This window comes from Methanocaldococcus infernus ME (assembly GCF_000092305.1).
Taxonomy (GTDB): domain Archaea; phylum AGJL01; class Methanococci; order Methanococcales; family Methanocaldococcaceae; genus Methanocaldococcus; species Methanocaldococcus infernus.
In genome coordinates, this window is sequence record NC_014122.1 from 57,672 (window position 1) to 114,104 (window position 56,433).

General features: G+C 34.2%; 63 protein-coding genes (2 of these 63 running past the window's edge). 29 read left to right on the plus strand and 34 right to left on the minus strand.

Features of this window, described 5'->3' with window-relative positions; all coding sequences use genetic code 11:
• A protein-coding gene (locus tag METIN_RS00305) for an aldehyde ferredoxin oxidoreductase N-terminal domain-containing protein (RefSeq protein ID WP_048203249.1) crosses the window boundary here: on the plus strand, positions 1–1,526 show its 3' portion. 325 nt of this gene lie to the left of the window's left edge; only the last 1,526 of its 1,851 coding nucleotides appear in the window; its start codon lies off the left edge, out of view; its stop codon occupies positions 1,524–1,526.
• On the opposite strand, the gene argC is transcribed toward METIN_RS00305, so the two are convergent.
• Complete coding sequence (gene argC / locus METIN_RS00310) at positions 1,515–2,525, minus strand: N-acetyl-gamma-glutamyl-phosphate reductase (RefSeq protein ID WP_013099482.1); 1,011 nt, start codon at positions 2,523–2,525, stop codon at positions 1,515–1,517. The two genes, METIN_RS00305 and argC, sit on opposite strands and share 12 nt — an antisense overlap.
• 117 nt (positions 2,526–2,642) lie before the next feature.
• On the opposite strand from argC, the gene METIN_RS00315 reads away from it, so the two are divergent.
• From METIN_RS00315 to METIN_RS00330, 4 genes are all read left to right on the plus strand, one after another.
• A complete protein-coding gene (locus METIN_RS00315; RefSeq protein ID WP_013099483.1) occupies positions 2,643–3,824 on the plus strand; it encodes a hypothetical protein in 1,182 nt (393 codons plus the stop codon).
• Between the two features lie 162 nt (positions 3,825–3,986).
• Positions 3,987–4,256 (plus strand): ArsR/SmtB family transcription factor, encoded by a 270-nt coding sequence (locus METIN_RS00320; RefSeq protein WP_048203486.1) that lies wholly within the window; start codon positions 3,987–3,989, stop codon positions 4,254–4,256.
• A complete protein-coding gene (locus METIN_RS00325; RefSeq protein WP_013099485.1) occupies positions 4,256–5,551 on the plus strand; it encodes a B12-binding domain-containing radical SAM protein in 1,296 nt (431 codons plus the stop codon). Before METIN_RS00320 ends, METIN_RS00325 begins: the two co-directional genes overlap by 1 nt.
• On the plus strand, positions 5,548–6,291 hold the full coding sequence (locus METIN_RS00330) for a 4-phosphopantoate--beta-alanine ligase (protein ID WP_013099486.1): 744 nt from the start codon (positions 5,548–5,550) through the stop codon (positions 6,289–6,291). The genes METIN_RS00325 and METIN_RS00330 overlap by 4 nt, the downstream gene beginning before the upstream one ends.
• Here METIN_RS00330 and METIN_RS00335 read toward each other — a convergent pair.
• The 4 genes from METIN_RS00335 to METIN_RS00350 are packed head-to-tail and all read right to left on the minus strand — an operon-like array spanning position 6,275 to position 8,613.
• Positions 6,275–6,658, minus strand: coding sequence for a hypothetical protein (locus METIN_RS00335; protein WP_013099487.1), 384 nt, complete (start codon positions 6,656–6,658; stop codon positions 6,275–6,277). The two genes, METIN_RS00330 and METIN_RS00335, sit on opposite strands and share 17 nt — an antisense overlap.
• Positions 6,655–7,569 carry a methanogenesis marker 7 protein gene (locus METIN_RS00340; RefSeq protein WP_013099488.1) on the minus strand — a complete coding sequence of 305 codons (915 nt, stop codon included), beginning with the start codon at positions 7,567–7,569 and terminating at the stop codon, positions 6,655–6,657. The genes METIN_RS00335 and METIN_RS00340 overlap by 4 nt, the downstream gene beginning before the upstream one ends.
• Entirely contained in the window at positions 7,562–7,957 is a 396-nt protein-coding gene (locus METIN_RS00345) for a CBS domain-containing protein (protein ID WP_013099489.1), read from the minus strand. Before METIN_RS00345 ends, METIN_RS00340 begins: the two co-directional genes overlap by 8 nt.
• Entirely contained in the window at positions 7,954–8,613 is a 660-nt protein-coding gene (locus METIN_RS00350; protein WP_013099490.1) for a HisA/HisF family protein, read from the minus strand. The genes METIN_RS00345 and METIN_RS00350 overlap by 4 nt, the downstream gene beginning before the upstream one ends.
• A gap of 34 nt (positions 8,614–8,647) precedes the next feature.
• Here METIN_RS00350 and taw2 point away from each other — a divergent pair, with 34 nt between their 5' ends.
• Genes taw2 through METIN_RS00370 form a run of 4 tightly spaced genes read left to right on the plus strand, consistent with a single transcriptional unit; the run spans position 8,648 to position 11,415 of the window.
• Complete coding sequence (taw2, locus tag METIN_RS00355) at positions 8,648–9,382, plus strand: tRNA(Phe) (4-demethylwyosine(37)-C(7)) aminocarboxypropyltransferase Taw2 (RefSeq protein ID WP_013099491.1); 735 nt, start codon at positions 8,648–8,650, stop codon at positions 9,380–9,382.
• Between the two features lie 4 nt (positions 9,383–9,386).
• On the plus strand, positions 9,387–10,007 hold the full coding sequence (locus tag METIN_RS00360) for an NAAT family transporter (protein ID WP_013099492.1): 621 nt from the start codon (positions 9,387–9,389) through the stop codon (positions 10,005–10,007).
• A 4-nt stretch (positions 10,008–10,011) separates the two neighbouring features.
• Entirely contained in the window at positions 10,012–10,797 is a 786-nt protein-coding gene (locus METIN_RS00365; protein ID WP_013099493.1) for a DUF7839 domain-containing protein, read from the plus strand.
• A 3-nt stretch (positions 10,798–10,800) separates the two neighbouring features.
• Positions 10,801–11,415 carry a 16S rRNA (pseudouridine(914)-N(1))-methyltransferase Nep1 gene (locus METIN_RS00370; protein WP_013099494.1) on the plus strand — a complete coding sequence of 205 codons (615 nt, stop codon included), beginning with the start codon at positions 10,801–10,803 and terminating at the stop codon, positions 11,413–11,415.
• On the opposite strand, the gene METIN_RS00375 is transcribed toward METIN_RS00370, so the two are convergent.
• On the minus strand, positions 11,398–12,309 hold the full coding sequence (locus METIN_RS00375) for a hypothetical protein (RefSeq protein ID WP_013099495.1): 912 nt from the start codon (positions 12,307–12,309) through the stop codon (positions 11,398–11,400). The genes METIN_RS00370 and METIN_RS00375 overlap by 18 nt on opposite strands.
• A 180-nt stretch (positions 12,310–12,489) precedes the next feature.
• Here METIN_RS00375 and METIN_RS00380 point away from each other — a divergent pair, with 180 nt between their 5' ends.
• The 4 genes from METIN_RS00380 to cdhC all read left to right on the plus strand — a co-directional run bounded on the left by METIN_RS00380 (position 12,490) and on the right by cdhC (position 15,846).
• Positions 12,490–13,563, plus strand: a complete 1,074-nt coding sequence (locus METIN_RS00380) for a DEAD/DEAH box helicase (RefSeq protein WP_013099496.1) — start codon at positions 12,490–12,492, stop codon at positions 13,561–13,563.
• 98 nt (positions 13,564–13,661) lie between these two features.
• Positions 13,662–13,877 (plus strand): TRAM domain-containing protein, encoded by a 216-nt coding sequence (locus METIN_RS00385; protein WP_013099497.1) that lies wholly within the window; start codon positions 13,662–13,664, stop codon positions 13,875–13,877.
• Between the two features lie 149 nt (positions 13,878–14,026).
• Positions 14,027–14,479 carry a 4Fe-4S dicluster domain-containing protein gene (locus tag METIN_RS00390; protein ID WP_013099498.1) on the plus strand — a complete coding sequence of 151 codons (453 nt, stop codon included), beginning with the start codon at positions 14,027–14,029 and terminating at the stop codon, positions 14,477–14,479.
• A complete protein-coding gene (cdhC, locus tag METIN_RS00395) occupies positions 14,479–15,846 on the plus strand; it encodes a CO dehydrogenase/CO-methylating acetyl-CoA synthase complex subunit beta (protein ID WP_013099499.1) in 1,368 nt (455 codons plus the stop codon). The genes METIN_RS00390 and cdhC overlap by 1 nt, the downstream gene beginning before the upstream one ends.
• Here the strand turns inward: cdhC and bioB are convergent.
• Entirely contained in the window at positions 15,836–16,735 is a 900-nt protein-coding gene (gene bioB, locus METIN_RS00400; protein ID WP_013099500.1) for a biotin synthase BioB, read from the minus strand. The two genes, cdhC and bioB, sit on opposite strands and share 11 nt — an antisense overlap.
• A 72-nt stretch (positions 16,736–16,807) precedes the next feature.
• On the opposite strand from bioB, the gene METIN_RS00405 reads away from it, so the two are divergent.
• Positions 16,808–17,446 (plus strand): metal-dependent hydrolase, encoded by a 639-nt coding sequence (locus METIN_RS00405; protein ID WP_013099501.1) that lies wholly within the window; start codon positions 16,808–16,810, stop codon positions 17,444–17,446.
• Here METIN_RS00405 and METIN_RS00410 read toward each other — a convergent pair.
• Positions 17,433–18,128 (minus strand): 6-carboxyhexanoate--CoA ligase, encoded by a 696-nt coding sequence (locus tag METIN_RS00410; RefSeq protein WP_048203251.1) that lies wholly within the window; start codon positions 18,126–18,128, stop codon positions 17,433–17,435. The genes METIN_RS00405 and METIN_RS00410 overlap by 14 nt on opposite strands.
• Before the next feature lie 127 nt (positions 18,129–18,255).
• On the opposite strand from METIN_RS00410, the gene METIN_RS00415 reads away from it, so the two are divergent.
• Positions 18,256–19,383: an ABC transporter substrate-binding protein gene (locus METIN_RS00415; protein WP_013099503.1), complete on the plus strand. Its 1,128-nt coding sequence runs from the start codon at positions 18,256–18,258 to the stop codon at positions 19,381–19,383.
• On the opposite strand, the gene pscS is transcribed toward METIN_RS00415, so the two are convergent.
• Genes pscS through METIN_RS00450 form a run of 7 tightly spaced genes read right to left on the minus strand, consistent with a single transcriptional unit; the run spans position 19,355 to position 24,983 of the window.
• Positions 19,355–20,500, minus strand: coding sequence for an O-phospho-L-seryl-tRNA:Cys-tRNA synthase (pscS, locus tag METIN_RS00420; protein WP_013099504.1), 1,146 nt, complete (start codon positions 20,498–20,500; stop codon positions 19,355–19,357). The two genes, METIN_RS00415 and pscS, sit on opposite strands and share 29 nt — an antisense overlap.
• Complete coding sequence (locus METIN_RS00425) at positions 20,497–21,114, minus strand: NAAT family transporter (RefSeq protein WP_013099505.1); 618 nt, start codon at positions 21,112–21,114, stop codon at positions 20,497–20,499. The genes pscS and METIN_RS00425 overlap by 4 nt, the downstream gene beginning before the upstream one ends.
• A gap of 3 nt (positions 21,115–21,117) precedes the next feature.
• Positions 21,118–21,651 (minus strand): 2-oxoacid:acceptor oxidoreductase family protein, encoded by a 534-nt coding sequence (locus tag METIN_RS00430; RefSeq protein ID WP_013099506.1) that lies wholly within the window; start codon positions 21,649–21,651, stop codon positions 21,118–21,120.
• On the minus strand, positions 21,648–22,457 hold the full coding sequence (locus tag METIN_RS00435) for a 2-oxoacid:ferredoxin oxidoreductase subunit beta (RefSeq protein WP_013099507.1): 810 nt from the start codon (positions 22,455–22,457) through the stop codon (positions 21,648–21,650). Before METIN_RS00435 ends, METIN_RS00430 begins: the two co-directional genes overlap by 4 nt.
• The gene (locus tag METIN_RS00440; RefSeq protein ID WP_013099508.1) at positions 22,458–23,573 is read right to left on the minus strand and encodes a 2-oxoacid:acceptor oxidoreductase subunit alpha; all 1,116 of its coding nucleotides are present in this window, start codon (positions 23,571–23,573) and stop codon (positions 22,458–22,460) included. It abuts the gene before it with no gap.
• Positions 23,570–23,773 carry a 4Fe-4S dicluster domain-containing protein gene (locus tag METIN_RS00445; protein ID WP_013099509.1) on the minus strand — a complete coding sequence of 68 codons (204 nt, stop codon included), beginning with the start codon at positions 23,771–23,773 and terminating at the stop codon, positions 23,570–23,572. Before METIN_RS00445 ends, METIN_RS00440 begins: the two co-directional genes overlap by 4 nt.
• A gap of 7 nt (positions 23,774–23,780) precedes the next feature.
• Positions 23,781–24,983 carry a M20 family metallo-hydrolase gene (locus tag METIN_RS00450; RefSeq protein WP_013099510.1) on the minus strand — a complete coding sequence of 401 codons (1,203 nt, stop codon included), beginning with the start codon at positions 24,981–24,983 and terminating at the stop codon, positions 23,781–23,783.
• 94 nt (positions 24,984–25,077) lie between these two features.
• On the opposite strand from METIN_RS00450, the gene METIN_RS07510 reads away from it, so the two are divergent.
• Positions 25,078–25,233, plus strand: coding sequence for an Sjogren's syndrome/scleroderma autoantigen 1 family protein (locus METIN_RS07510; RefSeq protein WP_013099511.1), 156 nt, complete (start codon positions 25,078–25,080; stop codon positions 25,231–25,233).
• On the opposite strand, the gene METIN_RS00455 is transcribed toward METIN_RS07510, so the two are convergent.
• Positions 25,214–26,044: a class I SAM-dependent methyltransferase gene (locus tag METIN_RS00455; protein ID WP_013099512.1), complete on the minus strand. Its 831-nt coding sequence runs from the start codon at positions 26,042–26,044 to the stop codon at positions 25,214–25,216. The two genes, METIN_RS07510 and METIN_RS00455, sit on opposite strands and share 20 nt — an antisense overlap.
• A gap of 12 nt (positions 26,045–26,056) precedes the next feature.
• On the opposite strand from METIN_RS00455, the gene METIN_RS00460 reads away from it, so the two are divergent.
• Positions 26,057–26,461, plus strand: a complete 405-nt coding sequence (locus METIN_RS00460) for a phosphatidylglycerophosphatase A (RefSeq protein WP_013099513.1) — start codon at positions 26,057–26,059, stop codon at positions 26,459–26,461.
• Here the strand turns inward: METIN_RS00460 and METIN_RS00465 are convergent.
• The 8 genes from METIN_RS00465 to METIN_RS00500 are packed head-to-tail and all read right to left on the minus strand — an operon-like array spanning position 26,421 to position 35,453.
• Positions 26,421–28,274 carry a molybdopterin biosynthesis protein gene (locus METIN_RS00465; RefSeq protein WP_013099514.1) on the minus strand — a complete coding sequence of 618 codons (1,854 nt, stop codon included), beginning with the start codon at positions 28,272–28,274 and terminating at the stop codon, positions 26,421–26,423. The two genes, METIN_RS00460 and METIN_RS00465, sit on opposite strands and share 41 nt — an antisense overlap.
• Positions 28,275–28,300: 26 nt before the next feature.
• Positions 28,301–29,290, minus strand: coding sequence for a ketol-acid reductoisomerase (gene ilvC / locus METIN_RS00470; protein WP_013099515.1), 990 nt, complete (start codon positions 29,288–29,290; stop codon positions 28,301–28,303).
• A gap of 12 nt (positions 29,291–29,302) precedes the next feature.
• On the minus strand, positions 29,303–29,800 hold the full coding sequence (locus METIN_RS00475; RefSeq protein WP_013099516.1) for an MJ0936 family phosphodiesterase: 498 nt from the start codon (positions 29,798–29,800) through the stop codon (positions 29,303–29,305).
• Complete coding sequence (hisD, locus tag METIN_RS00480; RefSeq protein ID WP_013099517.1) at positions 29,797–31,077, minus strand: histidinol dehydrogenase; 1,281 nt, start codon at positions 31,075–31,077, stop codon at positions 29,797–29,799. The genes METIN_RS00475 and hisD overlap by 4 nt, the downstream gene beginning before the upstream one ends.
• Before the next feature lie 12 nt (positions 31,078–31,089).
• Complete coding sequence (locus METIN_RS00485; RefSeq protein ID WP_013099518.1) at positions 31,090–32,217, minus strand: MFS transporter; 1,128 nt, start codon at positions 32,215–32,217, stop codon at positions 31,090–31,092.
• Positions 32,207–33,862: a COG1361 S-layer family protein gene (locus METIN_RS00490; RefSeq protein ID WP_013099519.1), complete on the minus strand. Its 1,656-nt coding sequence runs from the start codon at positions 33,860–33,862 to the stop codon at positions 32,207–32,209. Before METIN_RS00490 ends, METIN_RS00485 begins: the two co-directional genes overlap by 11 nt.
• Before the next feature lie 9 nt (positions 33,863–33,871).
• Entirely contained in the window at positions 33,872–35,026 is a 1,155-nt protein-coding gene (locus tag METIN_RS00495; RefSeq protein ID WP_013099520.1) for an efflux RND transporter permease subunit, read from the minus strand.
• A gap of 10 nt (positions 35,027–35,036) precedes the next feature.
• Positions 35,037–35,453, minus strand: coding sequence for a GbsR/MarR family transcriptional regulator (locus METIN_RS00500; protein WP_013099521.1), 417 nt, complete (start codon positions 35,451–35,453; stop codon positions 35,037–35,039).
• 92 nt (positions 35,454–35,545) lie between these two features.
• Here METIN_RS00500 and METIN_RS00505 point away from each other — a divergent pair, with 92 nt between their 5' ends.
• Both METIN_RS00505 and asd read left to right on the plus strand, forming a co-directional pair.
• Positions 35,546–36,859 (plus strand): methyl-coenzyme M reductase glutamine C-methyltransferase, encoded by a 1,314-nt coding sequence (locus METIN_RS00505; protein ID WP_013099522.1) that lies wholly within the window; start codon positions 35,546–35,548, stop codon positions 36,857–36,859.
• 12 nt (positions 36,860–36,871) lie between these two features.
• Entirely contained in the window at positions 36,872–37,918 is a 1,047-nt protein-coding gene (gene asd / locus METIN_RS00510) for an aspartate-semialdehyde dehydrogenase (RefSeq protein WP_013099523.1), read from the plus strand.
• 8 nt (positions 37,919–37,926) lie between these two features.
• Here the strand turns inward: asd and METIN_RS00515 are convergent, their stop codons facing one another.
• From METIN_RS00515 to METIN_RS00530, 4 genes are all read right to left on the minus strand, one after another.
• Complete coding sequence (locus METIN_RS00515; RefSeq protein WP_013099524.1) at positions 37,927–39,255, minus strand: methyl-accepting chemotaxis protein; 1,329 nt, start codon at positions 39,253–39,255, stop codon at positions 37,927–37,929.
• 24 nt (positions 39,256–39,279) lie between these two features.
• The gene (locus tag METIN_RS00520; protein ID WP_013099525.1) at positions 39,280–40,560 is read right to left on the minus strand and encodes an ammonium transporter; all 1,281 of its coding nucleotides are present in this window, start codon (positions 40,558–40,560) and stop codon (positions 39,280–39,282) included.
• A gap of 152 nt (positions 40,561–40,712) precedes the next feature.
• Positions 40,713–41,498: a TIM barrel protein gene (locus METIN_RS00525; RefSeq protein WP_013099526.1), complete on the minus strand. Its 786-nt coding sequence runs from the start codon at positions 41,496–41,498 to the stop codon at positions 40,713–40,715.
• A 4-nt stretch (positions 41,499–41,502) separates the two neighbouring features.
• Positions 41,503–42,294: an MBL fold metallo-hydrolase gene (locus tag METIN_RS00530; protein WP_013099527.1), complete on the minus strand. Its 792-nt coding sequence runs from the start codon at positions 42,292–42,294 to the stop codon at positions 41,503–41,505.
• A 280-nt stretch (positions 42,295–42,574) separates the two neighbouring features.
• Between METIN_RS00530 and METIN_RS00535 the strand changes: the two genes are divergently transcribed.
• From METIN_RS00535 to METIN_RS00565, 7 genes are all read left to right on the plus strand, one after another.
• Positions 42,575–42,844, plus strand: a complete 270-nt coding sequence (locus tag METIN_RS00535; RefSeq protein ID WP_013099528.1) for a 50S ribosomal protein L34e — start codon at positions 42,575–42,577, stop codon at positions 42,842–42,844.
• Between the two features lie 12 nt (positions 42,845–42,856).
• Positions 42,857–43,399 carry a (d)CMP kinase gene (cmk, locus tag METIN_RS00540; RefSeq protein ID WP_013099529.1) on the plus strand — a complete coding sequence of 181 codons (543 nt, stop codon included), beginning with the start codon at positions 42,857–42,859 and terminating at the stop codon, positions 43,397–43,399.
• A gap of 69 nt (positions 43,400–43,468) precedes the next feature.
• Positions 43,469–43,708 (plus strand): 50S ribosomal protein L14e, encoded by a 240-nt coding sequence (locus METIN_RS00545; protein WP_013099530.1) that lies wholly within the window; start codon positions 43,469–43,471, stop codon positions 43,706–43,708.
• 6 nt (positions 43,709–43,714) lie between these two features.
• Positions 43,715–45,148 carry a thiamine pyrophosphate-binding protein gene (locus tag METIN_RS00550; protein WP_013099531.1) on the plus strand — a complete coding sequence of 478 codons (1,434 nt, stop codon included), beginning with the start codon at positions 43,715–43,717 and terminating at the stop codon, positions 45,146–45,148.
• Positions 45,149–45,162: 14 nt separating this feature from the next.
• Complete coding sequence (locus METIN_RS00555; RefSeq protein ID WP_013099532.1) at positions 45,163–46,020, plus strand: topoisomerase DNA-binding C4 zinc finger domain-containing protein; 858 nt, start codon at positions 45,163–45,165, stop codon at positions 46,018–46,020.
• Positions 46,013–46,690: a precorrin-2 C(20)-methyltransferase gene (gene cobI, locus METIN_RS00560; RefSeq protein ID WP_013099533.1), complete on the plus strand. Its 678-nt coding sequence runs from the start codon at positions 46,013–46,015 to the stop codon at positions 46,688–46,690. The genes METIN_RS00555 and cobI overlap by 8 nt, the downstream gene beginning before the upstream one ends.
• Positions 46,687–47,727, plus strand: coding sequence for a hypothetical protein (locus METIN_RS00565; protein WP_013099534.1), 1,041 nt, complete (start codon positions 46,687–46,689; stop codon positions 47,725–47,727). The genes cobI and METIN_RS00565 overlap by 4 nt, the downstream gene beginning before the upstream one ends.
• A gap of 521 nt (positions 47,728–48,248) precedes the next feature.
• Here METIN_RS00565 and METIN_RS00570 read toward each other — a convergent pair.
• Positions 48,249–48,779: a hypothetical protein gene (locus tag METIN_RS00570; RefSeq protein ID WP_013099535.1), complete on the minus strand. Its 531-nt coding sequence runs from the start codon at positions 48,777–48,779 to the stop codon at positions 48,249–48,251.
• A gap of 562 nt (positions 48,780–49,341) precedes the next feature.
• Here METIN_RS00570 and METIN_RS00575 point away from each other — a divergent pair.
• Both METIN_RS00575 and METIN_RS00580 read left to right on the plus strand, forming a co-directional pair.
• Positions 49,342–50,214 (plus strand): coenzyme F420-0:L-glutamate ligase, encoded by an 873-nt coding sequence (locus METIN_RS00575; protein WP_013099536.1) that lies wholly within the window; start codon positions 49,342–49,344, stop codon positions 50,212–50,214.
• Complete coding sequence (locus METIN_RS00580; RefSeq protein WP_013099537.1) at positions 50,204–51,049, plus strand: Mrp/NBP35 family ATP-binding protein; 846 nt, start codon at positions 50,204–50,206, stop codon at positions 51,047–51,049. Before METIN_RS00575 ends, METIN_RS00580 begins: the two co-directional genes overlap by 11 nt.
• A 57-nt stretch (positions 51,050–51,106) precedes the next feature.
• Here METIN_RS00580 and METIN_RS00585 read toward each other — a convergent pair whose 3' ends face one another.
• Complete coding sequence (locus METIN_RS00585; protein ID WP_013099538.1) at positions 51,107–51,745, minus strand: thymidylate synthase; 639 nt, start codon at positions 51,743–51,745, stop codon at positions 51,107–51,109.
• A gap of 723 nt (positions 51,746–52,468) precedes the next feature.
• Between METIN_RS00585 and METIN_RS00590 the strand changes: the two genes are divergently transcribed.
• Positions 52,469–52,930 carry an NIP7 pre-PUA domain-containing protein gene (locus METIN_RS00590; protein WP_013099539.1) on the plus strand — a complete coding sequence of 154 codons (462 nt, stop codon included), beginning with the start codon at positions 52,469–52,471 and terminating at the stop codon, positions 52,928–52,930.
• Here METIN_RS00590 and METIN_RS00595 read toward each other — a convergent pair.
• The 4 genes in view from METIN_RS00595 to purC are tightly spaced (at most 30 nt apart) and all read right to left on the minus strand, a layout consistent with a single transcriptional unit that may run on beyond the window.
• Entirely contained in the window at positions 52,913–53,839 is a 927-nt protein-coding gene (locus METIN_RS00595) for a tyrosine--tRNA ligase (protein WP_013099540.1), read from the minus strand. The genes METIN_RS00590 and METIN_RS00595 overlap by 18 nt on opposite strands.
• A gap of 5 nt (positions 53,840–53,844) precedes the next feature.
• Positions 53,845–55,329 carry a methyl-coenzyme M reductase-associated protein Mmp3 gene (gene mmp3, locus METIN_RS00600; protein WP_013099541.1) on the minus strand — a complete coding sequence of 495 codons (1,485 nt, stop codon included), beginning with the start codon at positions 55,327–55,329 and terminating at the stop codon, positions 53,845–53,847.
• Positions 55,330–55,359: 30 nt separating this feature from the next.
• Entirely contained in the window at positions 55,360–55,749 is a 390-nt protein-coding gene (locus METIN_RS00605) for an HIT family protein (protein WP_013099542.1), read from the minus strand.
• Between the two features lie 10 nt (positions 55,750–55,759).
• Positions 55,760–56,433 carry the 3' portion of a phosphoribosylaminoimidazolesuccinocarboxamide synthase gene (gene purC / locus METIN_RS00610; protein ID WP_013099543.1) on the minus strand. It continues 46 nt past the right edge of the window, so only the last 674 of its 720 coding nucleotides appear in the window; the start codon falls outside the window, past its right edge; the stop codon is at positions 55,760–55,762.

Consider the following 56,433-nt stretch of genomic DNA (forward strand, 5'->3'; position numbering starts at 1 on the left):
ATAATGGGAACATAGAGCTCTTTGAGGTTAAGGAAGAGTTTAGTAGTGTTTATGAGCTAACTGACTATATAGTGGAAAACTTTAAGGATAAAAATTTAAGGAGTGTGGTGGTTGGAGAAGCTTCTAAGAAGACAAGTATAGGAGCTCTATTTTCACAAACTATAAGAAATGGGGAGAGAGTTGAAGGCTCTGAAGACTGGGCTGCAAGAGGTGGAGGAGGTTCAGTTCTCTATAGGGCTCACAATATTTTAGGGATAGTATTCTATGGAGATAAGGAGGAAGAGCTTGAAGAAGAGGCTAAGAAGATTGTTGAGAACCACTATAAAGAGAAGTTTATAAAAGTGGTTATTGAGCATACAAAGAAGTATAGGTTTGATGAGAAAACAGGAACTGGAGGGACATTTGGGAATAATTGGATTTTATATAAGGAGAAGGTTCCTATTTTCAATTGGAGGATGCCATATATAAGTAAAGAGGAGAGAGAAAAGATATTAAAGGTTATCTTTAAGAATTATTTAGAGGTTTTCAATAAAGAGGCAATTGAAACAAAAAATTGGGCAAACTGTGGAGAGCCTTGTCCAGTGGTTTGTAAGAAGTATAGAAATAAAAATAAGGTTGACTATGAGCCCTATGCTGCAAATGGAACTTTGTTAGGAATCTTTGACTTATATGAAGTTGATAAAGTTATGAAAAAAGTTGATAGCTTAGGGTTTGATGCTATTGAGATTGGTAATTTAATGGCTTGGGTCTTTGAGCTTTTAGATGTTGGTCTATTAAAGGAAGAAGACTTAGGAATAAAGAAACCAATCTTTAACCATAAAATTGTTGCTGAAGGAGACTTAGAAAAAATAAAGGAGATGAGTGAGCATAATAGTGAGCAGGCATTAACATTTATCGATAATTTAATAAAGCAAGAACTTGAGATTTACAAAATCTTAGCCTTAGGAAAGAGGAAGGCTGGGAAGGTATTAAATGAGAAGTTTAAATATAGAGTTAAGGAGAAGAAATTTAATGACTATGCTGTTTATGTGGCAAAAGGTGGTTGGGGGGAGATAGGATCAAACCTTTACTGGACTCCTGGCTTTTTTATTCCTTTGCCTATACATGGGAAGTATTTAACTTACTATAAGCCAGAATTCTTAGAGCCAGAGAAGTTGGCTGAGCTAATTGTTGACAGCATAAAGTTGGAGATGACAATTGAAAACTTGGGAATGTGTAGATTCCATAGAAGATGGGTTAAGCCTGTGTTAAAAGAGCTTGGTAAGAAAATTTTAGGTAGAGAAGATATAGAGAGGGACTCAATAGAGCTTTATAGAAAGATAGCTGAGTTCAATAAAAAAACTGGAGGGCCAGAGAAAATAGAGAGTGAGAGAGTTAAAGATTTAATTGTTGGACTTGCTAAGGAGTATGATAATAAAGAATGGATAGAGAAGTTTAAAGATAAGGAGATGGTTAATGAGTATATAAAGAGAGTTTTAGACAAATACTCAGAACTATTAAATATTGATTGGAGATTAAGGGTTTAAAGGAATAATATTTAAGCCTTCCTTCTCATCAAAGCCCATCATAATATTCATATTTTGAATAGCTTGTCCACTTGCTCCTTTAACCAAGTTATCTATAACTGAGAATAAAACCAATCTTAAGTTATCATCAATAGCAAAGCCACCAATGTCACAGTAGTTAGAGCCTCTAACATAGCTTAACTTAGGAATCTCTTCATAAACTCTAATAAAAGACTCATCTTTATAGAACTCTCTATAGAGTTTTAAAATTTCTTCTAACTCTAAGTTCTCTTTTAAAAATGTGTGAGCAGTTGTTAAAATTCCTCTTGTTATTGGAGCTAAGTGAGGGGTAAAGGAAACTCTAACTTTCCCAAGTTTATTTAACTTCTCCTCTATCTCTGGTTTATGTCTATGATCAACGACCTTATAGGGCTTTATATCTTCATTAACATTTGGGAAGTGAGTAACCTCACTTGGGTTAGCTCCAGCTCCACTTACTCCTGTTTTAGCATCTATAATAACTCTTTCTTCTATCAAGTTATGTTTAACCAATGGAGCTAACAGTAAGATAGAGCCAGTTGGAAAGCATCCAGGATTTGCCACTAAGTCAGCTTTTTTTATCTCCTTCCTAAATAGCTCTGGTAAACCATAGGCAATATTAGCCTCTGGAAGTCCTGGATGCTTAACTTTATAGTATTTTTCATAAACCTCTAAGTTCTCAAATCTATAGTCTCCACTTAGGTCTATAACTTTCATTCCCCTCTCTAAGAGAGAGGGAACTATTTTTAGAGAAGCTCCATGAGGTGTAGCTGTAAAGACTAAATCAGAATCTACTTCATCAGGAGAGATAAAGGTTAGATCTTTATAGATCTCTCTTAAGTGGGGATGAACCTTAAATAAAGGCTCTCCTTTATAGGTTCTTGAAGCTATTTCTATATCTTCTATTTTCTCATGCTTGGCCAACAACCTTAAAAGCTCTCCTCCTGTGTACCCAGTTGCTCCTATTATAGCTACTCTCATCCTATCACAGTGCGAATTTCGTTCTCTTTTGATAAAGCTAAGTGTGTATTCCACATGAGAAGCTATAATTAATTTTTGTTTATAATAATTATTTAAAATTTAGAAGAGGGAATGAAAATGAATATTCCTGAGGTTCCTCAGATATATTCAAGAATCTGTCATTTGAATGAGGTGTCTTATCCTCTCTCTATTGTCTTAGCTATAGAAAGAGCTTATAGTATTAAGGTTCCTAAGGAAGCTGAAATTATAAGGGAGATAGGCTTATTGGGAGAGAGAATCTACAGTAATGCTGTAAAGCTTGAACCTTTCACTAACACTAAAGACTTTATCTTACTTGGAAAATTTATTAGAGAAATAACCTTAGGTTATAAAGCTGGAAACTTAACTGTTGGAGGCTTATATATAAATTTAACTAAAAAAGATAAAGAATTTTTAAAGAAGGCTGTAGATGAAGGGATAAAGAAGATAAATTATGATTTTATAGAGCTTGTTGAAGAGAGGAAGAAGAAGCTTAATTACAATGACTTGGAGTTAGTCACAGCCTATAAATTTGACCCTAAAAAGGTTAATGGTTATCTATATAATAACTCAATAGTTTATAGTGGAGCCTTAGCAAGGATGTATTATTATTGGAGAATAGATAGTAAAAACTTATTGGACATTTTATCAGCAAGGATGATAGAGATTGAGTTCTGCCTTGAGAGAATTAAAGAATTGTTAAGGTTAGTTAGAGGAAAAGAGATTTATAATTACTTCAAAGACTTCAAGGGAAAAAGGGTAGGAAGAGCTGTTATAGAAGGTGGAGAGAGCTTAATTTACACAAGAGTTTTACTAAAGGATGGTAAGCTCTTTAATATAGATATATTAAGTGGAGAAGACTTTAACAAGATGGTTAACCTTAAGTTAGATGAATATGGAAGAAAAATTTTAGGCTTTTGTGAGAGATGCCACTATAAGGTTAAGGCTATAAACTGTGGCTACTGTGAATATCTCTGTAACAAGGTTGAAGCTAAGTACTATAGAAAGATGAAAGAGATTAAGCTAATTGGAAGAGCTTTACATATTAGTGAAAAGGTTGATGGAAAAAATATTATTGCTGTTGGCTCTTGTGCCTGTGATGGTAGAGTTGTTGGTTATAAAGATGCTTTAACAGAGTGTTATAAAAAAGTTAATGCTAACTATTACTTAAGAGCTTGTCCTCCTTGCTTGGAAGAGTTAGAGAAAGTGGTAGAAGCTGTCATAAAAAAGGACAAATTTATTATTGATAGTTACTTAGTTCTTAGGAATTATATGAACTAAATCTTTTTTATTTACTCTTTTATTTAAAGATTTAAATTAATTGCTTCAAATGATAACCCATAAAACCGAAATATTTAAATAATAAATGGTGTATTATAGTAAAGTTAAAAACTTATTAAGGAATTGATATTAAACAAAAAATAAATAGGTGAGAAGATGGATATGGAGAAATTTGAAAGAGCTGCTGAAATCTTTAAAGCCTTTGGAGACCCAACAAGGTTAATGATATTAAAGTTATTAGCTGAGAATGGAAGTATGTGTGTTTGTAAGATTATAGATGAGCTAAAGAAGCCACAGCCAACTATATCTCATCACTTAAACATCTTAAAGAAGGCAGGAATTGTTAAAGCAAGGAAGGAAGGAACTTGGAACTATTACTATATAGTTAATGATAAGGTTAAAGAGATCATAAAGTTGGTTGATGAGTTATAATGATCTCCATAATATACCCAAACTCTTTTAAGGCTGGAATAGCTTGTCTTGCTACTCATATCTTACTAACCCACCTTTCTAAGTTTGGCTATAATGTTGGAGCTTACTTCTTAGAGAATTATCATTTAGTTAGGGGAGCATCTACTATTTTCATAACCTTACAGTATGAAAATGACTATTTTAATGCTATAAAAATTATTAGAGAGTTAAGAGAGAAAAATCCCAATGCCCTCTTTGTAGCTGGGGGACCTTGTGTAATGGAAAATTTACACCCTCTTGAAGACTTTTTTGATGTTTTTATAGTTGGGGAAATTGAGGATAGTGATGTAATGGACAAAGTTGTGAGAAGAGATTTTTCAGATAGTTGTTTATATATCCCAAATAAAACTAAGAAGGTTAAAAAGATTTATCCTAAGAGGTTAGGAATTGAAGATTATCCTATAAAGCAGATGACTCATGAGAAAGGAGCTTATGGAAAAGCCTTTCTCTTAGAGATTGGAAGAGGTTGTCCAAGAAGATGTAGATTTTGCTTAGCAAGAGCTATTTATTATCCTCCAAGGTTTAGAAAGTTAGATGATCTCATATACTTAGCTGAGAGAGGGGTTAAAGAAAGTAAGGTTAATAAAGTGGCTCTAATAGCTCCATCTGTTGGAGACTATAAGTATATTGTTGAGCTCTGTAACTATTTAAATGAGCTAAATGTTCAGATATCTCCAAGCTCTTTAAGGGCTGACACAATAACAGATGACTTATTAAGAGCTTTGAAGTTAAAAACCCTAACCATAGCTCCAGAGGCTGGGAGTGAGAGGTTAAGAGAGTATATAAGGAAAGATATTAGCTTAGAAGATATAAGGAATGCTATAGAGTTGGCTAAGAAACATGGGATTGAGAAGGTTAAGCTCTACTTTATGGTTGGAATTCCAACAGAAACTGAGGATGATATTAAAGAGCTTATCTCTCTATGTGAAAGTATAAAAAAAGAGTTTAGAAAGGTTGAAATTACTATAAATCCTCTAATCCCCAAGCCACATACAGATTTTGAAAATGTACCCTTTGATATAGAAAGTAAGAGGAAGATAAGGTTTATTGAAAAAAATTTAAAAAATGTTAAGGTTGAGTATGAAAACTTTAACTCCATGCTTTCCCAGGCTGTACTTGCAAGAGGTGATAAAAAGTTAGGAAACTACTTAAAAATATCAAAAAATTACTCTGAATTTGTAAGATATTTAAAGAGAGACAAGGTTCTTGATGAATACTTAAAAGGACTTAAAGCAAAGACAGAGATGGAACTATGATTCCAAAATCTCATCCAAGATATGAATCTTTAATGAAGAGAGAGAAAATTATAGAGTTCTTTGAAAGGGGAATCTTAGCCAAGGCTGGGCTTATAGCCCATGGTAGAGGAGAGGCTTTTGACTACATAATAGGAGAGAGAACAACTGAATATGCTCTAAAATCTATAAAGGCTGCAGCCTCTCTTTTAATATTATCTAAAAAGCCAGTTATAAGTGTCAATGGAAACACCATAGCCTTAGCCTTTAACCATGTAATTGAGCTTTCTAAGTTGTTAAACTGTCCAATTGAAGTTAATCTATTTTATAAAACTGAAGAGAGGTTAAGAGCAATAAAAAAATTCTTTGATGAGAATAAAGAAGAATTAGAAGGTATTAAAATTAATTTTGGAGGCTCCTATATAATCCCAAACTTGGAAAGTAATAGAAGGTTTGTTTCAGAAGACTTTTATTATTCTGACACTGTCTTAGTCCCATTAGAAGATGGAGACAGGGCTGAAGCTCTAATTAAGATGGGAAAAAAAGTAATTACTATTGATCTAAATCCATTGTCAAGGACTTCAAGAGTATCCACTATTACAATAGTTGATGAGATAACAAGGGCTATGCCTTTGTTGGTTAGGTATGTAAAAACCTTAAGTAGAAAAGAGGCTGAAGACATTTTAAAGAGCTATGACAATAAGAAAAATTTGGAAGATATTTTAAAATATATGAGTGAAAGGTTGGCTAAACTGAAATTATAACCTCTTTATCCAAAAATTTAATTTTCTCTCCTTCAATTTTCTCATCTAAAATTTCTAAATATTCTCTAAAAACTATATCCTGAACAGCTATTTTTAACAGATTTCTTAGCTCATCATCTTCACAATATATCTTAGCCTTAACCTTATGTCTCTTAGCCAACTTACCAATATCTTTTAAGAACATCTTAGCCTCTAAGAGCTTTTTAATAAACTCCTTAGCCTTCTCTATCTCTTCTCTCTTCCCAATAAGTGATGGAGGCTCACTTTCATATCTTACATTAAACAGCTGAGTAACCCTTGCTATAACAGAGGAAGGGATTCCAGGAGGAAGGATAAATTTCTCATCATCTAAGTCATAGAGCTTCATTTTCTTTCCCTCTCAAATTCAACCTCAGACTTTGGCTTAATCTTAATTAAGATATAGTTTTTCATCTCACTTCTTCTAATTGTGGCTATCTCCTTTAAGATATAGTTTTTAACCTTAACCTCCTCTATCTTCTTATGATACTTATCATAGTCTAACTTAACCCTTAACCCATCTAACTGAGTAACTATAGGCATGGGGGAAAGAATTTCTAAAACCTCTTCAACTTGTTTCTCCAACTCATCCTTAACCACTACAGGAGGAACAACAGGAGGATCATAAGAAAGCTCTTTCCTTTTTTTATTAATTAGCTCTGTTATCTTATCCACCATTCTCCTTAAAGCTCTTATCTCCTCCCCATGTCTTAACCTATGACTTCTTCTTCCAAGGTCTCCAACATATGGGTAGGGGATGTCAAGCTCTTTAGGTCCTCCAGTGACAACAACAGGGATATCAACATCAAACAGATGAATCTTATCCTTTATACAGCTTGAGAAATTCCCCATAACATAGACAGCTAAGTCATGCTCTTCTATTAACCTCTTCTCCTTCTCCCTGAGTTGAGCTATATCCTTCCCAACACCTCTGGCTAAGCCTATCATGTTTGACTTAGCTCCAAATCTTCTTAAGTATTCAGCTATATCACAGGCTGTATGTGGGAGATGATGCCTTGATAAACTTGGGGCTACTACAGCTATCTCAGTTCCAGCCAATGGTGTCTCTATTATCTTCCCCTTATACTTCTTAGCCTCCTCCTTTATTCTCTCAAGCTCACTCTGAGGAATTGCCAATGTCATATAAACATCAAGTTGCATGACATGCTCTTGGATAACAAAGCCTCCTATGTCCTCAATCCACTCCTTAAAGATGTTGTTTTTATAGACTCCTCCTTCATATCTAACAATTTCATACATACTCTCCACCTATTAGCTTGGAGAATAACTTTATAATGTCCCTTGAGGAGATAACTCCTATTATTCTATCTTCACATGAGGACTTAACATATAAATGGTGAATCTTATGCTCAACCATTAAATCTATAGCCTTTTCCAAGGGAGCCTCAGGAGTTACCAATATAACTTTAGAAGTCATAACTTCCTCAGCAGTTTTATCTAAGTTGTGGTAATTTTTTAAGATATCTGTATCTGTAACTATTCCCCAAAATTGCTCTCCATCAGAAACCACAACTGAAGAGATATTATATTTATCCATAATCTTAACTATTTCCTCTAACTTAGTGTCTAATGGCACTTCAACAACTCCCTTAGTCATAACATCCCTAACTAAATACTTAGAGATCATCTAAACACCTCTACTATCTCTTTTAAATTTAGAATTCCCTTATGTATAGCTGTTCCTATTAAGACCCCATCTATGTCTAAGGAGTAGCAAAATTCTAAATCTCTAATATCTTTTAAGCCACCTCCAACATATAAAGGATTATCTATTAACTCTCTAATATTTCTTATTAATTCCCTGTTTATCCCCCTTCCAGTTCCTACACTTGATATATCCAAAACAATAACTTCATTCTTTTCTCCCAGATAATTTAATATATCTTCTAAATTGTAGTTTAATAACTTCCCATCCTTAAAGTCTAAGCTAACTATAGCCTCTTTTAGTAAGCCTAACTCTCTAACTGTTTCAGTACCAACTATAGGCTCTCCAAGGCTCTTAGCCTTTTCATAATCCTCTCTATCTCTAACTCCAACATCAACCATTTTATTTATAAAATCTATACTCTTAATAATGTCAAAATTGTCCCCAACTCCCATAATTTTGTCAAGATCAGCTATATAAATCCTTGAAACTCCATAGTCTTTATAAATCTTAGCCAACTCTATAGGGTTAGGATTGGGAGAGAGGATAGAGGTTAAAGGTCTATACTTACTTCTCTCTCCACCCTTCCCACTGACAGCTAAGCCCTTCATTATATCTATCACTGGAACAATTTCCATAAAATTCACCAAATAATAAAAGTTGTGAGATTGAATGAGATATCAAAGGGTTGGAGATATAGTTATAGTTAGGAAGAATTTAACAGAGGAAGAGATTAAAAAGATTGTTGAAAAAACTAAGTGTAAGAGTATTGTTAAATATGTAACCATCTCAGGGGAGTTTAGAACTCAGTATGTAAAGTTACTATATGGTGAAGAAACTGAAACCATACATAAAGAGCATGGCTGTCTATTTAAGTTAGATGTATCTAAGATTATGTGGAGCCAGGGGAATATAAAAGAAAGGGAAAGGATGGCATTCATCTCAAATAAGAGGGAAACAGTTATAGACATGTTTGCAGGGATTGGCTATTTCACCATCCCAATGGCTAAACATTCCAAGCCCTTTATTTATGCCATAGAAAAAAATCCTGTTGCTTATAAATACCTATGTGAAAATATAAAATTAAATAAGTTAAAGAATGTTGCTCCAATACTCTCAGATAATAGGGAGGTTAAACTTGGGAAGGTTGCTGATAGGATAGTAATGGGCTATGTCCATAAAACCCATAAATTCTTAGATAAAGCCTTCTCTTTCCTTAAAGATAGAGGAATTATACATTACCATGAAACTGTCCCTGAAAAGATATTAGAGAAGAGGCCAATAGAAAGAGTAAAATTTTATGCTGAAAAGTATGGATATAAGATTATAGATTACAAAATTCATAAGATAAAGAAATATGCCCCAGGAGTTTGGCATGTGGTTCTTGATGTACACTTAGAGAGGTAGAACTATGGACATAAATTTCTATATCTATTGCTTTGTTTCTCTCTTTATTACTGTTGATCCCATAGGCTTACTTCCAATTTTACAGTCCCTTATCTTTCCCTATCCTAAGGAGTATAGGATAAAGATAATTAGGAAAGCTATTATTGCTTCTACAGTAATTTTATTAATCTTTGCTCTCTTTGGAAACTACATATTTGGCTATTTTGGGATAAGCTTAGAAGCCTTTAGAATAGCTGGAGGTCTCCTTTTATTTAAAATAGCTTGGGACATGCTACAGGCAGAGATTCCTAAGACTAAGCATAAGCCAGAGGAAACCTTAGATATAGAAGATATTGATAGTATTGTCTATGTTCCCCTTGCTGTTCCTCTCATCTCTGGGCCAGGGGCAATAACAACAACCATGATTTTGGTGGGGAAGAGTAAAGATCTCCTTGATAAAATTTTAGTGGTTTTGGCCATAATTTCAGTTATGCTTGTTTCAGCCATCATCTTTTACTTAGGGGATGAAATATTAAAGAGAGTCAATATTTATGGAATAAATGCCTTTGTTAGAATCATGGGGCTTTTACTTGCAGCTATAGCAGTTCAAATTATATTTATTGGCATTAGAGGATTTATAGGGTGAAATTTTGAAAAAGAGGGGAATAACTGAGTTTCAAGTATTGTCTGAGATTATAAGGAAACAGCCACATATAAAGCAGAAGGAGATAGCTAAAAACTTAGGAATTACTATTCAGGCTGTATCAGAGCATATAAGGAATTTAATTAAAGAGGGATATATAAAAACTGGAGGTAGAGGGGAATATAGAGTTACTGAAAAAGGGGTTAGAAGGTTAAAGGAGTGGCTATCTGAGATGAACAAGTATTTAGAGGAGGTTAAGATATCAATATATAGATATAAAGATGTGTGGCCAGCTATAGCTGATGAGGACTTAAAAGAGGGAGACACTGTCTATTTATACATGAAAAAAGGGCTATTACATGCTTCAAAGGAAGAGAAAGGAAAGGCTAAGGCTAAGGTTGTTGAAGATGCTAAGAAAGGAGAAGATGTAAGTGTCAGTGAGATAGAGGGAATCATTGAAATAAATAAGGGAGAGGTTATCATCTTTAAGATTCCTCCAAAGATTAAAGGAGGCTCTAAGAGTGTTAATTATAAAATAATAGAGGAGAAGTTAGAGGAATTCAAAGATAAAGACTATGTTGTGGCTACAATGGGAACTGTTGGTTATGTTGTTGCTAAAAAACTTGGCCTTAACCCAGATATTAGGTTTGGAACTCTCCAAGGAATAGTGAGGGCTACAGAAAAAGGATGTAATGTCCTTGCTTTCATCACTGGAGGAATGACAGAGAGAATTATAAAAAAGTTGGATGAGCATAAGATAACTTACACAGTGATAGATGTTTATAGGGAGTAATAAATGTACAATATAGTTTTATCAAACTCAGCCTTGGAATTGATTCCTAAGGAGATGAAGAAGAAAAAATCAAAGATTTATAAGTATGACATCTTAGACTCTAACTATCACTATAGGGAGATGAGAAACTTAAAAGATAGAGAGAGGAGAGGAAGGCCAGATATTATACATATAACTCTATTGACAATCCTTGATAGCCCTATTAACCATGAAGGTCTCTTAAACATCTATGTACATACTTATGATAATAAGGTTTTAAAAATAAATCCTGAGACAAGGTTACCAAGGAACTATTTTAGGTTTCTTGGAGTGATGGAGAAGGTTTTAAAGTATAATGATAACCCTCTAATAAAGATGGAGGAGAAGAGGTTAGAAGATTTATTGAATGAGATCAATGCCAAAAGAATAGCTCTTTTAACAAAGAATGGAGAGTTAGTTAAAAAAACTGAAATGTTAAAAAAATATGATACCTTTTTAATAGGAGGTTTTCCAAAGGGAGAAATTATTATAAATGAAGAAGAAGTTGATGGAAAAATAGAAAAAATTTCAATTTATAAAAAGGGTTTAATGGCTTGGACTGTTGCAGGGATAGTTTGTTATTCACTCTTCTTTTCCTAAGAGTTTGTAAAAGCTACCATATTCCACTTGACTGTCCTTACTCATTAACTTATCTACACATCTCTTCATAATGATAGCATATAAGTCTATTAAATCTTTATATTTAACCTCAGGTAAGCCAGTATAGACAAAGAAAACCTTTTTAAACCCTCCTTTTGTTGCATTATTAACCAAGTAGATGGAAAGAGCTTCAGCTAATGGCTCTATTGGTGGATAACCCTTACCTAATGGCATCCTCTTTTTATAAAACTTACTTCCATACTTCAAACCAACCACTTGGGCAAATCTGAAGTGCATTAAGTAGTCTGAGACTTTATCAACTTTCTTAAATATGCTTAACCACCAATCAACTGTTGCCTTCTCAGCAGCTTCATCAAGGTCATCAGTTTCATAAACATTTAATTCATTTAAAAAGATGTTCTCCAACTGTAAAGAAGGAACAACCATTATGTCCTCTTCCTTAGCAGCCTTGGTTAGTTCAATAATCTCATCTAAGGTTCCAAACTCTCCTATATTTGTAGCTGGCTCTGGAGAGTAAATTATGTCTTTATTAACTTCACTAAACTTCCTCAAAATTTCTAAGTGATAGTTTATATCATCCCCAACTCTTTTCCCTAAGTGATAATTGTAAAGTTCAGCTCCACAGAGGGTAGCTTTTTCAATTGCTGAGAGATGAGCCTTAACCCCTCTCTCAGAGCTTAGGCTGTAGTAAGGACCATGGGCTAAGATGGAGGTAAAGTTCTCTCTCCCAATATTTTTATAGCTTTCATAGTAGCCTAAGGATAACCTTCTTGACAATACTGCTGGAGGAATCTCTGTTATCCTTGTCCCCAACATAGCAGCCTGCTTTAAGGTGGATAGAGCATTATAGGTTCCCCACTCAAATAGAATCATCCTGATCACCTAAAGGATTTTTCTTTATTAATATATTATTTCTTCAGCTCATCATATTTAAGTTTTTTAAATTCCCTATAAGAAACTTTATATACTATCAAGTTCCTAACTTTACTACTTAAACTTGGGATGCTCATCTCTTTTTTGTGCATTCCTCTAAAAAATTTGAGATGTGAAATTATGGATTTTAAATCTTTAGGTTTATCAGATAATACTTTAAAAGCTCTAAAAAGAAAGGGTTTTAAAAAACCTACAAAAATTCAAGAGAAAATTATTCCTATACTTTTAAGTGAAGATGTAAATATTGTTGGCCAAGCACAAACTGGTACTGGAAAGACTGCAGCTTTTGGATTACCAATTATTGAGAAAATAAATGATGAAAAAGAAATTAAAGCTCTAATTTTAACACCTACAAGAGAGTTAGCTAAGCAAGTTGCTGAAGAGCTTAAATCTCTAAAAGGTAAAAAGAATTTGAAAATAGTTGAAATTTATGGAGGAAAGCCTATTAAAGAGCAAATTTATAAGTTAAGAGGAGCTAATATAGTTGTAGGAACTCCTGGGAGACTTTTAGATCACATAAAGAGAAAAACCATTAATTTAAAGAATCTCTCATATTTTGTCTTAGATGAAGCTGATGAAATGCTAAATATGGGATTTATTGAAGATGTTGAAGAAATATTAAAGCATACAAATGATGATAAAAATATTCTTCTCTTCTCAGCAACCTTACCAAGGGAAATATTAAACTTAGCTAAGAAATATATGAGAGACTATAAATTAATAAAAGTTAAGAGTTCAAAAAATTTAATTGAGCAGAAGCACTTTAAAGTTTCTAACTCAGAGAAATTTAATTTATTATGTAAAATTATTAATGAAGAAAATTTCTATGGCTTAATTTTTTGTAAGACAAGGGAAGATGTAAAAAATCTTGCAAGAAAGCTTATTGAAAAAGGATATTCAGCAGAAGCTTTTCATGGAAAGCTCTCTCAATTTAGGAGGGAGAAGATTTTAAAAAGATTTAAGATGAAGAAAATTAATATATTAGTTTCAACTGATGTAGCTGCAAGAGGGATAGATATTGAAGGGCTAACCCATGTTATTAACTATTCTCTCCCTCAAAATCCTGAGTACTATGTGCATAGAATAGGAAGAACTGGAAGAGCTGGGAAAAGAGGGAAAGCTATAACATTTGTTGAGCCCCATGAGTATAAAAAATATGCCCATATGAAAAGATGCTTGTGCAAAAAATTATAGAATATTTGCACATGCATAACTATTTATAGTTGATTAGACAAAGTGAGCTATGAGCAAAATGCAATGAAAATAAAATTTTGAAGGTTGAAGGTGTTTAAATGTTTAATAAAGGTAAGTTTAATAAAAGAGAAGTTCCAGTTAAAGAAGGAGAAGTTTATGATGTAACCATTGAGGATATGGGTAAAGGTGGAGATGGAATAGCAAGAGTTGAAGGCTTTGTTGTATTTGTACCAGAAACACAAAAAGGAGATCAGGTTAAAGTGAAAATAACTTCTGTAAAAAATAAGTTTGCCTTTGGAGAGAAGGTAGAATAACTTTTTTATTTTTTTACTATTTCCTATTAGATTCCTTAATATCTATTTTTCTTAAAAATTAACACTAATTTTAATATTTATAATAACAATGTTTTTATATTTACATTAAAACTATAATGATTAATCATGACAAATTTTAAGGGAAGAGTATGAACACTAAAATAATCTTGGTAAATCCTGAAAAGTGTAGTAAGTGCTTTGACTGTATAACAGCCTGTGAAAAAGTTCATGGAATTAGTAGAATAAAGAAAATTGAAAATATCCCTATTTTCTGTATGCAGTGTGAAAAAGCCCCTTGTATGGAAATATGTCCTGTTGATGCCATATACTTAGAAGAAGGGATCCCAATAGTTAATAAAGAAAAGTGTATAGGCTGTGCCATGTGTGTTATAGCCTGTCCAATTGGAGCTATTTTTGTTAAAGATGGTGTAGCTCATAAATGTACTCTCTGCTTAGATGCTAAAGAGAAAATATTCCCTGCCTGTGTAGAGGCTTGTAAAGATAAAGCTATAATGTTAGTTACTGAGGATGAAATTGAGAAAATTAAGGAAGAAAATCTCTTAAAAATTATAAGAGTTTTAAAGAGTAAGGGGTGTGATTAATGAACATTCCAGTCTCAGTAGGGCCAATGAATGAGGGAGAGAGGATAAGAAAGCCGGATATGTATGTTGAACTTGCTGGGCCGAAGAGTTTCGGTTTTGAGTTGGTTAAGGTTGTTGATAACGCTGAGGATAAGGTTGAGGTTATTGGAAAAGAGTTAGATGAGATGAAAGAAGGGGAGAGGCATCCATTCGCTATTATTGTTAAGGTTAGTGGAGACAACTTAGAAGAGGAGTTAGAAGGAGTTTTAGAGAGAAGGATACACGAGTTCTTTAACTACATAGAGGGAGTTATGCACTTAAATCAGAGAGATCAGATATGGATTAGAATAGGAAAGGAGAGCTTTAAAAAGGGTTTGAGGTTAAAGCATATTGGAGAAGTCGTTAAACAACTCTTCAAGGAAGAGTTCCCATTTATAAAGAGCTGTGAAGTTACAATAATTACAGATCCTGAGAAGATAAAGGAAGAGTTAGAGAAGGCTAAGGAGATTTATAAGAAGAGAGATGAGAGAACAAGGGCTTTAAAAGAGGAAGATGTTGATGTGTTTTATGGCTGTATAATGTGCCAAAGTTTCGCTCCTACTCATGTCTGTGTTATAACTCCAGATAGGCCAGCGTTATGTGGAGGGATAAACTACTTAGACGCAAGAGCAGCGGCTAAGATAGATCCTAATGGACCAATATTTGAAATTCCTAAGGGAGAATGCTTAGATGAAACCCTTGGCGTTTATAGTGGAGTTAATGAAGTTGTCTCTGAAAGATCTCAAGGCTCTGTAGAGTCTTTCTGCCTACACTCAGCTCTAAATAATCCTTGTACTTCCTGTGGTTGCTTTGAAGCTGTCGTCTTTTACATTCCAGAAGTGGATGGCTTTGGAGTAGTGCATAGAAACTTTAAAGGAGAGACTCCTCTCGGCTTGCCTTTCTCTTCAATAGCTGGACAGTGTAGTGGAGGAAAGCAAGTTCCTGGCTTTGTTGGCGTTTCCATTGGCTATATGATGTCTCCTAAGTTCTTACAAGGAGATGGCGGTTGGAAGAGGGTAGTGTGGCTACCTAAGGAGTTGAAAGAGAGGATTAAAGAAGCTATCCCTGAAGAGCTCTATGACAAGATAGCGACAGAGGAAGATGTAAGTAGCGTTGACGAACTAATTAAATTCTTAAAAGAGAAGGGCCATCCGATCGTTGAATCCCTTGGTAAGGAAGAAGTTGAAGAAGTTAAGGAAGAGAAAGAAGAAGAGGATATAAAAGTTCCAGAGATCTCAATCCCTGGAGAGTTTGCTGGCTTACCTCCAGGGATAAAAATAGTATTATATAACTGTATAATAAAGGCTGAGAAGATAGTAATAACTAAAGAGAAGGAGCCTAAGAAATAATTTTTAAGAAGTTGTTTATCATTTCAAGATCTTCCTTAATATCTCTTCCCTCAGTTGTTAAATAGTTTCCTATCATAACCCCATCTAAAGCCATTAAGGCAAGGGCTTGGAATTCTTTTAAAAATTTTCTTCCACCAGCTATTCTAATTTCAGCATCTTTTAGAATTATTTTGAAGATAGCTATGCTCTTTAAAATTTCATCAATCTCTAACCTCTTAACCTTCCCCTCTTTTATTAAGTTATATATTTTTGTTCCTTCAATGGGATGAATAATATTTATTGGGACACTGTCAACCTTTAATTCCTTTAATTCAAGAGCCATCTTTATCCTATCTCTATAACTCTCTCCTAAGCCAAATATTCCTCCACTACAAACCTCTAAACCAAGTTTTTTAGCTTCTTTTATAACTCTTATTTTATCTTCATAGCTATGGGTTGAGCAAATATTTTTAAAATATTCTCTATTTGTCTCTATATTACAATGAATTCTGACATCAAATTTTTTTAGCTCTTTTAACTTCTCCCTCTCAATCAACCCTAAGGAGCAGCAAACTTTTGTATCAACCTCTTCTAAAACTTCTAAGAGTTTTTCAAATTCTTCATCCTCTATCTTCTTACCACTAACCACTATTCCAACCCTATCTGAAAATTTAGAGAGGTGGTTAATTTTTTCTAAGATTTCTTCCTTTGGCAGAAAAGGATAGACTTGAATGTTAGTTTTATGATAAATAGATTGGGAACAGAAAATACAATCCTCTTTACATTTTCCACTCTTTGCATTGATGATTGAGCATAAACTAATATCTTTTTTTCTAAACTTTAAAGCTTCATATAACAACTCTATAGCAGAAGAGTTTTCATAAAGTTCTAAAGCCTTCTCAAAGTCCATAACTAACACCAAAAGTTATAAATTATATTTTAATAAATAACTTTTTTATGTAAATTAAAACTTGGTGAGATGATGATAACTTGGTATGGACATGCTTGCTTTAAGGTTGATAATGTCCTTATAGATCCTTTTGTCCCTAACCCTTTGTGTAACTTACCCTCTGACATAGTTATGGAAGGTGTAGATGTCATAGCTGTAACTCATGGGCATGATGACCACTTAGGAAATGCCTTAGCCTTAGGGACAGCTTACAATGTTCCAATTGTAGCCATCCATGAAATAGCTTGCTACCTTGCTGAGAGAGGGGCTAAGGTTGAAGGGATGAACATAGGAGGGAGTATAGAGATTAATGGAGCTAAGCTAACAATGGTTAAGGCTGACCACTCCTGTAGTATTGCAGGAGTAGCTACAGGATATGTAATAAATGACAGAGTTTACCATGCAGGAGACACTGGGGTCTTTGGAGATATGGAGTTAATTGGAGAACTTTATAATCCTAAAGTTGCTCTCCTACCAATTGGTGGTAGATATACAATGGGCATAGAAGAGGCTTTATTGGCTATAGAGCTAATTTACCCAGAGGTTGTAATTCCAATGCACTATAATACTTTCCCACTAATTCAAGCTGATATTAATGAATTTATAAAAGGAGCTGAAGCCTTAGGAGTTGAAGTTATAATTCCAAAGATAGGAGAGCCTATAGATCTATAATATAAGCCTCCTCTTCCAACCTTTTTATAAGCTCTTCATCAATATCTTTAACAAAGAAAACCCTTCCTCCAGGCTCATTAATATTTTTTAAGTTAGTTATTCTGAAGTAGCCTTTCTTTGTAGCTACATAGCCAGTTGTATAACTTTTATTATCAGAGGTGCAAAGCTCAGCAATGATTCCAAGGCGGATAACTTTACTTGCTATAGCTATAGCGTCAACTGTCCTCTCAGTTCCTAAGCCCTCTTTTAATATCTTCTCTTTTAGCCTTTCACTTGTATCTATATTTTTAACCCTAACCCCCCTCTCCCTATCTGGCTCTAATCTCTCTCCATTTAAGTTTAAAATAGCTGCCCCTCTCATTCCTCCCTTGTCAATAATTTTAAAAGCTTTCTCTACAACTTCCTCAGGAATTCCCTCCTCTAACAAAATTTTCTTAGCCACTTCCCTTGCCTCTTTTTTATTTTTACAAGTGATAGTTTTTATAGGTAAAGCCTTTATATAATTAACTTTATCAATTTTTTCTATTTTAATATTTATAAAGTCTGGCTTACCATTCTCATGAGTTAGAGCTTTCCTTAACAACTCTAAGACAGCTTCCTCTATCTTTTCCTCACTAACCAACCTCTCTCCTCCTGAGATGTGCTTCCCTTCCCTTGAAGCCCTCATCTTTATTCCAAACATGCTTATCACTATAAGAAATTCTACCTTAAATTTTTAGCCTTAAAGTGTATAATTTTTATCTTAAAAGGTAAATTTTATATAGCCAATGAGACATTTAATAAAGCTACAAAATTTTAAGGTGGATAAGATGAGAAAGCTTTTAGCCATCTTCTTGGCTATACTTACAATAGCTTTAGCTGGTTGTATAAACCAGGGAGAGAAAAAGGAGGAAGTAACTTTAAATGTTGGTTATCTACCAACAGACCATCAAGCTGCTCTATTTGTTGCTGCCTTAAACCCAGATCTCTTTAAAGAGAAGTATGGACTATACTTAAAGGAAGTTGAGCCTAAGAAGAAGTATGAGCTTTACAAGGGAGATAAGAAGATAGCTGATATAAACCTCTATCTTGTCACCACTGGAGGAGCAGACATAATGAACTTAATGTATCAAGGTAGGTTAGACTTAGGTTTATTGGGAGTTCCTCCAGCAATCTTTTACATAGATAAGAATCCTCAGGCTAATATTATAATGAGTTTACACACTGATGGATCAGCTGTTGTTGTTAGAAAAGATATTCCTGTTAATAACTGGGAAGAGTTTGTCAATTGGATAAAGGAACAAGCTAAAGAAGGTAAGCAAGTTAGAATAGGGCATCCACTACCAACATCTATACAGTATGTTATGATAAAAGATGCCTTAAAAGTGAGTGGAATATCTTACACTGAAACTTCTGGAGAGAAGGCTGATGTATTATTGGTTAATTGTAAAGGACAGAAGAGTATGCCACAGATGTTAGCCAACAATAAGTTAGATGCTGTTATTGCCTGGGAGCCAATGCCAGAGATTTTAAAGCATGAAGGTATAGGAAAACCAATAGTTTATAGTCAAGATCTACCATCTTCAACTGGAGGTACTTGGAAAAGTCATCCATGCTGCTGTGTTGTAGCTTCAAAGAAAGCTTTAAGTGAGAAGGAAGAGGTTGTAGTTGAGTTCTGCAAGCTTTTAAAATATGCAACTGATGAAATAAACAAAAATAAAGAGCTTGCTGCTGAAGCTTCAGCTAAGTGGTTGGGAGTTAAGAAAGAGATTGAAGATGATTCTGTTAAGCACATAACCTACACATATAAATTAACTGACATAGTTCCAGGAACCTTAAAGTTTGTTAAAGCCATGCAACTCCAAGGGCTAATGAAAAACTCCTTAAAGTATGTTAATGAGGAAAAAGCTAAGGAAATAATATTTAACTTCAAAGTGTATGATGAGATTGTAAAATAATTTCCTTTATACTCTCTACAACATATTTTACTTGCTCCCACTCTAAGCCATAGACACTCATCTTAACCTCTTTTGTCACTCCTGGCTTTATTCCAACTATTCCTCTCTTTTTCAACTCCTCATAAAAGAAGTATCCTTTTCTTTTATCCTTCTTAGATATCTCATCCAATATTGGAGTCTCAAATTTAACTAAGTCATGCTCTTTTGGCTTAATCCCAAGTTGCTTAAATCCTAATTTTTCCAACTCTTCAACTAAGTATCTTGTCTTTTTAAGCTCTTCATCCCATCTCTTAACTCTCTCAACCACATAAGGAAAGCTTGCCATTAAGGTTATTAATGGAAGGCCCCTACTTGTACATCCTAAGAATTCAATCTCTTTAATTGGGAACTTCTCTGATCTCTTAGCTATCTTATCTTCAAACTCTTCACTAAAGCCTAAAATTCCTATAGGTCCAGAGGCTGCCATACTTTTGTGTCCAGAGGCTACAATAAAATCAGCTTTAACCTCTTTACCATCAACTGGCATCCTTCCAACAGTATAGGCACAATTTAACAAGAAGGGAACTCCTTTTTTCTTAGCTATCTTTCCAACCTTCTTAGCATCATTTAAATTCCCAAAGTTTCCATCAACGTGGGTTAATAATACTAATCCAACATTCTTATTTTCATCTTCTAAGTTGTCTAAAACTTCTTTATATCCTTCTAAATTTATTTTGTAGGTTGGATATTCCTCCTCATAGCCTACTTCAACAACATTTAATTTAGCCCTCTCAGCAGCTACGTAACTTGTATAGTGAGCATTTTTATCTAAGACTATATAGTCATTCTCTTCACAGATGGAATGCATAACTATAAACTTCCCCTCTCTTGCTCCATGTGTAAATCTTACAAAATCCATATTAATGAACTCAGCCAAATCTTCCTTAAATTTACAAATTGGAGGATTTTGAATCTCATCCAACTTCCCAGAGCAGAAGTCACAGACACTATATCCATCCCAAAATTCATAAATAGCCTTTTTAGCCTCTGTTGGTAAGATTCCACCTCTTTGTATAGGATTTAGGTTAATAAGTTCTCTATTAGCCCTATGTAAATTTTTATAAATATCTAAGTTCATCTAACCACCCCTAAGTAGCCTGTTAATATCATCTGAACAGCTATAGCTGTTAATATTAAACCCATAAGCCTTGTTAAGATCCTTGTTCCTAACCTTCCTAATTTATCTATAATCCTCTCAGAGAATACAAAGGTTAGATAAGTTATAAAAATAGATATTAGAATAGCTAAGATAACAAATATTCTATCCTCAAAAGAGGGAGCCTCAGCCATAGCAACCATGACAGCAGTTATTGACCCAGGACCAGCTAAGAGAGGAGTAGCCAAGGGCATAAGAGCAATTTCATCAACTTCATCAGCTTCTTTTATCTCCCTCTTGTGTATCTTACTCTCTTGTTTACCCCTAACCATGTCCAAAGCTATTAATAAAAGTAAGATTCCCCCACCAATTTTAAAAGCCTCTATAGAGATTCCAAAGAACTTTAATATGTATTCCCCAAAAACTGCAAAGGCTAAGAGTATAGAAAAAGCATAGATAACAGTTTTCTTAGCTACTAAAATTCTCTCCTTCTCAGGATAACTCTCTGTTAAGGAGATAAAAATAGGAACTGCTCCAATAGGATTTAAAATAGAAAAAATAGAGGTAAAAGATATAATAAAATATTGTATGTCCATAACCTACTCCCCTAACTTAAATCCCTCCTCAAGAGCCTTTAAATTTAGCTCTTTATATTTATCCTTAACCATATCCAAGACAGCCTTTTTTATTGAATCTTCACTAACTATCTTTGTTATCTTAGTTAATGCTCCCAACATAACAACATTGGCAACTATCTTATTTCCTAAATTATAGGCTGTACTTGTAGCTGGCACTTCATAAATCTTTATATCATCTCTCTTTGGAGGATTCTTTATCATATCCTTATCATAGATCAAAACTTTCCCTGGTGGTAGATCATTTATATAGCTATCAAGAGCTTCCTGAGACATGGTTACTAAGATATCTAACTTCCTAACCTTTGGATAATCCCTTGGATTGTCTGAAATAACAACTTCAGCCCTTGACTTCCCCCCTCTTGCCTCTGGCCCTATGGATTGGGTTTGAAAGGCATACCTTCCCTCATAAAGAGCTGCTGCTCTCCCTAAGATGATGCCAGCCAATTGAATCCCTTGCCCACCAAAGCCAGCCAATCTAACCTCTATTCTGCTCATTTCAATTCCCTCATCAACTTATGGAGTTCTTCAGTATATTCAGGTTTTTCAACATCTACAAACTCTCCAACTATTATTTTTCCTTTCTTCTCCTCTTCACTTAAAGATTCAGCCTTCTTTATAGAGATAGAGTTCTCTTTAATCCAATTTAGGAGTTCAACATTATTCTTAAATTTATTTAGCCTACCAAAGTAAGTATAACACTGAGAAACAACTTCTATAAATGCCAAGCCCTTCTTTTTCATTCCCTTCTTAATACTTCTAATTAACTGAAATGGATGGGCTGTTGTCCATCTTGCTACATAGCTTGCTCCAGCAGCTTCAGCCAACTTACAGAGATCAAAGGGGTTCTCAACATTACCATATGGTGCTGTTGTAGCCCTAAACCCTTTAGGTGTTGTTGGTGACACCTGTCCCCCAGTCATTCCATATATATTATTATTTACACAGATAACTGTTAAGTCTATATTCCTCCTACAGGCATGTATAAAGTGGTTCCCTCCAATGGCTGCATTATCTCCATCTCCAGTAAAGACAACAACATTTAACTCTGGGTTACTAACCTTAATTCCAGTGGCAAATGCTAAAGCTCTTCCATGGGTCGTATGTAGAGAATCTAAGTTAAAATAGCCTGGAACTCTTGAAGAACACCCTATCCCAGAAACTAAGACAGTTTTGTCCAAATCTAAGTTTAGGTCTTCAAGAGCCTTACAGAAGCAGTTCATAATAATTCCAATCCCACAACCTGAACAAAAGATATGTGGAAGCCTATCCTTCCTTAAATATTTTAGTGCAAAATGCTCCATTTATTCACCTCTAACAGCTCTTTTAATCTCCTCTGGATAATGTAACTCTCCTCCTATTTTTGGAATTAGTTTAACTTCACACTCTCCCTTTGAAGCTCTTTCAACCTCTCTAACTATTTGTCCAAGGTTCATTTCTGGGACAACAATAAGTTCAGTGTTCTTAGCCATCTTTAATATAACTTCATCTGGGAATGGCCAGACAACATTTAGCTTAACATAGCCAACTGAAAGCCCTTCTTCCCTAAGCTCTTTAACTGCAGCCTCAGCTGACCTTGCTGGAGCTCCATAGGCTATAACAACAGCATCTGAACAATCTTCTTCATGCCAAATTGTATAGTCATAGATGTCCTTAGCATTCTTCAGAATCTTATCATTTAATCTTTTAACTAACTTATAATGTACTTCAGGGTCTGAAGCTTCTGGATAGCCTCTTTCATCATGTGTCAAACCAGTGACATGAACCCTATACCCTTTTCCAAAGACTGGCATCTTTGGCACTAAGTCATCATCAGGTTTAAATGGTAATTCGTTCATTCCAACTTTTCTATCTATAACTTCAATCTCATCAGGGATAACTAACTTCTCTCTCATGTGGCCAATGATTTCATCAGACATAATCATGGCTGGAACTCTATACTTCTCAGAGAGGTTGAAGGCTTTTATAGTATAGTCAAAGCATTCCTGAACAGAAGATGGGGCAAGGGCAATAATTTGATAATCTCCATGGCTTCCCCACTTAGCCTGCATCATATCTCCTTGAGATGCTAAAGTAGGCTGTCCTGTTGAAGGCCCTCCTCTTTGGACATTAACTATAACTACTGGAGTCTCAGTCATGACAGCATAGCCTATATGCTCTTGCATTAAACTAAACCCTGGCCCTGAAGTGGCTGTCATTGCCTTAACTCCTGTCCATGATGCCCCTATAGCTGCTGCCAATGAGCCTATCTCATCCTCCATTTGTATATAAACTCCTCCAACCTTTGGCAACTTTAAAGCCATTGTTTCAGCTATCTCTGATGATGGGGTTATAGGATAACCAGCATAGAACCTACAGCCAGCTAATATAGCTCCTTCTGCACAGGCAACATTTCCCTGGGTGAAGAGTATTTTACTCATTTCTTTATCACCACTATAGCCTGATCAGGACACATGAATTCACAGATTCTACAGTAAGTACATAACTCAACCTTTTCAGGCTTTGAAGGATAAATTCCTTTATCATTTAACTCATTAGAAATTGTAAAAACCTTCCTTGGGCAGAAGTTTATACAGATATAACAGCCTTTACAGAGTTTTTCATCAATCCTTATTTCCATTTAAAAGTCACCTCAACATTTTATAGAAAACTTCAGCCATCTTCTCCAAGCTCCCTATCTTTATATGCTCATTTGGCTGATGAGCTGTTCCCTCTCCAATGCCCCAGACAGCTACATCATAACCTCTTTCCCTTAAAAAAGCTGCTACTGTTCCTCCACCCATCCCACAAACCTTAGGCTCAACATTTAAAACCTCTTTTATAGCTCTTTTTAGTTCTCTAACCACTAAGCTATCCTCCTTAGTAAAGTTAGGTTTCTCCAATTTTAATATTTCTCTTCTAACTCTTCCTTCACCACTTGAGTGTATTGGCTTGAAGTTATAGCCTTTTATAAAGTTATCTATCTCACTTATTATTTCTTCTATACTATAATCTGGAAGTATCCTACAATCAAAGACAACCTCAGTTTTCCCTGGGATTGTGTTAGGATTTGTAACTTTATTCTTAACAATTGTAGGCTCAAATGTAGAATACTCTGGAAGGAAAATATTATTTACTTTATTAAACTTACTATATAGCTCTTTATATAGCTTGTTTGAGAAGTCAAAGGCTACTACATTTGAATTAAACCCCTCCTCAGGAACACTTCCATGACACTGCTTTCCTTCAAAGATAAATTTTATCCATAAAATTCCCTTTTCTCCAATTTCTATATAACTCCCATCCTCTGAGCTGAAGTCAGGAACTATGATTAGATCATTTTTATCAAAAATCTCTTTTTCAAAATTTAATAGATACTTTAAGCCATACTTACTACCAGCTTCCTCATCAGAGACATAAATTAAAGATAAATTATATTTACTCTCTTTATCTTCTAAGAGCTTATCTAAGAGTAGGAGAGAAGAGACTATAGCTTTATGGTTATCCTCTGCTCCTCTTCCATAGATCTTACCATCCTTTATAACTGGCTCATAAGGGTTTGTTTCCCAAAGGCTTAAATCTCCCTCTGGAACTGTGTCTAAGTGAGCTATGATATGTAAAGTCTTCTCTCTCCCAAAGTCTGCCTTGAAAACAATATTTGGCCTTAAAATTCCAAACTTGTCTATTGTATTGTATTCTTTTAACTCATAATCTTTAAAGTTATGCTTTTTTACTATCTCTATTAACTTTCTCTTAACATATTCTCCTTTTTCTTTCTCTCCTTCTCCACCAAAATAGGGATTTACAGACCTAATTTTTATCAAATCAGAGGCTAACTCAATAACATCCATAATTATCTCCTCCAAAGGTATGTTGGAGAAAGGCATAAATATTTTAAGTTCCATAACAATAGAAGGAAATAACCTTCCTTGTTCCGGTGGTAGTATGGGAGAGGATTACATCATATATGTAGTGTCAAACTTATTACTTAAAGGATATACAATGACTGAAAAGTTTTGCCCTTACTGTGGCTCTCCTTTAATGAGAAAAGAGGGAAAAGTATTCTGTCCAATCTGTGAGCCTATGGCTTTTCAGCAATAACTCCAAGAGCCTCTTTAACCCTCTTAATTTTAGTGAATCCAACCTTCCTCAACCTCTCCATAACCCCTTTTTGTAAATCCTTCCCTCTATACTTCTTCCCAGGATTCCCTACATAGTGAAATAATCTTCCACCACTCTTTAGAATTCTAAACAACTCTCTATAAAACCCTTCACTGTAAAGATGGCCAGCTAAGCTAAATCTTGGAGGATCATGGATAATAACACTAAACTCCTCATCTGAAAATTTCTTCACAACATCAAAGGCATCCCCTAAGATAACTTTAATATCTCCCTTGAATAGCTCTTCACTGTAAGGATTTATCTTAGCCAACTCTAAGACATTAGGATTTTTTTCTATTGTCACCACTTCTCCTCCTCTTTTATAAGCCTCTATAGCTGTATATCCCAAGCCCATACAAGTATCTAAAACCTTCTCTCCCTTTCTAACCCCAACTGAATTTATCTTATTTAGGGTGTCTTCATAGGGGTTAAGCTCTTTAGTCCTATGCATCCTTATACCATTAATCTCTATGGTTGGTGGAATGGTAGGAACTAACTTATAATAGCCATCCTTAGCTATAGCTGCCTTATAAACTCTACCCTCCTTAATAAAGTAGACACAATTATCTTTAGCTATCTTCTTTAAAATCTCCTTTTCCACTTCTCCCTCTGGAAATATAGCTTTGTCTTCCTTTAAAAAGACTTTCTCTTTTCTATTATCTTTATATAAATTTAGATTAACCTCTATAACCTCCTTTTTTCCCATAGCTTTTAATATCTCTTCAGCCAATGAAGGAGTTAAATAGTTCATAAGTGATCACAGATGAACATTTTGGAGAAGATAAATATTAGCTTAGATAACTTGGTTGAGAGTGCTGTCTCTCTCTATGTGGGTGAGGAAGATATAAAGATTGTGAAAAATAAGGTTAGGGAGGTTATGAAAAAAGAGCTTGAGAATCCTAATACTTACTTACTAATAATGGCTGCCTACCTCTTAGATAGGGAGATAGAGATGGAAGATTTAAACTATATCTATGCTGATGAAGTTATAGGCTTGGCTATAGCCAATGAGATAGCTGGGACTAAAGGAATCTTTAACTTTAGATTTTATGATAAGCATAAGCCAGGGGTTATAGGAGAGTTGGATAAAAAAGGATACATCTTTTTAGATGATGCCATAGCTGGCTTTATTGCTGGCTGTATGAGTAAGGCTTTGGCTCCCAGATGATAGAGCCAGTATCTTCTAACTTTTTAAATGGTAAATTAACCTTTTTTAAGGTTTCAATGAACTTCTTAACCTCTTTTTTGTCAAAGCTCTCTTTATTTATTAGAAAGTCATAGTGCTCTTCAGCAAGAGGAATAAACTTTAACCCATATCTCTCAGCTAAGGGCTTTATACATAAGCCAATATCAGCCTTTCCCATGGTTACAGCTGAGGCTACAGCTGAATGAGTCTTAGCCTCAATATTGTATCCCTTAATTTTGCTCTTCTCTATCTTATTATCCTTTAAGAACTTGTCAAATAATATCCTTGTCCCAGAACCCTTATTTCTATTTATAAACCTTAGATTGTAAATATTCTTTATAATATCTTCTATTGAGTTAATATCCTCTCTCTTAGTTACAAAACCTTGCTCTCTCACATAGCCCCTAACAAGAAGAGCATTATCAACCCTATATTTTTCTAAGAAGGGAATGTTATATCCTAAATTCTCATCCAATAAGTGAATCCCAGCTATGTCAGCCTCTCCTCTTTTAATTGCAAATATTCCCCCTAAAGAGCCAGTATTAACTGTCTTAGCCTTAATATTTCCCTCCTTTAATATTATGTCAATGCCTATACAGTGACTTCCTATAATATTTAACTTGTCAGATAAGCTACTGAATAGATGAACCTCAACCTCTTCATCTTCTAAGATCTCTTTATTCTCCTCTATAACAATGTAGCCATCAGCATCTGATAGTGAAGTTATAGAGCCACTATCCTTATTTACTGGATAGGCTGAGTTTCCAACTATAACCACTGGTAAAAACTCAGTTCTTCCCTTTGCTGAAATATACCTTCCTCTAAACTTAGCCTTTATCCTACTCTTACTTAAACCAAAGAGAGCATCAAAGACTGTTAAGCATGATGTTGGATATCCTGGAAGGCCTATAACTAACTTCTCCCCAATCTTTCCTATAATGGTTGGCTTTCCTGGCTTAATCTTAATACCATGTATTAATATCTCTCCACCCAACTCTTTTATAGCCCTCTCTGTCAAGTCTCCAACTCCTGCTGAGGTTCCTCCACTTAGTAAGATGATGTCACAATCTAAGCCCTCTTTAATTTTCTCCTTTATCTCCTCTAAATCATCTTTAGCTATCCCTAAGATTTTATAGCTATGCCCTAAGCTCTCTATATAGCTGGCCAAGGTGTAAGTATTTATATCATAAATTTTTCCTTTCTCTAACTTTTTTCCAAGCTCTTGAATCTCATTTCCTGTTGAAATTATGGCAAATCTTAATCTTTTATAGACTTTAACTTTCTCTCTCCCAATAGCTGCTAAAACCCCTATCTCCCTTGGAGTTAATAGAGTTCCTTCCCTTAGAACAAGTTCTCCAACCATTACATCTGATCCAGTAAATTGAATATTCTCCATAGGAGCTACAGGCTTAAAGATCTTAACATTCTCTCCTTCTCTTTCAGTATATTCAACCATCACAACAGCATTAGCTCCTTTTGGAATTATTGCTCCTGTAGCTATCTCTACAGCCTCTCCCTCTTTAACTTCAATATCCTTTATCTCTCCAGCCTTTATAGAGCCAATAACTCTTAACTCTACAGGATTGTCTTCATCAGCTCCATAGGTGTCTTCAGCCCTAACAGCATAGCCATCCATCTTAGCCCTGTCATATGGAGGAACATCTATATCAGAGAAGACATCTTCAGCTAAAACTCTATTTAAGCTCTCTAAGATATAAAGCTCTTCAGTATCTTTTAAAAACTCTTTAACAATATTTTTAGCATTCTCCAAGCTCTCCAATTTTAAAAATCTCATGTATATCACAAAAAAATAGTAAAAATTTATTTCTCCAAGCCACACATCTTTCTTAACTTCTTACCAACCTTCTCTATCTCATGCTCCTCTTCCAACCTTCTTAAGGCATTTAAATGTGGTTTTCCAGCAATGTTTTCTAAGCTCCACTCCTTGGCAAATCTACCATCTTGAATTTCTTTTAATATCTCTTTCATAGCCTTCCTTGACTCTTCATTTATAATCCTCTTTCTCCTTGTTAAACCCCCATACTCTGCTGTATTAGAAACATTTTCCCACATTCCCTTTAATCCCTTTTGATAGATCAGATCAACAATTAACTTTAACTCATGGCATGTTTCAAAGTATGCCATCTCTGGAGAGTAGCCAGCTTCAACAAGGGTTTCAAAAGCAGCTTTAATTAACTCAGTAACTCCACCACATAGAACAACTTGCTCTCCAAAGAGATCTGTCTCTGTTTCCTCCCTAAAGGTTGTTTCTATAACTCCTACTCTTGTCAATCCAATAGCTTTAGCCATTCCCAGGGCTATGTTTAAAGCCTCTCCTGTATAGTCTTGATAAACGGCCACTAATCCAGGAACTCCAAAGCCTTCTAAGTATGTCTTCCTAACCATTGCTCCAGGGCTTTTAGGGGCAACCATGGTTACATTGACATTCTCAGGAGGGACAATAAATTTATAATGTATATTATAACCATGTGAAAAGCTTAATGTCTTTCCTTCTGTTAAGTGCTTCTCAATATACTTCCTATAAACAGTAGGTTGAACCTCATCAGGGATCAATAGATGGATAATGTCAGCTTCCTTAGCAGCCTCTTCTATTGTCTTAACCTCATGTCCTTCCTCAACAGCTAACTTCCAACTCTTTCCCTCTGGTCTTAACCCAACAATAACATTTAACCCACTATCCTTCATATTTGAAGCCTGAGCTCTTCCCTGGCTTCCATAGCCTATAACAGCTATAACCTTATCTTTAACAGCATCATAGGTTACATCATTGTCATAGTAAATCTTAACCATTCAACCACCTCTCTATAGTATTATCTCTCTATATGCTTTCTCTTTTGTGTCTAAGATTCCTATAGTGGCTTCTCCAGTTAGATAGCCACAACACTCTCCTGGGTTTATAATTAAAGTGTTGTTGTAAGTTTCAAACAACTTCTTATGAGTATGGCCATAAACAACAACATCATAGAGTCCAGAGTTTATAGCCAAGTCTAAAACTTCTTTATAGTGTCCATGAGTTATAAAAAACTTTAGACCATCTATCTCTATTGAGTGGAAATCTGAAATTATATTTTTGTCATCTATATCCAAGAGCCACTCTTTTAACTTCTCCCTCTCTCCATCATTGTTACCATAGACAGCTATGATGTTAGAGTTTAACTCCTTAAACTCCTTTATAACAAAGAGGCTAACAAAGTCACCACAGTGAATAACCAAATCAACCTCTTCATCATTGAAAATACTTATAGCCTTTCTTATATTGGGAAGATGGTCATGAGTATCTCCCAATATCCCTATCTTCACTCTCTCAACCTCCTTCTAACAGCTTCTGCATGCATCTTTAACCCTTCAGCTTCAGCTAAGGTAATTACAACATCTTTTATATTTCTCAATGCTTCCTTATCAAACTTTTGATATGTAATTTTCTTTAAAAAGGTTTCAACATTTAAGCCAGAGGAACATCTTGAGAAACCTGAGGTTGGTAAAACATGGTTGGTTCCAGAGGCATAGTCTCCTATAGGGACTGGGGAATACTCTCCTAAAAAGATGGAGCCAGCACTCTCTATTTTCTCTAAAATTTTCTCTGGCTCTCTAACAAAGAGCTCAAGGTGTTCAGGAGCATATTCATTGCTAAATTTTATTAAATCTTCAAGCTCTCCATAAAGTATAGCCAAGTTTTTTAAAGCTTCCTTAATAATCTCCTTTCTCTCATCTATATCTTTTAATATCTTCTCCAACTCCCTCTTAACCTCTTCTGCCTTCTCTCTTGAAGTTAAAAGAGCTACACATGAGGCATTTGGATCATGTTCAGCCTGAGCTAAGAGATCAAGGGCTATATAGTTAGGGTTAGAGAACTCATCCCCAATAATTAAAACCTCCGATGGACCAGCTAAGAAGTCTATATTTACTTCACCATAAACCAACTTCTTAGCCAGAGTGACATAAATATTCCCTGGGCCTACAATAATATCAACCTTTGGAATACTTTCAGTTCCATAGGCCAATGCTCCAATTGCCTGAACTCCACCAACTTTATAAATGCCATTAACTTTAACCAAATCTCCAGCTATTAGTGTTGCAGCATTCCCCTTTCCCTCAGGAGTTGGAGGAGAAGTTATATAGATCTCTTTACAGCCAGCAACCTTAGCAGGGATGGTAGTCATGAGAACAGTTGAAGGATAAAAGGCTCTTCCTCCTGGCACATAACAGCCAACCTTTTCAATAGCTCTAACAATTTGCCCTAAAACTCCATTTCTCTCAACTCTCAACTCTTTTATATTCTTCAATTGCTCTTTATGGAAATAGTATATATTCTCCTTAGCCCTTTCAAGAGCTTCCACAACTTTATAATCCACCTTATTGTAAGCTTCTTCAATCTCCTCTCTTGAAACTTTAAAGTCTTCAATCTCAACCTTATCAAAGAGTTTAGTATAATATCTTAAAGCCTCATCTCCCTTCTCTCTCACATCCCTAAGAATTTTAACCACTGAGTCAAAGATATTATCAAAGTTTGCCTTATTTCTATTAATTATTCTTTCTCTTTCCTCCTTTGTAAGCTCATATAAGCTTTTAAAAATCATCTTTTCCCTCTTTTAGCTCTTTAATATCTTGAACAGTGAAAAGCCCATTATTAGGGAGAAGAGTGAAACAACCTTATACATCTCTCCTATTCCTATTACATTAGCTATAGCTCCAAAGAATAGGGAGCCAAACATGAAGCCAAAGTTTAATGAAGTGGTAAAGAGACCTAAACCCTCTCCTCTTCTCTCAATAGGGATTAAGTTGGCTACATAAGACATTAGAGAGGTTGATATTAAGCTTGAACCAATAGCCTGAAGGATGAGGGAGAGCATTATTTTATAAAAGTTATCTGCTAAGGAGAGGTAGAAGAAGCCTAAGCTTACTAAGAGTAGACCAACAATAATAATGTTAAGTCCATACTTATCATACAAACTTCCCAACTTCCTCTGTAGAAGGGCTGATATAATATTTGTAAAGGCTATTAAAAAACCACTGCCATCTAACCCTATTCCAAACCTGTAGGCATAGATGGTTAGGAAAACTATAACTGAAGAGTTTCCCATTAAAATTACTGTGTTAAAAATAAAAGGGATTAAAAACTTTTTATTCTTAAGGTAGAGCTTTAAATTAATTCCTCTACTCTTGTTTTTAAATTTAATATCTCTCAACTTAAAATAGCTTAAAATTGATGCCAAAATTCCTAAGAAGCCACAAAAATAGAATGGAGCTTTAATGCTAAAATGCTCAGCTAAGAAACCTCCAATGATAGGACCAACTCCAAAGCCCATGCCTATGGCTGAATTAAAAAATCCCATATACTGGCCCATCTTCTCCTTTGGAGCTATGGCTGAGATGTAAGAGCCTGCTATTGGAGTTACAAAGGCTGAAAAGACTCCAGTAAAGAATCTTACAATCAAGAGTTCAAAGATGTTAGAGACAAAGTTGTAAAAAAAGGTAGTTAATCCATAAAAGAATGTTCCTAAAGTGAGAAAAAGCTTTTTTCCATAGATGTCTGAGAGGTGTCCAGCAGGGATCTGTGTTATTGTCCTTGCTATCATAAAGATAGAGAAGATGAGAGCAACTTGAAAGTTATTAGCCCCTAAGGTTTTTGCATAAAAAGATAAAATAGGGGCTATAAGGCCAATCCCCAACATTGTGGTGAAGGTTACTATCCAGATGACATAAGCTTCACTCTTCATTCTCCTTCCTCTTTCTTAACAATTTATAACCTCCTATAACTACAGCTAAGATTATAACAACTAAGCCTAAGATGTAAAGAATGTTGGAGCTTGAGCCTCTCTTTACATTTAAGATAATTGGCTCTTGATAGACATAGACATTATCATCTCCCTGATCAGGGTCTCCAGCACATCTTATTTCTAAAGTAATTCTATAAGGCTTAGAGATAGCGTTTTTGTCAACACTCACCACTAAAGCTCCAACTCCTGTCTGGTTTGGATAGAGGGTTCCTATTGTGTCAGATTTCTGTGGATAGTCAAAAGGCTGACCAGAGGTTTTTATAGCTGAAATTCTAACCCTAATAGCTTTTTCATTTCCAATATTTTTTATTTTTATTTTTATTGTGTTGTCCTTTCCAGCACTAACATTAAATTCCTTTGTAAGAATTTCAAATAGTGGCTTAGGCTTTATGTAAATATCTATATACTCAAGTTCCTTATGCTTGTTATTCTCTGGATCTAAGTAAGAGATTTCTAAAGGTAACTTATAGTGCTTAGCTTCAGCATACTTATCCACATCTATATAAAAAGAAACTGTCCTTATAGCTCCTGGTAAGAGGTTACCAATTCCTTTAAAGTTACAATTACTCCAGCTATCTCTAAAAGGCTCTTGAGTTATCAACTTTAACTTCACATCCTTAGCTTCAGCATGTCCATTATTTGCTATAGTTACATCAATCCTTACATAACTGTCTCCAGGCTTAATTTCCTTTGGAGATGTGACAACATTACTTACATCTAAGATAATATCTCCCTTAACATAGGCTCCAACATATAATAACTCAGCTCTCTTAACTCCACTCTCATCAGTCCAAGTAATAACAATTGGTAAAGGATAACTTCCTTCAAATGTCTTAGGAGATGTGTAGAGCTTAACTAACACTGTTCTACTCTCACCAGGTTTTAAAGTTGGAATATAAAATTTAGACTCTCCAACTGGGTAAATTAAGGAAAAGTTTAATGGAATTGGAGTAGGAACTATCTCTCTATTATTCTCAGAGATGGTTGTTGAATAAACCACTGTAGTCTTTGAATAACTTCCAACTTCTTCAGTCTCCAACCTATAACCAACATAGACAGAGACATCTTTAGCCTTTCCTTTCCCAGCATTTTTAATAGTTAGGGGAACAACCATAGTTTTAGCTGGCACTAAGGAGAAGTTTCCACTAACTATAAAGTTGGCTTCACCATAAACAGGAAGGTAGAAAATTTTTGAGTAATTGTAATAATATTTGTCTCCACTATCTTTATTTACTAAGTAGTAAGAAACATGAATCTTTATTTTATACTCTCCAGACTCAGCATTTTCATTGACATGTAGCTTAAAATAGGCTACATAGCTCTCTCCACTATCTAACTGATCAACTACACAAACTCCCTTTTTAGGGTTTACTTGCTTAAGCTCAAATGGATAGTAAGGCTCAATAGAAATTATTAAATTTCTAATCTCATAGTTATCATTGTAGTTATCATTATAAACCTTAACCCAGAGATCAACATCATCTCCTGGGTGTATAACCTTTGGATTATACTCTGGCTCAAATATTTGTAGAGCTAAGGCTGAAGGTAGGAGAAGGAGTAGGAAAGCTACTAAATATTTTCTCATTATCTCACCTCATTTGAATATTAATTTTTTTATTCTTGCTAATATTGGATGGATGTAAAGTTCATCTATAACTAAAACTGCTGGAAGGAAGAAGATGGTTAAGAGACAACAAAAGGTTATTCCAGCTCCACAAACCTTTCCCAAGTTTCCCATCATTGGGAGAGGAGCTATAGTTAGAGATAACAAGCCAGCTACAGTTGTTGCTGCACTTGCAAGTATTGAAGAGCCAGCATACATTACTGTGTGAGAAGCAGCTTCTATAGGATCTCTTCCTTTCTCTCTCTCCTCATTGTATCTACTTCCAAAGTAAATTCCATAGTCTATTCCCAAACCTAAGACTAAGGAGCCAACTGCTGAGGTAGCCATATCTAAGGGGATTCCAAATAAGCCCATAAAACCCCCTGTCCAGATGAGGGCAAAGATTAGAGGAGAGAGAAGAAGAACTGAAGTAACCTTCCTAAAGTGTAGCAAGATTATAAAGAGAATAGCTAACATAGCTACAGATGTTGTTATGGCTTGACTTTCATTCATCAACTTACCAATAATTGCCCTCAATGCTGGAGTTCCTGTTTGTATAGCCTCAACTCCGGGAGGAAAAGGAGTTTCTCTTATGTACTCATTTATTTGCTCATAAATTTGCTTGTTCTTCTTTTCATCTCCTCCAACATCTGTAAAGGCTGTGATTGTTAACATAGAGAAGTCTCTATTGAATAGTTTATATCTTTCATTTTCTGGTAATTTATTTAGAAGCTCTTTCACTGTTTCAATGTCATTAGGAAGAACTCCACCATTCAGCTCTTTAATAACATCAACTGGTGAGCTAACCTTTGTAATTCCACTGATTGTTCTTATATTCTCTTCTAAGGTTTCAATAGCCCTTAAAACCCTTGGATCTCTAATGTCAGTAACCTTATCTGTAGCATCTGAGGGAACAATTTTAACAACAATCATATCTACATCAGTTCCTCCAAACTCACTCCTAACTTCATAAATCTCCTGAACAGCTGGCAGATCCTGAGGAAGCATCTTCTCATAGGAGGTTTGCTTCTTTATATGGGTGGCTTCAAAAGCCATAAATACAGTTATGAGTAAAACAACAGCTATAACCAAAAAGGGATGTCTTGCAGAAAATTCTCCAACATCCTTAAGGATCTCTTTTAGCATGTAAAATCCCTCAATCCAGTTCTTCTAAAACTTTTAAAATTTTTTCAGAGAGAATAAGCATTTTTCTAATTTTTTCTAACTTCTTCTCATCTAAGTTCTCCTCTTTTAACTTTTCATAGTAGCTCTTTATGATCTCATGCTTTCTCCTTGCTATATCTTTAATTGATGAAAAGCTCTCAGAGATTTGATAGAAATTCTTTCTTTCTCCTTCTATCCAGGTTCTTTTTACAAATCCAAGCTCTTCCAACTTCTTCAGTGACATGCTGGCATTTCCCTTACTTATTTTAAGCTCTTCAACAATCTCATCAAGGCTCATGGGCCTTTCATAGTAAAATAAAAGTCCATAAATGGCTCCAACACTCTTACTTAGCCCATGAACCCTGGCAATCTCTGAGAACATCTCTATTATTAATTTTTTTGAATTCATGATATTCACTACATTCAGAATGTTCAGAAATTTTTGAACAAAATTATTTATGGAAGGGGTATATAAAGGTTATGTAAAATCTTGGTGATAGGATGAGAGTAACTATCTATTCTCCTGAAATTTACACCTATGGCTCTATGTTAGTTGGAGGAATTTTAAAAGAGAAATATAAAGTCCATTTAATTAGAAAACCTGATAATATCTTATTTTTGAAGTCAGATGTCATCATCTTTAGCCTCTACTCTACCCTCCACATCATTGATAACAAAATAAGGGAGCTAATTAACTTTATAAAGAGAGCAAATAAGAAGGCTAAGCTCTATGTAGCTGGCTGTATCTCCACATATCCAGAGATTATATTAAATGAGCTAAATGTTGATGGAGTTATAATAGGAGAGGGAGAAATAACAACTCCAAGAATCTTAGAGGGAGATGAAGAAGGGTTAGCCTATAGAGAGGGAGACAATATAATAGTAAATTACCCAAAGGAAAAGCCAAGTTTAGATCATCCTCTCCCATTAATTCCTAAGGATATTGGTGAGCAGAATATAAGAGGAGCTAATGTTTATATTGAAACACATAGAGGCTGTTTAGGAAACTGTACCTTTTGCCAAGTTCCTAAGTTTTTTGGGAAAGAGATTAGAAGTAGAGATGTGGAGTTAGTTGTTGAAGAGGTTAAAGAATTCAAAAAAAGAGGAGCTAAGAGGATAGCAATAAGTGGAGGGACTGGAAGCTTATATAACTTCAAAAAGTCAGTGAATAGAGAAAAATTTTATGAGTTGTTGGAAAAGCTCTCTTCCATAGTGGGAAAGAGTAATCTTTCTGTGCCAGATATGAGGGTAGACTATGTTGATGAAGCTATATTAGAGGCTATAAAGAACTATACTATAGGATGGGTATTTTATGGAATAGAGAGTGGAAGTGACAAAGTTTTAAGAGATATGAAGAAAGGAGTTAATACTAAAAAAATCATGGATGCTATAAAGTTGGCTAAAGACTTAAATGTTAAGGTTGCTGGAAGCTTTATTGTTGGTTATCCTACTGAAACTGAAAAAGATTATTTATTAACCAAAGACTTTATAGTTGATGCTGAGCTTGATGATCTCTTTGTATCAATAGCTGAGCCAATCCCTACAACTGAGCTATGCTCTTTAGTATTAAAGATTCCTAAAGAGGAGAATCCAACATTTAAGAGACATGAAGGAATATATAGAAGGTTAAACTTAACTGAAAGTGAAGCCAGATGCTTTGATCTCCTAATACATGGAGAGATGTGGAAAACTAAACCAAGGCCTTTAACTAAAGAGCTTTATAGCTTATTCCTAAATGAAGCTAAGAGTCAGGGAAGAGACATTAAAAAAATAACTGAGCTAATCTTTAAGTATAAAGAGTATTTAATTACTTAATGAGGTGAGAGGATGAAAATAAAGGTTGGTGTCTTAGGAGCCACTGGAATGGTTGGACAAAGGTTTATTCAATTTTTAGCTGAGCACCCAATGTTTGAATTAACCACCTTAGCAGCATCAGAGAGAAGTGCAGGGAAGAAGTATAGTGAAGCAACAAATTGGTACTTAGATGTTGAGATGCCAGAGAAGGTTAGAGATTTAATAGTTACAACCACTGACCCAAAAAATAAAGAATTTGAGGATGTTGATATTGTTTTCTCAGCTCTACCATCAGATTTAGCTAAGAAGTTAGAGCCAGAGTTTGCAAAAGAAGGAAAATTAGTTTTCTCAAATGCTTCAGCTTACAGAATGGAAGAGGATGTTCCTTTAGTTATTCCAGAGGTTAATGCTGATCACTTAGAGTTAATAGAGATTCAAAGAAAAAAGAGAGGATGGGATGGAGCTATTATAACAAATCCTAACTGTTCAACCATCTGTGCAGTTATAACCCTAAAGCCAATAATGGATAAGTTTGGCTTAGAAAGTGTTTTTATAGCAACCTTACAGGCAGTTAGTGGAGCTGGCTATAATGGAGTTCCATCCATGGCTATACTTGATAACCTAATCCCATATATTAAGAATGAAGAGGAAAAAATGCAGACTGAGAGTTTAAAACTCTTAGGAACCTTAAAAGATGGTAAAGTTGAATTTGCCAACTTTAAGTTAAGTGCTTCCTGTAATAGAGTTCCTGTCATAGATGGACATACAGAGTGTATATTTGTAAAAACCAAAGAAGAGGCTGAGCCAGAGGAAATTAAAGAGGCTATGGACAAGTTTGACCCTTTAAAGGATCTTAACCTACCAACCTATGCTAAACCAATAGTTATTAAAGAAGAGAGTGACAGACCTCAGCCAAGGTTGGATAGAAATATAGGAAATGGAATGAGTATAGTGGTTGGAAGGATAAGAAAAGACCCTATCTTCACTGTAAAGTATGTTGCTTTAGAGCATAACACAATAAGAGGAGCTGCAGGAGCAAGTATTTTAAATGCTGAATACTTTGTTAAGAAGTATTTATAAAAAATTTTTTAAACTTTAAATTTACTTGCTGACATGGCTATTTTATCTGATATTTCACTTATTTTCTCTGTAGCTTTTCTAATCTCCTCTATAACCCTATTTTGCTCTTCAACACTGGCAGTTAATTCCTCAGCAGTAGCAGCAAACTCCTCTGAGATTGAAGCGACGTCTTGAACATTTCTTAATGCCTGTTCAACATTGTCCCTGGCTTCTTGTGCATCTCTTTTAATTTCTTCTATAACTTCCATAGCTCTATCAACAGACTCCTTTATCTTTAAGAATGCGCTATTAACCTCATCTATAGCTACAACTCCATTATCAACTTCATTCTTTCCAGTTAATCCTAAGTCTATAGTTTTCTCTATAGCTTCACTTATTTCTTCGACCGTCTTATTAATGTCGTCTACAGACTTTCCAATCTCTTCGGCTAAGCCTTTAATTTCACTTGCAACTACAGCGAAACCTCTTCCAGCCTCTCCAGCCCTTGCTGCTTCAATAGAAGCGTTTAAAGCTAATAAACCTGTTTGCTCGGCGATATCTTTAATTAAAGCTGTAATCTCATTAATTTTCTGGCTCTTCTTACCAAGCTCTTCTAACGCTCTTCCTAATTCATCAATAACGTTAGCTATTCTTTGCATTGTTTCTATAGCTCTTTCAACTTTTTCTAAACCAACTTTTGAATTCTCTTCAACAATATTTATAGCCTCAACTCCCTTTAAACTTTCGTTATAAACGTTTTCAGCGATTTTAGTGGTGTCTTCAAGATCTTGGGTTACGTCTTGTAACTTATTAGACTGATCTGTTGCAGCTGTAGCCACTTGGTTAGCGGCATCAGCGATTTGGTCAGAAGTTTCTTTAGCTTTATCTAACTCTTCTTTGATAATCTTAAGCTCCTCATTTAGAATGATAACTTCTTCTTTTAAGCTCCTTATCATATTTGATATATTGTCCAAAGCTCTGTTAATAAGCTTTTGTATATTTACATTATCTAACTTAACACCATTTTGAACTAAACTTTCATTCATTCTTGCAGTTAAATCTCCATTAGCCACTCTACTCATAACCCTCTCTACGTCCTTTATAATAACCTCCATAACTTTCTGTCTATATTCAATTTCCTCCTTCTGCTTTCTAAGACTTTCAACCATTTTATTAAAACCATCTACTAAGATTCCTAATTCTCCATCGTATTTACCTTCAATCTTAACATTAAGGTTTCCACTAAGTATTTCCTCAACTGCACTAACTAAGTCATTTATTAAAACTGTATATTTCCTGGTTACTACAACGGAAACCCCTAATCCAATTAATAGCCCTAATATAAAACCAATTATCACAGTCCTTCACCACACAATAATTATTTATGATTCTCTATTAGCTAAAGTATCTTCCTCAGGATATGCTGGTAGATTATGCTCAACAATATCTAAACCTCTTATTTCAGCTTCTCTTCCAACTCTTAAGCCATTACATAAAAACCCTATAGCTATAGTAACAACATAACCTAAAACAATTCCATAAAACGCACAGAAGATAGATCCAATTATTTGACTTAATAGTAAGTCAATATCCGGATTACTAACTATATGCATAACACTATCTGGATCTACTCCCACCCCTCCTAAGGCTTTCATTCCAAAGATTCCTGCTAAGATAGCCCCTACAATTCCAGCAGTTCCATGAACTGGAACTACTCCACAAACATCATCTATTTTTCTATTTTCAAGGAATCTATAAACTATTGGAACCTGTAATCCAGCAATTAACCCTATAATTAAGCCGGCTATTGGGCTAACTATATCTGTTCCAGAACAGATAGCTACTAAACCAGCAACAAGACCGTTAGTCATAAAAAGAGGATCTTTTTTAGAGGTTATTAAAGCTCCTATAGCCCCTCCAGCCATAGCTAAGGTTGTAGTTGCACAGACTAATCCACTAATATCTTTCAGTGCGAGGGCACTCCCTATATTAAACCCATACCATCCAAATGCTAATATAAACGCTCCAAATGCCGCTAAAGGAATGTTATGCCCTAAAATCGGAATTGGTTTTCCATCTTTAAATCTACCAATTCTTGGACCTAAAGCAGCTATAGCTCCTAAGGCTAAGAAGCCACCTAAGCCATGAACCACTAAACTACCAGCATAGTCGTGCCATGGAACAATTGAAGCTCCCCATGGGCCAAGATAGACGAAGAGAGGATAGAGTAAGCCGGTAATAATTATTGAAATAATGACATAAGCGCTAAACTTAATTCTCTCAGCAACTCCTCCTGAGACTATTGTAGCAGCTGTTGCAGCGAAAACTAAACCATAAAACCAATTTGCTAATTCAATCCCATTATTTTCTAAAAATGGAGTAGCCTTCACTATCTTGATCCACCAATCTAAAAAATCGGAGGGATTTATTGAAGAACATAAAATACTCCCAATAAATAACCATGAAACACAACCAATACACCAATCAAACATATTTTTCATTATAACATTAACAGCATTCTTTTTTCTAACTTGACCACATTCTAACATTGCAAAACCTAACTGCATTATAAAAACTAATGCACCCATCACACAAAGAAAAAATACGTTACCTGCTACTGTTAGTGTATTCAAAGCTTCAAGTATTGTATTAACATCTCCCATTTTTATTATACCCTCCTTAACTTTATCATTAAACTAAAAAATTTGGAGAATATAATTTTTAGTATATGGTATTAGCCTTATTAATATCAAATTTACTATAAAGACCATATATAAAAATTTTATTAATTTGTTAAAAAATGAGAGAATTTTTTTTATAAGCTCTCATAAAATCTTTTCATTAAAAGAGCATCTTTTTCTAAAAGAGGGCTTTCACAAATAACCTTTCCCTCAGCACAGAAGTCTTTTAAAGCTCTTAAGGCATCTTTATAGTTAAAGTTTGACCTTTCTAAGGGCAGATGTCTCTTTTCTCCACCTTTGCCAAACTCTATTCCTGACATGTGAATATGCATGTCCTTAACTCCAACACTCTCCTCAATCTTCTCCAAGATTCTATAAAAGTCTTCATAACTATTTATTTTCCCATAGCTCCTTGCATACAAGTGGGGGAAGTCTATACAAGGCTTTAAGCTTAGCTCTGAGCATAAAGTTAAAGTTTCTTCTAAGGTTCCAAATTGAGAAACCCTTCCAGTGGTTTCTGGTCTTAGTGTAATATCAATATTGCGCTCATTAAAATAGTCTAAAACTTTCTGTAAATTCTCTTTAATATTCTTGTAGCACTCTTCTTTACTTTTATTTAAATAGTAGCCAGGATGAAACACTAAATCTTTCCCACAGTGTCTAAGAACCTTGGCACTCTTTATTAATCTATAAATACTTCTCTCAATTTTTTCCTTTTCATTGGCATTTAAATTAATATAGTGAGGAGCATGAGCTGAAAATTTTAAATCTTTATTCTTCTCCTTTAATATCTTAGCATAGTCCTCTTTCATATAAACTCCATTGACAAACTCAAGCTCTAAGGCATTAAGATTTAAGGACTTAAGTAATTCTGAGAACTTAAATTCATCTCCATGACAGGCAGAGCCAAAGATTAGCAAGAACTCACCTAATTAATATGTTGTTCTTTAAAAGCTCTATTCTTAAGCCTAACTTTGCTGGAACAACCTTTATATTTGTGTTCTCCTCAATATACTTAGCCTCTTTTAAAGGATTTGTCATCTTAACTCCCATATGGTTCATAATTAATAGTTCTGGCTTATTTTCCATAGAATTTATTAGATCAATGACATCATTTGAGCATAAATGTCCCCTAATCTTCTCATTCTTTTTTCTAACTATATTGGCTATTAAAACCCTAACTCCATCAAAATCTTTAATTAATGAGGGAATAAATTCAGTGTCTGATGTATAGCCAATATCTCCATACTTGGTTTTCAACCTAAAACCTATCCCAAAGGGATCTCCATGCTTTGTTTTTGTTGCTTTTATTGTTGTGTCATATAATTTAAGCTCATCATTAGGATAGAGAGCTTTAACCAACTCTAACTTTGACTGATGATACTTAGAGATAACATATTCATATTCTCCAAAACCTTCAACAACTGTTAAAGAGCCTATAAAGATTCCTCTTTTCCTTGTCATCCCATTAGTTATGGCTTCAACTATAATCTCTCCATCATTGTAATGATCAGGATGACAGTGAGAGATAAATAAAGAGTTGGTTTTCCATGGAGAGATCTTTAATTGATTTAGCCTAACAATTGCTCCAGGTCCTGGATCTACATGGAGTTTAAGCTCATCAGTGTGTATTCTAAACCCTCCTGTGGGCTTCTTTTGTGTAATTGTTGCCCATCTCCCTCCTCCACTGCCTAAGAAGATGATCTCAACATTCATACTAAAAACCTTCCTTCTGAAAATTTAATAAATATTATTAAGCTTTACTAAAGGATTAAAAGTTACTTAAATCTTATTTATAACCTTATAAATTTAGAAACATCTTCACCCTCTGTTATGAACTATAGTTCTAAGTTCAAAATTTTAATGCTAAAATTTTTTATATAAAAATCAATTTTTTAAGCAAAAAGTAAATATATGAGTTATGTTTGTTATTAGTTCCTAAATATGTAAGATAAAGACTACAAAAATTTAAAAAAATAAATATTAAGGTGAAACAATGCCAGCACCAAGATACAGATCAAGGTCATACAGAAGGGTTTATAAGAGAACACCGGGAGGAAGGTTAGTTATACACTACAAGAGAAAGAAGCCAGGAAAGCCAAAGTGTGCAGTTTGTGGAGCTGAGTTACATGGAGTTCCAAGAGGTAGGCCAGTGGAGATAAGAAAGTTGGCTAAAACAGACAGAAGGCCTGAAAGGCCTTATGGAGGCTACCTCTGTCCAAGATGTTTAAAGAGGTTAATGATTGAGAAGGCAAGAAACTTATAAAAAGTGTTCATCATGATCATAACCATTGGTGGCCTTCCTGGAACTGGAACCACTACTATAGCTAAGAAGATAGCTGAGAAATACAACTTAAGATATGTCTGTGCAGGCTTAATTTTTAGAGAGATGGCAAAAGAGAAGGGAATGAGTGTTGAAGAATTTAGTAAGTATGCTGAAAAAAATAAGGATGTTGATAAAGAGATTGATAAGAGACAGGTTGAGCTTGCTAAGGAGGGAAATATAGTTTTAGAGGGAAGATTGGCTGCATGGATGCTATTGAAGAATAATATTAAGCCAACCCTCTCTATATGGTTTAAGGCTCCTATAGAAGTTAGAGCTAAAAGAATAGCTGAGAGAGAAAAGATTAGTTATGAAGAAGCTTTAAAAAACATGACACTTAGGGAAGAGAGTGAGAAAAAGAGATATAAGGAGATATATGATATAGACTTAGATAACCTTTTTATATATGATCTTATTATTGACACTTCAAAGTGGGATATTGGGGGAGTGTTTAATATTGTCTCAACAGCTATAGACAACCTAAAGGGGCAATATTAGGCCTCCCTCATTTTGTAAGGATGAATTGTGATTCGCGAGAATCACAATAACAAAAATGAGGTGAGGTTTTTGGCTGCTATAGAAGTAGGAAGAGTTTGCATAAAAACAGCTGGAAGAGAAGCAGGAAAAGTTTGTGTTATTGTAGATGTCTTAGACAAAAACTTTGTAGTTGTTGATGGCTTTGTTAAGAGAAGAAGATGTAATATAAAACACTTAGAGCCTACTGAGAAGAAAGTAGAGATTGAAAAAGGAGCTTCAACTGAGCAAGTTAGACAAGCCTTAGAAGAGGCTGGCTTTACAGAAGAATAAAAGTTTTTGGTGGTAGAATTAAGATTCTATGAATATATAACTAATTTTTTAGAGGAGAGAGTTAGAACTCTCTTTTCCTATCCTGGGGAGCAAATATATAAGTTGTTTGAAGAGATTAACAATAGTAAAATAAAAAATATTGTTGCTGCTGATGAAAGAGGAGCTGGCTTTATGGCAGATGGCTATGCCAGAATCTCTAACTATTTTTCTGTCTGCTTAGCCACTGCTGGACCAGGGGGATGTAATTTAACAACTCCCTTAGCTACAGCTTATAAAGATAGCTCAAGTGTCTTAGCCATAACTGGAAGGCCAACAAGGAAGTATATAGGAGAAAACTATTTTCAAGAATTAAATTTAGATTTTTTAAACTTTCACAAGGGCTTTTTTGTTAATGAACCAAAAACCTCTTACTTGGAGAAAAGTTTATCACTGTTGGAGTATAAAAAGCCTGTACATCTAAATATCCCCTCAGATGTTTTAGAAGAAGAGGTTTGTGAAGTTCAATATACTGAGGAGAGGGAAGAGAGAGAATTTAAAGAAGTTGAAGGAGATCTCTTATTAGTTGGTCAGGGGATATATGGAACTCTAACTTATAAAGAAATTCTAAAAATAAATAAACTCTTATCTAAATTTCCTGTTGCTACCACCTTTCCAGCAAGAGGGGTAGTAAAAGAGGAAGAAAATATAGGTTTAGTTGGAAGGAGAGGAGATATAGAGAGCTTAAAGAAAGCTAAGAAAATTATAAATTTAGGAGCATCATTATCATATAATACTTATGTGGAAAGTTTAAGAGAAGAGCTATTAAAGAAAACTATTAACTTAGACATTCAAAGAATAAACTACAGTGAGCTAAAAAATTTAATTAAAAATTTAAATATAGATTTTAGTTATGATATTAAAAAAAGAACTTTTAAAGCTAAAGGGGATTACTCAAGGAAGGTTGAAGCTTTAATAAACAACTTGCCAGAAGATTCTATATTAGTTTTAGATGCTGGGAAGCATACAGTCTTCACCTCTTTACTGAAAACCTGTAATATTCCTAAGAGTATAATAGCTTCCCACTCCTTTGGCTGTATGGGCTTCTCTCTTCCAGGGAGTATAGGGGTTAAATTTGCCACAGAAGACTTTAAGATAGATAGAGAAGTTGTTTCTATCTCTGGAGATGGAGGCTTTATAATGAACATTCAGGAGTTAAAAGTAGTTTCTCAGCATAACTTAAAAATTCTTTTTGTTGTCTTTGAAAATAATAAGTTGGCTAACTTTTGTAGGATAGAGAATCCTGATTTTATCAAAATTGCTGAAGCCTTTGGAATAGAAGGATACAGAGTAGAGAGCTTAGAAGAGATTGAAGATTATGTTAAAGACTATTTAAAGGGAAATAAGCCCTTAATCTTGTCTATAAAAGTTGAAGATGAAGATTTACCAAAACCAAACACATAGAGAGGGGATAAAGGATGATAGATGAGTTCTTTACAGAAATATGCAAGGATTTACATTTTAATGCTACAAAACTTACCAATGAAGAGTTTGGTCAAAATTGGAAGGTTCCAGAGGGGTTTATATCAATCATTGGCTTGGAAAATGCTAAGTTTCCAGTCTTCTACTATGGAATTACTGAAAGCTCTAAAAAAGAATACTTTATAAAGAAAGAGAAGGGGCAAATCTTTGTTAGGCTAAGGTTTAAGTTTGATAGAAAAGACTTGATAGAGAAGGAAAAGTATGTTGTAGCCAACGCCTTCAATGGCTTACTCCTATTAATTTATATAGATAAGGATGAATTTATTAGAGAGAGTTCTAAAGTCTTAAAAGAGCTTTATGAGAAAGATGAAGAGGTTAGAAAATATATAGAGAACTTAAAAGAGAGGAACATGTTTGAAAGTGTAACTGAAACTATAGGGTTTATAGCCAATAGGGATTATAACTGGCTAATTGGTAGGATAAAATATAACTTAGGAAACATGAGATACTCTGGGGAAGGCTATTATTTAATTCCACTAAAAACCAAGTTAGAGATAACTCCTGGCTTAGAGACTGAGGATAACTACTTAATAATAGACTTAGAAAATGCTCACCTATTCAGAAACTTTATTATCTATCTTGATAAAGTAAGGGGTCAGGTGATATACAATAAAGAGAGGCTCTGTAATAAGAAGCCAGCTATTATTAATGTGAAGGTAGATGAAAACCACTGTCCTTGGTGTGGGGCTAAGTTAAGGGTTGTAAAGACTAAGAAAGGAGAATTCTTAGGCTGTACTAACTATCCTCAGTGCTTATATAGAAGATTCCCTAAGAAAGGTGTAGATCTTGGTTAAAAAGGTTTATGGTGTTGGGATAGGGATAGGTGGAGAGAGCTTAACCTTAAAAGCTTTAAATATCTTAAAAAAGGTTGACAAAATCTTTATCCCAATTTCTAAGAGAGGGAAAAGCTCTGTGGCTTATGAGTTAATAAAAGAATATATAAAAGATAAGAAGGTTGAAGAACTCTTATTTCCTATGAGTAAGGATAAGGATGAGTTAAAAAAGTGCTGGGAAGAGAATCTTAAAAAAATACTAAGTGAAGAGGGAGAGGTAGCTTTAATAACCCTTGGAGATCCAACTCTATATAGTACTTTTTCATACATGTGGAAAAGCTTAAGAGAGAAAGGGGTTGAGGTTGAAATTGTTTCTGGCATCTCCTCCATCTTTGCAGCTGCTTCCCTATTAAACATCTCCTTAGCTGAAGGAGAGGAGAAGGTTTGTATCCTTCCACAGGGAAAGGATTTAGATAAATACTTAGATGACTTTGACACTATCATAGTGATGAAAACCAAGAATTTAGAGAATATATTGAAAGGCTTAGATAGAGATGACTTAACTATCTACTTAGCCAAAAGGTTGGGCTTGGAAGATGAGAAAATAACTTTTGGCTCTCCAAGGGAAATTAACTTCAATGAGTTCAATGACTACCTATCCTTAGCTATCATTAAAAAGGAGAGAAGATGAATATTATAAGAGAGGTTCCAGAGAGCTTTTTAAATGGATTCTATTTGATGCCAACAGATAGGGAAAATATTAAAGAAGGAGGAGAATTTTATTTTATAAATAGAATTCCTATTTTAAGGGTTCATTTTACTCCAAATTTAAAGAAAAATATAAAAAAGATAGTCTACCTTATAAGGGACAAATACTCTTTTTCCAAGCCAATAAGTGGATGGTTAAGTAATTTATTTAACTACATAAAAGAGAAAAAATCTTTAAGAAAGCATTATAGAGCTAAAAAAGCTTGGTTTAGAGCAATAGGAGACTTGTTTAAAGATATTGAAAACTGGGAGTTCAGGAAGGTTATAAATAAAGTAATGTCTTTATTAAGGTCAATTAATCCTATCTTAGTTATAGAGCTTCATGATATTAGTAAGTGGCATCATGGAACCTCTACCATCAAATTTATAAAAGAGCTCTACAAAAGAGGAATCTCTATAGTTTTAAGATATCCTCAGGAGTGCCATAACCATATAAAGAAAATATTCCGTGAAGGTAGGTTAAATATTAAAGGAGCCATTAAATACTTTGCAAGGAAGCTAAATTATTATATTTCTGATAGTGTAGCAGAATATTTAAGTAAGATAAGCCAGGGAAATTTAGAGGTTGTATATCTAATACTAAAGTGTTGTAAAAGAACTCTAAGAAGTGCAAGGGAAATAAAGATTCCTTGGCTAAAGATACTCCCATATATAGTTGATTCGAAATATCGAAAGTTCGTTGAGTTAGCTATAGAGTTAAGATCTTTTACTATTGAAGACATTTATTTAAGGCTAAATTATAAGTTACCAACAGTTTATAGATATCTTGATGACTTAGCTAAGATGGGAATTTTAAAAAAGATTAAAGCAAGGAAAAAAATTAGGTTTAAATTAAAGTTGAAGAAAGAGAAGCTTATCTCTCTTCTGGAGAATTATAGATTTAAAAAACCATGGTTAAGTATTTATCTTCTTGATTCTATCCCAGTATTAAAATCTTTCGAGTTTTCGAGTTGCATATAATCATTAATTTTTAATTTAGTTTTTTTAGAAATTATATTCATTATTTTAAATATTGGGGTTAAATGTTTTCCTATAAGAAATTGTCAAGTTCTATTATAAAAATGCTTTTGTCTTATAAGAAATCAAATTTACCTTATAATGTTTTCGAGTTTTCGAGTTGCATATATGTATATGGCTTAACCCCCTCTCCCACAATCCTCAATTTTGAGATTATCACAAAAATTTTTCTATATTTTATATTTATCTTCTAACAATATAAAGATAAAAAAGAAAAATTATACAACATTTTAAATAAATAAAAAATAAATAAACAATAATTAATTATTTACTTGTTAAATTTTAAGTAAATCAAAAAAATAAAAATAAAAAACAAAAATTACAACAAAAGATGAGAAATTTAAGGAAAACTCCAATAAATCTGACAAAATAGTAGCTAACTAACTTTTGCGATAATCACTTACAACACAATACTGGCTAACCTAAAAGAGCATATACATATATGCAACTCGAAAACTCGAAATTTATTCATCACTATCTTTAATCTTTTCAAATAATCGATTTAGGTAATCGATGTGTTTACATTTATCACTCTGACAGATAGAACACCACCATCTGCCTAGATAAGACCTAAATACGATTCCTATAAGCTTCTTATCCGAAGTGTAGAATGAAAAGGTGTAACCTCCCATAGAATCCTTCTTCCACTTGAGTTCGAATCCAAGGGTTGCAAGTGGGTAATGTTTTATGCTAAATTTCTTATAAGGTAAAGACTCGAAAACATTCGAAAATGCAGGATCAAATATTTCGGGCGCCAATCTTTTTAATATGGCCAATCCTTTGCTTGTGAATGAATATACAACCTTATGCCCAATCCTTTCTCTTTTTAATATATTTAAGGCTGAACAGAGCCTTAAAAAAGAAGATGCTAACCCCTTTGATATATTTAAATTCTTTGCCAGTGAAGTAGGAAATGTACTTCCTGTTATTACTAAATAGTGTAAAATGGCTTTCCTGAATATAGTTGATACAACCTCATAAGGCAATCTTTCCATTTTTACACCTTCAAAATTTTTCTAACTAAAATTATTTTTCTTATAGTTTAAGATGCTCAAACATTACAAAATTTCTTAACAAAATATTGTTTGGTTCACGATATAAAATTTTCCCCATCTTCAACAAGTGAGTATTACCAACCTAATCTCAACAAATTTTTAAATTTAACTTCTGATTTGGTATATTTATACTTTTCTTAGCTTAACATAGATTCACTATCCTAATTAAATTTTGATAAGAAAAATAAAGCTTTGTTAATATACTAAAAAACGTTTGATTCATAGTTTATAGCCAATAATAACTTAATATTCACGTTAATTTATGGAAATTATTTTAAAAGTTATTCCACTGAGAAAAATTCAAATTAAATTTATTTCATAGCGATAGTTTATATACTAATACTAATTTTATTCAATTATAAAAATAAGAAATTTGAAGTTAGATAATAAAAATTAATGGTTAGGTTCACAATAAAAAGTATAAAATAAGTTTAGGTTCACATTATTTAGGTTTGAAAAAATATTTATAAGTAAATTTAGAGTTATTAATTTTGGTGAAACCTTGAAGGCATATCCAATAAAGACAAGATACATAAAAAAAGGAGAGAACTTCATTCCCATCATAGTGGAGGCTATAAAAAATAGTGGGATCAAGTTAGAGGATGGAGACTTTGTAGTTCTAAGTGAAAAGATGGTTTCCACTGCTGAGGGAAATTTTATAGATGAGAGTAAATATAAGCCCAAGATGTTAGCCTATTTAACTTATTATTGGTCAAAGTACATATGGGGCTATGTCTTAGGAAAAATTTTTAGACTAAAAGAAGAGAAAATAAAAAATCTAAGAAACATGCCAAAAAGAGAGAGTTTAAGACATAAGCAGATGATCATAGAGGAGCTTGGCTTACTCTATTCTTTAAAGCCCTATGCTGAGGGAGGAATAGATTTAACAAATGTTCCCTACACCTATGCCTGTCCCCTTCCAAAAGAGCCTGAGAAGTGGGCTTCTCTTTTGAGGGAGAAAATTAAGGAAGAGCTTGGAGTTGATGTTAATGTTATGGTTTCAGATACTGATGCCACTTATAGGCTCTTTAACTTCTATTTTACAGCTCTTCCCTATGCTATTAAAGGAATCCATATTCTCCCTGGAATTGTTGGCTTCTTATTAGCAAGGATTATAGAACTTTTAAAACTTGGAGGCTTTGCTGGCTGTACACCTTTAGCAGTTGTTGGAAATCATAATTTAAAAATAGAGGAGTTGGTTAGAATAGCCTTTATAGCTGATAGGGTTCATATAACCACAAAAAACATGGGTGAAGTTTTAAAAAAGCATAACTCTTATATCATTACAGAAGAAATTTTAGAAAAGTTAGAGCATACTCCTGTAGTTGTAATAAAGATGAAAGAAGAGTTTAAGGGTGAGAAAAATGGAATGTAATGGAAAATGTGACTCTTGTAAAATTAAGGATCAATGTCCAGACACAAAGAAATTTTTCATCCAACAGGAGAATAAGATAAAGGAAAGGATGAGTAAAATAAAGTATAAAATAGCTATTCTAAGTGGTAAGGGAGGGGTTGGAAAGAGTACAGTTTCCACCAACTTAGCTGTAGCTCTTGCAAAGAGAGGAAAGAAAGTAGGTTTGTTAGATGCTGACATACATGGGCCAAATGTTCCTAAGATACTTGGCTTAGAGGGTTATCCAGAGGTTAGAGAGGGAGAGATAATTCCCTTAGAGAAGTATGGGGTTAAAGTAATCTCAATGGCTAACCTTCTACCAGATGAGAAAACCCCCATCATCTGGAGAGGACCTAAGGTTAGTGGAGCTATAAGACAGTTCTTAGCTGATGTTAATTGGGGAGAATTAGATTACTTAATTATTGACACACCTCCAGGAACAGGAGATGTTCAACTAACCATTATGCAATCCATCCCATTAGATGGAGCTATAATTGTAACAACCCCTGAAGAACTTTCTGTCTTAGATGTTAGAAAGTCTATAAGTATGGCTAAGATGTTAAAGGTTCCTATCTTAGGAATCATAGAAAATATGAGTGGCTTTGTCTGTCCTAAGTGTGGAGAGCTAACCTACATCTTTGGAGTTGGTGGTGGAGAGAAGGCTGCTAAGGAATTTGGAGTTGATTTCTTAGGAAGAATTCCAATAGATATTAAAGCAAGGGAGGCTCAAGATAAAGGAGTGCCAATGGTTTTAATGGACTGTAGAGCAAAAGAGGAGTTTGAGAAGATAATAGATAAAATTATTGAGAAGCTCTAAATTTTTTGATGAAACTTTTTCTAAAAGTTTCAGAGGGGGAATAGATAAAATTATTAATTAGAAGTTAAAGAATCTCCTTAAATAGTCCTTATCTCTATCTATGTAGATGTGAGCATTGTAAATAAAATGGTTATACTCTTTTAACTCCACTTCTAAGCTTTTTGCAACAAGCTCACCTAAGGATATTAAGCCAAGAGCATTAGAATGAAAGGCTAAGAGGATATCATTACTCCTAAAAAGGACACTCATAATTAACTTATCTTCCCTTAGCTGAAAGCCTATATGCTGAAGGCAGGGAACATCTTTAACCTTCTGATCAATAAAGGGCTGCCAGAGGGAGATAACAGCTCTCCTTGAGGTGCTATTATTTTTTAGCTTCTCTATCACATAGCTTAACTGGTCATTTTTTAACTTCCTATCATAGCTTGGATATTCTCTAATTCTCTCATAGTAGTTATAGGTAAAGTTATTCTGTGAGCCCTCTAACAACTGTTTTTTATAGCTTTCTATAGCATTCTTCCCAAGAGGATACTTTGAAGATATACTTTTTAACTTAGGATTGGTTATTTTCACAAAAACATTTAGCAACTCTTTACATCTCTGACCATCCTCAGTTATCATCTCAGAGCCTTTTTCTAAGATCTCTTTAACTAAGATCTCATAAGCCTTAGCCACAGAAGGAGCTTTTATAAACATTTGGTGATCACTTTTTATTTTTTGGTGTGGGATTGTTATTTCTTTTAACTTATTTATTCTTATTGGTTTTTAGGTTTTATCTTGTTTGAAGTTCTTGTTTTTAGGTTTTTGTTGTTTTTAGGTGGGATTTTTTGATTTTTATTTGGTTTTTAGTTGGCTTCGGAGGGTGGCATGATATTATTAATTTGAATATTCGGTTTTTATGAATTATTGGGATTTTTTAGTTTTTTAGGTTATTTGTTTTTAGAATTTTATTTTCCCTTTGGAAATTTCGTTTTTAGTTTAAAGGTTTTGGTTTTATTTGAGTATTAAAGAAAGTAAGGATTTTTATCAAACTTCGGATCTTTTTAAATAAATAGAAGAACCTAACCTTCAGCCTGTTGGTTAGGATAAAGCTTATATACTATAAGAGCGAATGTTATAAACAAGCAAAATTTTGCCTTGTAAAATAACGCCCCTAAGGGGATGGAAACAGTAGTTGAGCACAGATTTCTCTGTGAATAACATCAAGTAAAATAACGCCCCTAAGGGGATGGAAACCATTTACATTTTGCATTTCTTATCATGCACAACTCGTAAAATAACGCCCCTAAGGGGATGGAAACGGTTAATCTATAATGCACAAACAAAAACATTAGGAGAAGTAAAATAACGCTCCTAAGGAGAAAATTTTTATTATAATTTTACAATAAAAGCTTGTAACATATTTAAACAGTGCTGAGCATGAAAGTTAGAGAGATCAACAAAAAAGAGAAAGAAGAGATATTCAAAGAGATATATAGATACTGTAAAGACTATGCTTATAAATTTGATTATTCTAAGCTATATGCTCTTAAAGGGAATTGGGTTACAGTGTGTTATTCAAACACCAAGCCCTTGGTTGAAGATCTCTACTCTATAGGTAATGTCTTTGGAGAGTTCAGGAGAAAGTTTAAGTTATCCTTGGAAGGCTTTACCTTACTCTCAAATAATATAGTAAATAACTACTGTATAGTTAATGAGAAAGCTGAATCTCTATTTTTGTATGGTAGAGATATCTTTAAAAGCTCTATCTTAGAAATAAAAGGCTCTGGGAGATTGGCTATATTCAACAAAAATAGAGAATTCTTAGGGGTTGGTTATAAGGAGAAAGACATCATCAAAAATATAAAAGATAAGGGATGGTATTTAAGAGAGGGAGGCTAACCTCTTCCTAATAGGCTCTAAGATTTTTATAAGCTCTTCAGCTACTGCATTCTTTAAATCTAATGGATGTAACTCTTTATTTTTATAAGCAGTTTCTAACTCCTCATAGCTATTAAATGTTACATCTCCTCCAAACTTCTCAGGCCTCTTGACAACTAAGGGATACTCTAAAAAGTACTTAGCTATCTCTAATATAGGATTTCCTTCAACCTCTCCAATAGGACAGTAAGCCTTTTTTATCTTCTCCCTTATAACCTCTGGAGAGTCATCAACAGCTATAAAGTTCCCCTTGGAAGAGCTCATCTTTCCTTCTCCATCTAAACCAGTTAATACAGGATTATGAATACAAACAACCTTTTTATCTAAAAGCTCTCTTGCTAACATGTGTATCTTTCTCTGTTCCATCCCTCCAACAGCTACATCAACATCTAAGTAATAGATGTCATTAACTTGCATAATTGGATAAATAACTTCAGCAACCTTAGGATTTTCATCCTCTCTTGCTATTAACTCCATGCTTCTCCTTGCTCTCTTGAGAGTTGTATTTAAAGCTAACCTGTGTAAATTTAGAACATAATCTCTTTCTAATTGAAACTCACTTCCATAAATATAGTTAGCCTCTAACCCCATAGCCTTAAAAACCTTCTTATTATACTCTCCAATCTCTTGAATCTCTTCTAAGCTACCCTTTTGGTTTAGGTAGGCATGAAGGTCAGCTAATAAGATAATAATGTCAAAGCCAGCCTCTTTTAAGTCCATCATCTTCTTTATCTGTAAGTAGTGGCCTAAGTGTATCTTCCCACTTGGCTCAAAGCCAATATAAGCTTTTTTCTCCTCCTTCTCTAAGACTTTCTTAAGCTCTTCCTCAGTAACTATCTCTACAGTGTTTCTTTTTATCTTCTCCAACATGGGTCTCACTTCTTTAGCAATATGTAAATATCTTCTCCAGTTCTAACCTTCTTTAAGAACTCCCAATTTTCTAAAACCCTACCTACAATATTTGTTTTTTCAAAGCTCTCTCCTGTTGGTCCAAACTTGTCATGATCAGAAAGCCTAACTCCTATCATTCCCTTGTATCTACTAACCATATTTGAAACTCCAATCTCTAAGCCCTTAACCACATTCTCAGGGGTGTTTTCAGGCAACAAACCTTTAGCATAATCAGGGTTCCCTTTAAACATGACTATATCTTTATGTTTAAAATAGACATGTAACTTTCCTACCCTCTTTGTGGTTAACCCTGTTGTTCTCCTAAAGTACCATGAAGTTATTGGAGCTTTATCATCATATAAGGTTATGGTAATAATATTCTCCTTACTTATAGCCTTTAACTTAACCTTCTTCTCTTTTAGGACATTTAAAGTGTATTCAGGCTCTTGCTCTACAACTATCCCCTTTCCTTCAACTTCAACCTCTATCCCATGCTTCTCAAACATCTCTATAGCTTTCTCAACCTCTAAGCCAATAGCACATAATCTTTCAGGAACTGTTTTAACAGTTAAAGTTCCAGTTTCAGAGAAATCTATTAGCTCCATCCCCTTCCTAACCTTACCTACAACAGTGTGTGATAGTGAAGAGCTTCTACTCTCTTTATAAATGAAAACTTTCCCCTCTCCATCCCCAAAGTTTCTTACTGTTATAACCCCTCTATCTCTATCAACTAAATTCCCTTCCTCTATCTTTAAACCTTTAAGTGAAGCATTGGCTATAAAAGTATTTGTATATTCATCAATTTTAAACTCATGGTTTTCCATTATAGCTAAGCAGTGCTCAGTTGCAGAAGGCACTTCAAAGAACTCAGCTTCAAAGTAAGTTATAATCTTCCAACCATCTTCTAACTTTGTATTTAAATCAGTTGTAACAATATAGTCAACTAACTCTTTTTCTTCACTGATTAGCTCAATATCTATAATATAGTCTTTTAGCCCTAAATTACTCAAAACCCATTTTCCTCCTACAACCCTTCCAATTTTTGGCTCCTCCAATCCATAAATTCCTGAGGTTTTTTTAGTTATAAAGACTAAGTGCCCTTCATCCTTATCCAATCCAGATAAACTTAAAAGGACATCCCATTTATTAAACACTTTCTCCTTATCAGAAACTTCCAAGTCTATCCTTGTAGGTCCAAAGGCTATGTCAAAGTGACTAATCCATCTAACCCTTTTAACAAACTTCTTATAATTTTTTAGGAAGAAATTAGAAGCTTCATTATCTTCAGTGACAGCTATGGTTATATTTCCTTTATTTGTTTTAACTAAAAATTTTCTTGTAGCCTCAGCCTCTTTTTTAATTCCTTTTATAATAACTATATTAGCCCCTTCCTTGTAAAATTCCCCATCTAAAACATCCTTTAAAGTCTCTCCTCTCTTAACCTTATCATTAACTATAACCTCTGCCATTGAATCACCAAAAAAGTTAAAAGAGTTTTTTTAGCTTTTCAATATTTTATAGACCTCATCTAAATCTAAATTCTTCTGAACCTCTCCAAATTTAACAGCTTCTTCTTCTCCATATCTTGGAATAATGTGGATATGGACATGATCAACTTCTTGTCCAGCTGCTCTACCATTGTTATTAACTATATTGTATCCTTTAAAGTTTAATTTCTTTAATATCTCTATGGTTTTTTTAACCCCAACCATTAATTTACAGAGCTCTTCATCAGGTAATTCATCAAACCTTTCATAGTGTTTCTTAGGTACTACTAAAGTATGCCCCTTACTCCTTGGATTTATGTCCAAGAAAGATATAACATAGTCATCTTCATAAACTATCTTAGCTGGAATCTCTTTATTAACTATTTTACAGAAGATGCACATAGTAACCACCTTAGATAAGTTTTAATCTCTTAGCCACTTCTCTATACTTACTAATTACATCCCCTAAGTCTTTCCTAAAGACATCTTTGTCTAAGATATCTCCACTACTCTTATCCCACAACCTCATAGTATCAGGGCTTATCTCATCAGCCACCACTAACCTATCCTTATATCTTCCAATCTCTATTTTGAAATCAACTAATTCAATTCCAACCTCATCAAACACCTTTTTTAATACTTCATTAACCTTTAAAGCTATCTCTCTCATCTTTTTAAGCTCTTCCTCAGTGGCTAAGCCCAAGTTTATAGCTATGTCTTCATTTAACATAGGATCATGATATTCATCATTCTTATAGTCAAATTGAACAATTGGCCTTTTTAACCTTTCTCCCTCTTTAAATGGATATCTTCTACATAAGCTACCAGCAGCTATATTTCTAACAATAACCTCTATTGGAATGATTTCAACCTTCTTAGCCAACATATAATTTGGCTCTATATACTCTAAAAAGTGTGTCTCTATCCCATTCTCTTCCAACTTTTTGAATAAGTAAGAGGAGATTAGAGCATTTAAGTAACCCTTTCCTTCCTTAACATCTTTCTTAGCCCCATCCCCTGCTGTAATGTCATCCCTAAACTCTATTAAAACTTTATCTTCATCAACCTCATAGATAGACTTAGCCT

Coding starts and splice junctions, on each gene's coding strand:
- METIN_RS00340 (WP_013099488.1), bottom strand. CDS start 7,569: ATGTATGAAATTGTTAGATATGAAGGAGGAGTCTATAAAAACAACATC.
- METIN_RS00375 (WP_013099495.1), bottom strand. CDS start 12,309: ATGATTCTATTTGAGTGGGGAACCTATAATGCTCTATCCACCTTAAAG.
- hisD (WP_013099517.1), bottom strand. CDS start 31,077: ATGATTTTTAAAAGCTTATATGAGCTTACAAAGGAGGAAAGAGAAAGA.
- METIN_RS00565 (WP_013099534.1), top strand. CDS start 46,687: ATGAATATTATAAGAGAGGTTCCAGAGAGCTTTTTAAATGGATTCTAT.
- METIN_RS00460 (WP_013099513.1), top strand. CDS start 26,057: ATGAACATTTTGGAGAAGATAAATATTAGCTTAGATAACTTGGTTGAG.
- METIN_RS00505 (WP_013099522.1), top strand. CDS start 35,546: ATGAGAGTAACTATCTATTCTCCTGAAATTTACACCTATGGCTCTATG.
- METIN_RS00335 (WP_013099487.1), bottom strand. CDS start 6,658: ATGAAGCTCTATGACTTAGATGATGAGAAATTTATCCTTCCTCCTGGA.
- METIN_RS00495 (WP_013099520.1), bottom strand. CDS start 35,026: ATGCTAAAAGAGATCCTTAAGGATGTTGGAGAATTTTCTGCAAGACAT.
- METIN_RS00320 (WP_048203486.1), top strand. CDS start 3,987: ATGGAGAAATTTGAAAGAGCTGCTGAAATCTTTAAAGCCTTTGGAGAC.
- METIN_RS00485 (WP_013099518.1), bottom strand. CDS start 32,217: ATGAAGAGTGAAGCTTATGTCATCTGGATAGTAACCTTCACCACAATG.
- METIN_RS00595 (WP_013099540.1), bottom strand. CDS start 53,839: ATGTTGGAGAAGATAAAAAGAAACACTGTAGAGATAGTTACTGAGGAA.
- METIN_RS00345 (WP_013099489.1), bottom strand. CDS start 7,957: ATGATCTCTAAGTATTTAGTTAGGGATGTTATGACTAAGGGAGTTGTT.
- ilvC (WP_013099515.1), bottom strand. CDS start 29,290: ATGGTTAAGATTTACTATGACAATGATGTAACCTATGATGCTGTTAAA.
- METIN_RS00410 (WP_048203251.1), bottom strand. CDS start 18,128: ATGTTTGGAATAAAGATGAGGGCTTCAAGGGAAGGGAAGCACATCTCA.
- METIN_RS00500 (WP_013099521.1), bottom strand. CDS start 35,453: ATGAATTCAAAAAAATTAATAATAGAGATGTTCTCAGAGATTGCCAGG.
- METIN_RS00445 (WP_013099509.1), bottom strand. CDS start 23,773: ATGGAAATAAGGATTGATGAAAAACTCTGTAAAGGCTGTTATATCTGT.
- asd (WP_013099523.1), top strand. CDS start 36,872: ATGAAAATAAAGGTTGGTGTCTTAGGAGCCACTGGAATGGTTGGACAA.
- METIN_RS00405 (WP_013099501.1), top strand. CDS start 16,808: ATGATAACTTGGTATGGACATGCTTGCTTTAAGGTTGATAATGTCCTT.
- METIN_RS00315 (WP_013099483.1), top strand. CDS start 2,643: ATGAATATTCCTGAGGTTCCTCAGATATATTCAAGAATCTGTCATTTG.
- cmk (WP_013099529.1), top strand. CDS start 42,857: ATGATCATAACCATTGGTGGCCTTCCTGGAACTGGAACCACTACTATA.
- METIN_RS00385 (WP_013099497.1), top strand. CDS start 13,662: ATGTTTAATAAAGGTAAGTTTAATAAAAGAGAAGTTCCAGTTAAAGAA.
- pscS (WP_013099504.1), bottom strand. CDS start 20,500: ATGAACTTAGATATTTATAAAAATTTACATAGGGCTAATAGAGAACTT.
- METIN_RS00450 (WP_013099510.1), bottom strand. CDS start 24,983: ATGGATGTTATTGAGTTAGCCTCTGATTTGATAAAAATTAGGTCTGTA.
- METIN_RS00590 (WP_013099539.1), top strand. CDS start 52,469: ATGAAAGTTAGAGAGATCAACAAAAAAGAGAAAGAAGAGATATTCAAA.
- METIN_RS00440 (WP_013099508.1), bottom strand. CDS start 23,573: ATGAGTAAAATACTCTTCACCCAGGGAAATGTTGCCTGTGCAGAAGGA.
- METIN_RS00455 (WP_013099512.1), bottom strand. CDS start 26,044: ATGAACTATTTAACTCCTTCATTGGCTGAAGAGATATTAAAAGCTATG.
- METIN_RS00570 (WP_013099535.1), bottom strand. CDS start 48,779: ATGGAAAGATTGCCTTATGAGGTTGTATCAACTATATTCAGGAAAGCC.
- taw2 (WP_013099491.1), top strand. CDS start 8,648: ATGAGATATCAAAGGGTTGGAGATATAGTTATAGTTAGGAAGAATTTA.
- METIN_RS00555 (WP_013099532.1), top strand. CDS start 45,163: ATGATAGATGAGTTCTTTACAGAAATATGCAAGGATTTACATTTTAAT.
- METIN_RS00325 (WP_013099485.1), top strand. CDS start 4,256: ATGATCTCCATAATATACCCAAACTCTTTTAAGGCTGGAATAGCTTGT.
- METIN_RS00415 (WP_013099503.1), top strand. CDS start 18,256: ATGAGAAAGCTTTTAGCCATCTTCTTGGCTATACTTACAATAGCTTTA.
- METIN_RS00380 (WP_013099496.1), top strand. CDS start 12,490: ATGGATTTTAAATCTTTAGGTTTATCAGATAATACTTTAAAAGCTCTA.
- METIN_RS00580 (WP_013099537.1), top strand. CDS start 50,204: ATGGAATGTAATGGAAAATGTGACTCTTGTAAAATTAAGGATCAATGT.
- mmp3 (WP_013099541.1), bottom strand. CDS start 55,329: ATGGCAGAGGTTATAGTTAATGATAAGGTTAAGAGAGGAGAGACTTTA.
- METIN_RS00520 (WP_013099525.1), bottom strand. CDS start 40,560: ATGGGAGATGTTAATACAATACTTGAAGCTTTGAATACACTAACAGTA.
- cdhC (WP_013099499.1), top strand. CDS start 14,479: ATGAACATTCCAGTCTCAGTAGGGCCAATGAATGAGGGAGAGAGGATA.
- METIN_RS00350 (WP_013099490.1), bottom strand. CDS start 8,613: ATGGAAATTGTTCCAGTGATAGATATAATGAAGGGCTTAGCTGTCAGT.
- METIN_RS00435 (WP_013099507.1), bottom strand. CDS start 22,457: ATGGAGCATTTTGCACTAAAATATTTAAGGAAGGATAGGCTTCCACAT.
- argC (WP_013099482.1), bottom strand. CDS start 2,525: ATGAGAGTAGCTATAATAGGAGCAACTGGGTACACAGGAGGAGAGCTT.
- METIN_RS00390 (WP_013099498.1), top strand. CDS start 14,027: ATGAACACTAAAATAATCTTGGTAAATCCTGAAAAGTGTAGTAAGTGC.
- METIN_RS00425 (WP_013099505.1), bottom strand. CDS start 21,114: ATGGACATACAATATTTTATTATATCTTTTACCTCTATTTTTTCTATT.
- METIN_RS00535 (WP_013099528.1), top strand. CDS start 42,575: ATGCCAGCACCAAGATACAGATCAAGGTCATACAGAAGGGTTTATAAG.
- METIN_RS00430 (WP_013099506.1), bottom strand. CDS start 21,651: ATGAGCAGAATAGAGGTTAGATTGGCTGGCTTTGGTGGGCAAGGGATT.
- METIN_RS00465 (WP_013099514.1), bottom strand. CDS start 28,274: ATGAGATTTTTAAAATTGGAGAGCTTGGAGAATGCTAAAAATATTGTT.
- METIN_RS00330 (WP_013099486.1), top strand. CDS start 5,548: ATGATTCCAAAATCTCATCCAAGATATGAATCTTTAATGAAGAGAGAG.
- bioB (WP_013099500.1), bottom strand. CDS start 16,735: ATGGACTTTGAGAAGGCTTTAGAACTTTATGAAAACTCTTCTGCTATA.
- METIN_RS00605 (WP_013099542.1), bottom strand. CDS start 55,749: ATGTGCATCTTCTGTAAAATAGTTAATAAAGAGATTCCAGCTAAGATA.
- METIN_RS07510 (WP_013099511.1), top strand. CDS start 25,078: ATGGGAGAGGATTACATCATATATGTAGTGTCAAACTTATTACTTAAA.
- METIN_RS00490 (WP_013099519.1), bottom strand. CDS start 33,862: ATGAGAAAATATTTAGTAGCTTTCCTACTCCTTCTCCTACCTTCAGCC.
- METIN_RS00585 (WP_013099538.1), bottom strand. CDS start 51,745: ATGTTTATAAAAGCTCCTTCTGTGGCTAAGGCTTATGAGATCTTAGTT.
- METIN_RS00370 (WP_013099494.1), top strand. CDS start 10,801: ATGTACAATATAGTTTTATCAAACTCAGCCTTGGAATTGATTCCTAAG.
- METIN_RS00530 (WP_013099527.1), bottom strand. CDS start 42,294: ATGAATGTTGAGATCATCTTCTTAGGCAGTGGAGGAGGGAGATGGGCA.
- METIN_RS00360 (WP_013099492.1), top strand. CDS start 9,387: ATGGACATAAATTTCTATATCTATTGCTTTGTTTCTCTCTTTATTACT.